The 51,283-nt window shown below is 44.2% G+C and carries 52 protein-coding genes and 1 pseudogene; 1 reads left to right on the top strand and 52 read right to left on the bottom strand.

What is annotated here, in order from left to right; translation table 11 throughout:
• From KKI13_05655 to KKI13_05640, 4 genes are all read right to left on the bottom strand, one after another.
• Positions 1-302: RHS repeat protein (locus tag KKI13_05655; GenBank protein ID MBU4488533.1), on the bottom strand; the 302-nt coding region annotated here is incomplete at its 3' end.
• A gap of 226 nt (positions 303-528) precedes the next feature.
• Positions 529-1,092 carry a hypothetical protein gene (locus tag KKI13_05650; GenBank protein ID MBU4488532.1) on the bottom strand — a complete coding sequence of 188 codons (564 nt, stop codon included), beginning with the start codon at positions 1,090-1,092 and terminating at the stop codon, positions 529-531.
• Between the two features lie 14 nt (positions 1,093-1,106).
• Positions 1,107-10,763: a putative Ig domain-containing protein gene (locus KKI13_05645; protein MBU4488531.1), complete on the bottom strand. Its 9,657-nt coding sequence runs from the start codon at positions 10,761-10,763 to the stop codon at positions 1,107-1,109.
• 364 nt (positions 10,764-11,127) lie between these two features.
• Complete coding sequence (locus KKI13_05640) at positions 11,128-13,299, bottom strand: S8 family serine peptidase (protein MBU4488530.1); 2,172 nt, start codon at positions 13,297-13,299, stop codon at positions 11,128-11,130.
• A 191-nt stretch (positions 13,300-13,490) separates the two neighbouring features.
• Here KKI13_05640 and KKI13_05635 point away from each other — a divergent pair.
• Positions 13,491-14,660: pseudogene (locus KKI13_05635) on the top strand (integrase).
• Positions 14,661-14,726: 66 nt separating this feature from the next.
• Here KKI13_05635 and ltrA read toward each other — a convergent pair.
• From ltrA to KKI13_05395, 48 genes are all read right to left on the bottom strand, one after another.
• Entirely contained in the window at positions 14,727-16,169 is a 1,443-nt protein-coding gene (ltrA, locus tag KKI13_05630; GenBank protein ID MBU4488529.1) for a group II intron reverse transcriptase/maturase, read from the bottom strand.
• Between the two features lie 32 nt (positions 16,170-16,201).
• Positions 16,202-16,366, bottom strand: coding sequence for a hypothetical protein (locus KKI13_05625; protein ID MBU4488528.1), 165 nt, complete (start codon positions 16,364-16,366; stop codon positions 16,202-16,204).
• A gap of 258 nt (positions 16,367-16,624) precedes the next feature.
• Positions 16,625-16,948, bottom strand: a complete 324-nt coding sequence (locus tag KKI13_05620) for an RNA-binding protein (protein ID MBU4488527.1) — start codon at positions 16,946-16,948, stop codon at positions 16,625-16,627.
• A 73-nt stretch (positions 16,949-17,021) separates the two neighbouring features.
• Positions 17,022-17,222 carry a cold-shock protein gene (locus tag KKI13_05615; protein MBU4488526.1) on the bottom strand — a complete coding sequence of 67 codons (201 nt, stop codon included), beginning with the start codon at positions 17,220-17,222 and terminating at the stop codon, positions 17,022-17,024.
• Between the two features lie 218 nt (positions 17,223-17,440).
• Positions 17,441-17,641: a cold-shock protein gene (locus tag KKI13_05610; protein MBU4488525.1), complete on the bottom strand. Its 201-nt coding sequence runs from the start codon at positions 17,639-17,641 to the stop codon at positions 17,441-17,443.
• Between the two features lie 170 nt (positions 17,642-17,811).
• Positions 17,812-19,206, bottom strand: coding sequence for an anion permease (locus tag KKI13_05605; GenBank protein MBU4488524.1), 1,395 nt, complete (start codon positions 19,204-19,206; stop codon positions 17,812-17,814).
• Between the two features lie 50 nt (positions 19,207-19,256).
• On the bottom strand, positions 19,257-19,574 hold the full coding sequence (locus KKI13_05600; GenBank protein MBU4488523.1) for a cupin domain-containing protein: 318 nt from the start codon (positions 19,572-19,574) through the stop codon (positions 19,257-19,259).
• A 19-nt stretch (positions 19,575-19,593) separates the two neighbouring features.
• On the bottom strand, positions 19,594-19,890 hold the full coding sequence (locus KKI13_05595; protein ID MBU4488522.1) for a hypothetical protein: 297 nt from the start codon (positions 19,888-19,890) through the stop codon (positions 19,594-19,596).
• A 33-nt stretch (positions 19,891-19,923) separates the two neighbouring features.
• Positions 19,924-20,337: a peptide chain release factor-like protein gene (locus KKI13_05590; GenBank protein MBU4488521.1), complete on the bottom strand. Its 414-nt coding sequence runs from the start codon at positions 20,335-20,337 to the stop codon at positions 19,924-19,926.
• 128 nt (positions 20,338-20,465) lie between these two features.
• Positions 20,466-22,043 (bottom strand): B12-binding domain-containing radical SAM protein, encoded by a 1,578-nt coding sequence (locus KKI13_05585; protein ID MBU4488520.1) that lies wholly within the window; start codon positions 22,041-22,043, stop codon positions 20,466-20,468.
• Between the two features lie 207 nt (positions 22,044-22,250).
• A complete protein-coding gene (locus tag KKI13_05580) occupies positions 22,251-23,492 on the bottom strand; it encodes a DEAD/DEAH box helicase (protein ID MBU4488519.1) in 1,242 nt (413 codons plus the stop codon).
• A gap of 194 nt (positions 23,493-23,686) precedes the next feature.
• Positions 23,687-24,016, bottom strand: a complete 330-nt coding sequence (locus KKI13_05575) for a PDGLE domain-containing protein (GenBank protein MBU4488518.1) — start codon at positions 24,014-24,016, stop codon at positions 23,687-23,689.
• A 10-nt stretch (positions 24,017-24,026) separates the two neighbouring features.
• Positions 24,027-24,698 carry a cobalt transporter CbiM gene (cbiM, locus tag KKI13_05570; GenBank protein ID MBU4488517.1) on the bottom strand — a complete coding sequence of 224 codons (672 nt, stop codon included), beginning with the start codon at positions 24,696-24,698 and terminating at the stop codon, positions 24,027-24,029.
• A gap of 21 nt (positions 24,699-24,719) precedes the next feature.
• Positions 24,720-26,084, bottom strand: a complete 1,365-nt coding sequence (locus KKI13_05565; protein MBU4488516.1) for a carbohydrate porin — start codon at positions 26,082-26,084, stop codon at positions 24,720-24,722.
• A 73-nt stretch (positions 26,085-26,157) separates the two neighbouring features.
• Positions 26,158-26,568, bottom strand: coding sequence for a nickel-responsive transcriptional regulator NikR (gene nikR / locus KKI13_05560; GenBank protein ID MBU4488515.1), 411 nt, complete (start codon positions 26,566-26,568; stop codon positions 26,158-26,160).
• 69 nt (positions 26,569-26,637) lie between these two features.
• Positions 26,638-27,405, bottom strand: a complete 768-nt coding sequence (locus KKI13_05555; GenBank protein ID MBU4488514.1) for an N-acetylmuramoyl-L-alanine amidase — start codon at positions 27,403-27,405, stop codon at positions 26,638-26,640.
• On the bottom strand, positions 27,402-28,211 hold the full coding sequence (locus KKI13_05550; protein ID MBU4488513.1) for a metal ABC transporter permease: 810 nt from the start codon (positions 28,209-28,211) through the stop codon (positions 27,402-27,404). Before KKI13_05550 ends, KKI13_05555 begins: the two co-directional genes overlap by 4 nt.
• Positions 28,212-28,222: 11 nt before the next feature.
• Positions 28,223-28,957, bottom strand: a complete 735-nt coding sequence (locus KKI13_05545) for an ABC transporter ATP-binding protein (GenBank protein MBU4488512.1) — start codon at positions 28,955-28,957, stop codon at positions 28,223-28,225.
• Positions 28,954-29,868, bottom strand: coding sequence for a metal ABC transporter substrate-binding protein (locus tag KKI13_05540; protein MBU4488511.1), 915 nt, complete (start codon positions 29,866-29,868; stop codon positions 28,954-28,956). The genes KKI13_05545 and KKI13_05540 overlap by 4 nt, the downstream gene beginning before the upstream one ends.
• Before the next feature lie 20 nt (positions 29,869-29,888).
• Entirely contained in the window at positions 29,889-31,148 is a 1,260-nt protein-coding gene (locus KKI13_05535; protein MBU4488510.1) for a hypothetical protein, read from the bottom strand.
• A 469-nt stretch (positions 31,149-31,617) separates the two neighbouring features.
• The gene (locus KKI13_05530; protein MBU4488509.1) at positions 31,618-33,327 is read right to left on the bottom strand and encodes a ferrous iron transporter B; all 1,710 of its coding nucleotides are present in this window, start codon (positions 33,325-33,327) and stop codon (positions 31,618-31,620) included.
• A 4-nt stretch (positions 33,328-33,331) separates the two neighbouring features.
• Positions 33,332-33,565, bottom strand: a complete 234-nt coding sequence (locus tag KKI13_05525) for a ferrous iron transport protein A (GenBank protein MBU4488508.1) — start codon at positions 33,563-33,565, stop codon at positions 33,332-33,334.
• Positions 33,566-33,613: 48 nt separating this feature from the next.
• Complete coding sequence (locus tag KKI13_05520; GenBank protein MBU4488507.1) at positions 33,614-33,940, bottom strand: NifB/NifX family molybdenum-iron cluster-binding protein; 327 nt, start codon at positions 33,938-33,940, stop codon at positions 33,614-33,616.
• A gap of 17 nt (positions 33,941-33,957) precedes the next feature.
• Positions 33,958-34,671 (bottom strand): MBL fold metallo-hydrolase, encoded by a 714-nt coding sequence (locus KKI13_05515; protein ID MBU4488506.1) that lies wholly within the window; start codon positions 34,669-34,671, stop codon positions 33,958-33,960.
• Positions 34,662-35,528, bottom strand: coding sequence for an ATP-binding protein (locus KKI13_05510; protein ID MBU4488505.1), 867 nt, complete (start codon positions 35,526-35,528; stop codon positions 34,662-34,664). Before KKI13_05510 ends, KKI13_05515 begins: the two co-directional genes overlap by 10 nt.
• Positions 35,525-36,391, bottom strand: coding sequence for an ATP-binding protein (locus tag KKI13_05505; protein ID MBU4488504.1), 867 nt, complete (start codon positions 36,389-36,391; stop codon positions 35,525-35,527). The genes KKI13_05510 and KKI13_05505 overlap by 4 nt, the downstream gene beginning before the upstream one ends.
• A gap of 4 nt (positions 36,392-36,395) precedes the next feature.
• Positions 36,396-36,998 (bottom strand): class I SAM-dependent methyltransferase, encoded by a 603-nt coding sequence (locus KKI13_05500; protein MBU4488503.1) that lies wholly within the window; start codon positions 36,996-36,998, stop codon positions 36,396-36,398.
• The gene (locus KKI13_05495) at positions 36,979-37,401 is read right to left on the bottom strand and encodes a NifB/NifX family molybdenum-iron cluster-binding protein (protein MBU4488502.1); all 423 of its coding nucleotides are present in this window, start codon (positions 37,399-37,401) and stop codon (positions 36,979-36,981) included. The genes KKI13_05500 and KKI13_05495 overlap by 20 nt, the downstream gene beginning before the upstream one ends.
• Positions 37,402-37,415: 14 nt before the next feature.
• Positions 37,416-37,820: a NifB/NifX family molybdenum-iron cluster-binding protein gene (locus tag KKI13_05490; protein MBU4488501.1), complete on the bottom strand. Its 405-nt coding sequence runs from the start codon at positions 37,818-37,820 to the stop codon at positions 37,416-37,418.
• 71 nt (positions 37,821-37,891) lie between these two features.
• Positions 37,892-38,209 (bottom strand): DUF5320 family protein, encoded by a 318-nt coding sequence (locus KKI13_05485; GenBank protein ID MBU4488500.1) that lies wholly within the window; start codon positions 38,207-38,209, stop codon positions 37,892-37,894.
• A gap of 66 nt (positions 38,210-38,275) precedes the next feature.
• Entirely contained in the window at positions 38,276-38,749 is a 474-nt protein-coding gene (locus KKI13_05480; protein MBU4488499.1) for a transcriptional repressor, read from the bottom strand.
• Between the two features lie 83 nt (positions 38,750-38,832).
• Positions 38,833-40,803, bottom strand: coding sequence for an ABC transporter permease (locus tag KKI13_05475; protein ID MBU4488498.1), 1,971 nt, complete (start codon positions 40,801-40,803; stop codon positions 38,833-38,835).
• Positions 40,804-40,818: 15 nt separating this feature from the next.
• Positions 40,819-41,775, bottom strand: a complete 957-nt coding sequence (locus tag KKI13_05470) for an HlyD family efflux transporter periplasmic adaptor subunit (GenBank protein ID MBU4488497.1) — start codon at positions 41,773-41,775, stop codon at positions 40,819-40,821.
• On the bottom strand, positions 41,765-43,042 hold the full coding sequence (locus KKI13_05465; GenBank protein ID MBU4488496.1) for a TolC family protein: 1,278 nt from the start codon (positions 43,040-43,042) through the stop codon (positions 41,765-41,767). Before KKI13_05465 ends, KKI13_05470 begins: the two co-directional genes overlap by 11 nt.
• A 64-nt stretch (positions 43,043-43,106) precedes the next feature.
• Positions 43,107-43,601, bottom strand: a complete 495-nt coding sequence (locus KKI13_05460) for a Spy/CpxP family protein refolding chaperone (protein ID MBU4488495.1) — start codon at positions 43,599-43,601, stop codon at positions 43,107-43,109.
• 31 nt (positions 43,602-43,632) lie between these two features.
• A complete protein-coding gene (locus tag KKI13_05455; GenBank protein MBU4488494.1) occupies positions 43,633-44,112 on the bottom strand; it encodes a zf-HC2 domain-containing protein in 480 nt (159 codons plus the stop codon).
• Positions 44,081-44,683: an RNA polymerase sigma factor gene (locus KKI13_05450; protein ID MBU4488493.1), complete on the bottom strand. Its 603-nt coding sequence runs from the start codon at positions 44,681-44,683 to the stop codon at positions 44,081-44,083. Before KKI13_05450 ends, KKI13_05455 begins: the two co-directional genes overlap by 32 nt.
• Before the next feature lie 53 nt (positions 44,684-44,736).
• A complete protein-coding gene (locus KKI13_05445; GenBank protein MBU4488492.1) occupies positions 44,737-45,057 on the bottom strand; it encodes a hypothetical protein in 321 nt (106 codons plus the stop codon).
• A 125-nt stretch (positions 45,058-45,182) separates the two neighbouring features.
• Positions 45,183-45,599, bottom strand: a complete 417-nt coding sequence (locus KKI13_05440) for a hypothetical protein (protein ID MBU4488491.1) — start codon at positions 45,597-45,599, stop codon at positions 45,183-45,185.
• Positions 45,589-46,212: a bifunctional 4-hydroxy-2-oxoglutarate aldolase/2-dehydro-3-deoxy-phosphogluconate aldolase gene (locus tag KKI13_05435; protein MBU4488490.1), complete on the bottom strand. Its 624-nt coding sequence runs from the start codon at positions 46,210-46,212 to the stop codon at positions 45,589-45,591. Before KKI13_05435 ends, KKI13_05440 begins: the two co-directional genes overlap by 11 nt.
• Positions 46,213-46,222: 10 nt before the next feature.
• Positions 46,223-47,167: an aldolase catalytic domain-containing protein gene (locus KKI13_05430; protein ID MBU4488489.1), complete on the bottom strand. Its 945-nt coding sequence runs from the start codon at positions 47,165-47,167 to the stop codon at positions 46,223-46,225.
• Positions 47,149-47,589, bottom strand: a complete 441-nt coding sequence (locus KKI13_05425) for a secondary thiamine-phosphate synthase enzyme YjbQ (GenBank protein MBU4488488.1) — start codon at positions 47,587-47,589, stop codon at positions 47,149-47,151. Before KKI13_05425 ends, KKI13_05430 begins: the two co-directional genes overlap by 19 nt.
• Before the next feature lie 14 nt (positions 47,590-47,603).
• On the bottom strand, positions 47,604-47,852 hold the full coding sequence (locus KKI13_05420; GenBank protein ID MBU4488487.1) for a translation elongation factor-like protein: 249 nt from the start codon (positions 47,850-47,852) through the stop codon (positions 47,604-47,606).
• Positions 47,824-48,483 carry a 3'-5' exonuclease domain-containing protein 2 gene (locus KKI13_05415; protein MBU4488486.1) on the bottom strand — a complete coding sequence of 220 codons (660 nt, stop codon included), beginning with the start codon at positions 48,481-48,483 and terminating at the stop codon, positions 47,824-47,826. The genes KKI13_05420 and KKI13_05415 overlap by 29 nt, the downstream gene beginning before the upstream one ends.
• Before the next feature lie 100 nt (positions 48,484-48,583).
• Positions 48,584-49,051 (bottom strand): hypothetical protein, encoded by a 468-nt coding sequence (locus KKI13_05410; GenBank protein MBU4488485.1) that lies wholly within the window; start codon positions 49,049-49,051, stop codon positions 48,584-48,586.
• Positions 49,044-49,613, bottom strand: coding sequence for a nucleotidyltransferase domain-containing protein (locus tag KKI13_05405; protein MBU4488484.1), 570 nt, complete (start codon positions 49,611-49,613; stop codon positions 49,044-49,046). The genes KKI13_05410 and KKI13_05405 overlap by 8 nt, the downstream gene beginning before the upstream one ends.
• 57 nt (positions 49,614-49,670) lie before the next feature.
• On the bottom strand, positions 49,671-50,036 hold the full coding sequence (locus KKI13_05400; protein MBU4488483.1) for a hypothetical protein: 366 nt from the start codon (positions 50,034-50,036) through the stop codon (positions 49,671-49,673).
• 129 nt (positions 50,037-50,165) lie between these two features.
• Positions 50,166-51,170 carry a virulence RhuM family protein gene (locus tag KKI13_05395; protein MBU4488482.1) on the bottom strand — a complete coding sequence of 335 codons (1,005 nt, stop codon included), beginning with the start codon at positions 51,168-51,170 and terminating at the stop codon, positions 50,166-50,168.
• Between the last annotated feature and the right edge of the window lie 113 nt (positions 51,171-51,283).

Raw genomic sequence — 51,283 nt, 5'->3', positions numbered from 1 at the left:
GTGTCCTGATATGTCTTTATCTTTAACCTGTAACTATCATCATAGTCGTAAGTTACGATGTTGTTATTTTGGTCTTTCTTTGTCTTGAGATTACCCATCTTGTCATAGATATAGTTAATCTGTTCGTTGTATTCATATGTTACATTTGTTAGTCTGTTTAACAAGTCGTAATTATATGTAGTAACATGATTTTTGGCATCTTTTATGGTTTCGGGGTTTCCATTCTTGTTATAAGTAATAATTTCCCTACCGCGTAGGTGTAAAAAGGTACACCTACGCGGTGTAGAAATTGCCGTGGGAATCGATCATTGTGAGGCGGTTTGGTGAGGATTGTAACTGATGTAGATGTAACAACTTAAAATGCAAAAGGGTGGCTCCCGAGGGAGCGTCCCGTATCGTCTTATTGACCATAGGACAGTGAGGCTGTGCCGAACGTCTTGTCGAGAATTACAAGGCTTGAGGTGAGTGGTAGCTTTGCCCTGTTGCTGGTAGGGCTGCTCTTATTTCCTACAAAAAAATCTGTCCAAATCATTCATCTGACATTTTCTTAACGTAAAACATAATAGGACCATATTTATCTGAAATTTCTTTATCTGGAGTAATAACTGCAATCCTGCAAGTAATTATCTTATCTTTTGGCAAGTCATCAGGGCACCGATATGAGTCAAAGCCAAAACCGCCTTTGTGGCGACCTGTGAAGGAATAATAATCGCTTTCAACGGTATGAGAGATATATAAGTTATTTTCAATATAAAAACTGACTTGCATTTTAAGTTTTAATGCACTCTTGTTGAAATATAAATCCTGAGAATAATTGTCTAACACGATACCGAAGCTATGCCTTCCAAGATATTTATTTTTGAATGTGAATTCTCTAACCGCTCCAGCTTTTGTAACATCTATTTTTTCATACATTAGATAGTCATATAGATCGTCTGGTGGCATCAACATTTGCACAAGAACTCGCAATCCTTCTGACTTGCTATTGCGCAAGATATAGCTATTAAAAAATCGTAATCCTAAAAAACAGAATATACCACTAACTAATATGAATAATACAAGGCTGATCAATATTTTTATTAGTATTCTCATATAGCTTTTCCTCTCTATTTCTTACCAAAAGGTGCATCTCCATACTTTTCTCTTAAATCTCTTAATAAATTTTCACCATATTGATCGATCACAGCATCACAATAGTGTTGGCAGTGATTCCAATCCCAGGGATTCCACCATGGCATCCTCCAATCCATATCCCAATCTTCCTGTACATCTTCTTCAGCCTGTCTTGTATAATCATCATCATATGTTGTTGGGTCCTCGCCAAAATCATATTCATCTTCTGTGTGACCTACATCATCTCTTATTGAATCATCGTTAAAGAAACCGCTATTAGTCCCATCGTCATAAAAAATTTGATCGTGATTGGCAAATCGACCAGGCCACCCATCTACCGGCCTAGATCCTCGCCGTGCTAATCCTAAGGAATCCACCCAATTCAAGGGATTGTTATTTACATACGCATACAAATTCGGCCCATCGACAGGACCTGCCGGATCCGGGCTCATGAACCTTCCCAAAGAGCAATTGTAATACCTAGCCCTATAATAATACAATCCTGATGTTTTGTCAAATTCTCTTCCTGTGAAGTAATGCCTGTTGCCGAATTGTGATTGTGGGATTTCCGTGTGGGTGGAATCGTACAGCGTCGGCTTGCCATATGCATCATAAGTGTAAGTTTCAACAATTGCGCCTGCTGGGTCAGTAATAGCCTTTACACTACCAAGCCCGTCATAGTGGTAGTAATAAAAGTTAGCGCCTTTTATCATGTATAATATCTCATCTATGCTGTTGCCATAGACGTATTCGCATATGATATTGCCTACGTTATCAGTTTCAGCGATAACACGGTTACCGTCATAGATGTATTTGGTGATGGTGCCGTTGTCGTTGACTTTAATGCGACGGCTAAGGTAGTCATAGGTATAGATTGCTTCGCCCGCCTCTGGCGGGCTCGCAATGACATTTGTAAGGCGGTTGTCGTAATCATATTGATAATACGTAGTGCCGCCTGCATCGGTCTTTGTTTTAAGGCAACCTGTATTGTAATAAGTATATGCAGCGCTGCCGACAGCATAATATCTATTAGCGTTATTTACAGAATAGGAAGTAATCTCGGCTCCTTCCGTAACGGTCTCTCTATTCCCCGCTGGGTCATAAACGTAATGCTGATCTGGCTTCGTCGGATAATCTACATTCGTGAGCTGATATGTGGGATCATAGGTATAGCTATTAAGTCCTTCGGCATCGGTCATAGTCTTGCGATTGCCGACCTTATCGTGGGTGTATGTGAAGGCAGCGATGGTTGAGCCGCCGAAGGTAGAATTGGCGAGGGATTCGAGGCGATTTAGGGTGTCATAGGTGTAATCGACTTTCGCTCCATTCGGAAGCTCGAGTTTTTCCCTCTGAGATAATTCATTCCATGTATAGGTAGTTACTTTGGGCGTGGCGCCTTCCAGCGTTATCGTCTTCATCCTCTTCACTATGTCATAGTCGTAACTTACGACTTTGCCCGAAGGATACGTTATGCTTGTTCGATTGCCCAGTTCATCATATCCGTAGGAAACCACGACATTCCCCGGATATGTTACCTGCTCGAGTTCGTTCCACTCATTGTAGTCATAGTGAATAGTTCCGTTTGAATCTATAACATCTTTTAAGGCGCCATCGTCGTAATAGTAATAATTGACGGCTGTAGTGTCCTGATATGTCTTTGTCTTTAACCTGTAACTGTCATCATAGTCGTAAGTTACGGTGTTGTTATTTTGGTCTTTCTTTGTCTTGAGATTACCCATCTTGTCATAGGTATAGTTAATCTGCTCGTTGTATTCATAGGTTACATTTGTCAGTCTGCTTAACAGGTTGTAATTATATGTAGTAAGATGATTTTTGGAATCTTTTATGGTCTTGAGATTACCGTTCTTGTCATAAGTACAATATGTGGAGTATTGATTGGCATCCTTGACTTCAAGGAGCTGATTTAAGACGCTGTAGGTATAAGTTGTAATATGACCCTCGGCATCGGTAATCGTTTTGGGATTACCGTAGTTATCATAGATGTAAGCGGTAATATATATCGTCGCAGGATCTTTTTCTCTCTTTTCTTCATTTAAGAGGCCATTGTTATAATAGGTATATCTTGTGATATGGGTTTTGGCGTCGGTTTTTGTCTCGAGCTGGCCATAGCTGTCGTAAGCAAACGTCGCTACATAGTCTGTTCCATCGGGTATCTTATTTGTAACCGAAAGGGGATTTCCGTCCGATGGGTCATAATCGAATTCTATCATCAGGCGGTTTTTGGCATCTGTGATGGTCTTTACTTTGTTATATATAGGATCATAGGTATAAATAGTTGCATAATCGACTCCGGCTTTATTTCTTGTAAGTGTCAGAAGATTACCCATATCGTCGTAGGTAAACTTTATTTCGTTGCCTTCAGGGTCTTTTATGCTCGTTCTATTTAAATCGTCGTCCCACGTATAATAGGTGGTCTTTCCATAGGCATCCGTTATACTGACTGGCCTTCCAGAATCATTGAAGTATATTATTGAGTCTTTTCCGTAGTAATCTCGTATCGTCAGCTTCGGTTCGGCGCTGCTATAAATATAGGTTCTCTTTTCCTCATTATTATCTTTATACTCACATTGGAGCCGGCCATATTCGTCATTGTAATATGTGAAGTATCTATGGCCGCCTTCCGGATACTTTATGTAATTTAACTTCTGCGTGTCTGTTGTATAGGCATAGTCGGTAGTGTTTTGAAGCGGGTCTTTAACTGAGATAAGATAGCCGTATAGTTCATGATAGCCATAAGTTACCTTTCTTCCTGCAGGGTCTTCGATATAATCGAGCCGCGTATAAGTGCGCGATGTGCTTTCAAGTATGGCTGTCCAGGTCTTATAAACAAAGGTATAGGTTCCGGTACTCGGGTCTGTTATTATATGTAAGCGGCCGTCGGGGTAATAGGCAAAATTAATAGCGTTGCTATTAGTATCTACAATAGATAGAAGTTGACCTGATGTGCCAAAATTCAAGATTGTTCCGTCTTTCTTCCTTATCTTATATGTGTTATCCGGATTTTTGGTCAATTTATCATGAACGCCGGGCATATTTGTATAAGCGCCATCTCCCACGGGTGTAAACATCGTCTCTGTGCCGTTGCCCATTACAAAATCAACTCTGCCGTCAGGATATTCTTTTAGCCGTATATTACAGCTATGGGTCCATCCTTTCCCAAATGGTTCCTCATCCCGCAGTGAATGGTCATAAATCCTTGTTATTTTCACGGTCATACCGCGCGCCGGATAGGAAAGGTCGGTATTTTCTACTAACTTACTGAGAAGCGGCGACGTGGTTGCGTCGAGTGATATCGTAAGAGCTGTGTTATTCGAAGCTGTTTGGTTCAAAGTATCTTTGAGGGTCGCTTGTACAATATAGTCGGACGCGGGTAAGCGCCCTGTAGTATCCCAGCAATAAGTCCAGTAAGTGCCGTCTTCACTTAATGATAAAGGAATAACTCCGGAATCGTAGCCGGTGCTTGCCGATATAATCCTTACTGTCCCGCCGACTATATCAGGCGCATTGTAGCCCTCTACGACGTTGATATTTACAAGAAGGCCTTTTTCATATTGGTTATCGTTATCGCCATTGGATACGAAAGAATCCACCCTGGCGATTTCCGGCGGTTTATTAGCTATCGCCACACTGAAGACATTGCTCCACTGGCTGCTTAACCCACCTTCGTCAGGAGGTAAAGACCATGAACGGATTTTATAATAGTAGGTCTTCTCAACAACCCTATTTTTAAAGAATAACGAAATATCGCTTAGCCAATAAATCTTGGGCGCGCTGAATTGCGGGTTTTCATCTTCCCATAACTCGTAGATATTGCCGCCCGAGGAGGATGTATCTGTCCACTCCAATGAGTATGTATCATATATATCAGGGCCGGAGGTGCCATTTAATGCGGGCGTAGGCGGCTCGGATGCGACATAGCGGTTAGATGAGATGAGCCGCAGGCTATCTATATTAAAGTTTCCTTGAGATTCGCTATCTCCGGGATTTACAGTAAATATAATATTCTTGACTTGGCTAAAATCTACGATAGCCGTATCGGAGAAGTCGTATATAAATTCTTCCCACGTACCTTGAACAGTTGAAGAGCGCGTCTTCTCCCAAGTACCGCCATGGATATCCTCTATACTCAGTTTTATCGATAATCCGGCATTTTCAGTGTAAACCCAGAATCTCACTTCACTAAACCGCGTAAAATTATTCGTGATACCGTCCTGTATCGGCTGAGCGCCGAAGCAGCTGTTTTCATAATCGGGGAATTTATGATACTCAACCTTTAGGGACTTAGTTCCGTCTTTACTGAAATTATCCTGAACCCATCGCTGATACACAATCGAGCCATTTTTGTCCCACCATTCGCCGATTCTCTTCTGGGTATCCTCAAAGTCTTCCAAGACAAGCATAGGTGTTGTGGTATCGAATTTGACGCTTTGTGTAATTTCTGTAACCTGCCCTGCGCCGTCTACAGCGCGGACGGTTATTATATTACTGCTGGATGTCAAAAAGATGTTCGAGGCTGTATATCTGCCGTTCTGGACAGCGGCCTGCACGCCGTTTACGGTTACGGTTGCGTTGTTGTCGTCAATCTTTCCTGATACGGTGATATTGATAGGCGAATATGTCGCGATGCTATATTTTGCCGGCAGGTCGATTGTAAAAGTAGGACCAAGTATATCTTTTCCGAATGAGCCTGTTTTGCCTATATTTGTGTTGATCAGATCGTAATCATCACTATTAATCACACCGTCGCCATTCACATCGGCCCTCTCATCCCAAGCCAATTGGCCCGGCGTTGTTCCCATTGCATTGTTAATAATAACACTATCTTTAGAATCGACTATATTGTCATTATTGCAGTCGCCGGCCATAAGTGGGTCAAATACTAGATTATCCAAATAACTTCCATCATTGATTTCCAGACCCGATATGGTCTGGCGCAAATACCCGTCGGTTTTTACCGATAAATCGTAAGTGCCTTCCGGAATATCAAAAAGATTAAATTTTCCGTCTCGGTCGAGTGTTATCTGAATACCCGGAGTGGCTGGATCTTCATCATTAATTGGTGCATATTCAGCAATTGGGGTTGTTTGTCCTGTATTTGACAATATAAAGGTATATTGAGCGGTATAATTTGTTCTGCCTTCAAGACTAACTTGCCCTGCTATACGGCCTCCTGTGTAAGCAACAGGGTAAATTATGCTTGTGCCCCATAGAGGATTGACATTTCTTTCTAAGAGCGCAAACCACGCTGTTGTTCCAATATGCGGTGATGCATAATAAGGATAGCCCCAACCCGAAGTCACGCTATCGTGCGAAGCGACAATAAGGCCTTTTCCATTGGTATGGAGTCCTTCAGTCTGGACCCTTCTTAATTCACTCGATAGATTACTTGATTTAACAGTATCACCTGTTACGGAATAAGCTATGCCCATCTGAGCCGTTCCTTTAAACCACACTCCGTCGAGGTCTCTGTTGCAGTCAAAGCCGGTAAATCCATCGGCTGTTACGGCGTAATTATCCTCAACCCATTTCAATGATTTTATAAAAGGCATTACTTTTCCCAGGGCCATAATGGATATGGCATTGGAATCTATGTATAAACTCGGTGTATTTATTGTAAGGCCGTCGTCGAGCGTTCCCGCCCAGAAGAGTTTATCAACTTTATTCCAACCTATCTCTTCCACAAATCTCTTTGCCCACACTGCTGAATCCTCACATATAGGATTACCTGTCGCATTAAATAGCTTCATAAATGCCGCATACACTGTGGAATTTATCTCTACCGATTTATATGTCTGGAGGACCTGATTCGGTTCCCAATCACGATATCCTGTGAAATATCCCGGATACAACGTATCGTAATATTCTGCATTGAGAAAGTTCGCAAGGCCGATAGCGGCGTTCAGTATATCTTGGTTATTGGCAGGGTCGGTTCTATAGAATTGTAACCATGCGATCATAGCCCACGCCATATTGCCGCAGCCTGAGTCAGGGGCCTTTACGGCAGCAAAGCTTGTCTCTGAGTCAATGAGGTTTGTCGACCAGTATACATCGCGTAGTCTCCCGTCCTGGAAGATAGGGTCGTTGTCCTGACAATACTTTAAAGCATATGAGAGAATCTTAGCCCGCTCAAGATCCTCGGGCTTTCCTCTCGAAACGAGTGCGCATATCGCAAGGGCTGTGTCGTATATCCTCGCTGAATAATTATCATTGAAGGTAGGCGTTGGGACATAGCTTTCTATAAGTCTTAAGGTGTGCCAATCTGCCTGTTTAATTTTAAATGAAATCCTGTCATAACTTGAAAGGTTAGTTGGTGTCGTTCCATTATAAACTGCGGTATACCAATAATCCGTGCTATTGTCCCAGACAATCTTGTGGGTTCCGCCTTCATCTACGCTAAGGGCGCACGATTCGCTATCTGAAGTCCAGTATCCCAAAGAATTAACGTGCGGATCTGCATTCTGGAAATCATCTATAAGAAGCTCTCCGGTTTGAGGACTTGGTTCTTTTAATTTAATGTCATCAAGATATATTGTCCCTCCTGTTACGGGGTTATCGAACATTAGCAAGAAGGCGACCATCTGTGTAAGGTTTACACCTCCAGATGCAAAGTCCACCAACGGTATCTCAACCTCCTGCCACGAATCCGTAACGCTGAGGTAGGCATTTATATTTACTGATGTTTTATTATTGAGGAAATCCTTTGCTTGGACTTTAAATTCTGTCGTCTTCTTATAATACTTATCCATTTCATCGTAGATATGCTGATATGCAAGGTCTTCGGATGGAGAAGAAGATTTATACGCCACATGATACGTCTTCTCGGAGACATTGCCTGCTTCGTCGGTGGCGGTTATTGTAATGAGATTATCGCCTTCTTGGAGTATTATGCCTTCTACAGAGAATTTTCCATTTGATAAGGCGGCTTCGATACCATTCACGGTAATAGTGACGCTTGAGTTATCAGAACACGCCCCTGATACAGTAACAGGATTGTCGCTTATAGCCATCTTATCAAAGAGGGCATCGGTAATGACAATCGGAGGCCGTGTATCAACCGTGACTGTAACGGTAACGGGTGGGTAGCTTCCAACTAAGGTTGAATTTTTGACTGTAAGCATTAGCATATTATCGCCTTCAATCAAACCTGATGCTGTAAATGACCATGTTATTTCTTGATTAAGCGGAACAACCTCTGTACCGTTGCTCCAAAGAGAGGTATTTGGCTCTTTTGCTCCTGTTACAACTTGGAAGGTCTTATTTGTATAATAGTGCAATCTGTCAGGTAAAGGCGGCATTGGCCCAGATGATGTTTGGATAGGGTACGCACCGATATATCCGCCATCATCGGCCGCATTGAGGCATGGTGAATCTTCTTGTAAATAGAAGTTGTTTTCTTGAGGATTTACAAATAATGGGTCAAGAGAAATATTCTTATTGATTAAAGGAGGAGTGAATTCTACTCCTTCCTCATCAAGCCAATAATTATGAGCATTACCCCATACGTCATTATGGTGGATTAGGGCTGTTCTTTCGTTAAAACGCTCATTATCGCGGTATGTTAGTGATATTCCTTCTTTCCCATTGACTATTATGTTATTTTTTATCTCGGGTTTTTCCTCATGCATACGCAGTATGAGGCCATAATTGTTATTATAAAGCGTGTTATTTTTTAACTGTCCTAATATTGCGCCTCCGAATGCCTGAGAGAAACAATAAATAGCGGTGTCAGCATTTTGTATCAGATTGTATCCAATTTGAGGATTAATATCGGGGCTTTGATACATATTCCAGATTTGTATGCCCTTGCCGTAATGTTTCAATGAATTATCTTCACCAGGCAATGTATCAAGGAATTCAGGATCTGGTTTTATAATGCAGTTTTTCACAGTAACATTTGAATTTATGGCAGTAATACCTGCGTCTTTTATTAATTTCAAACCAGAATAATAGGCATTGGTGAATGAGATTACGTTATCATAAGGATCTTCCTTGTATAATATAGTGAAATTTTCGATTGTTGGGTCTGCCTCTTTAATAGCAATGTTACCTTTTAGTATAGTATTGTAAGGGGCATCGCCGATCAAGGTTATATCCTCTTCTATCATTAAATTCTCCGCATAGGTACCGGAAGATACATAAATAATAGGAACCTGCCTCTGGGGATCGTCAATTACGTCTTGGATACATTCTCCTTGCCCAACTCTCACTGCAGGGGTATCCTGAACCGTTATTTGAAGATCCGCCGTATCTTCGCCACCTCTGCCGTCGGTCACTTTCACATTTACTTCGTAATATCCGGCCTGATCATACGTAGGCGTCCATTGGAATATGCCTGTGTCGCTGCTGATAGTAGCGCCTTCAGGGTAATTTTTGTCTAGTATAGATTCAAGTGAATAGGTGGGCAGATCACCATCATCATCGTGTGATGGGACAGGAAATGAAAGAAGTACCCCTTCATTAACGGTTTTCAGAGGTATAGGATCGATCTCGGGTGGGGTGTTTGGCCTTTCGGTTTCTACATAATATACTTTTTGAGGATAAATAGTGGAGTACACGATTCTAGGGGCAGTTGCGTTATTTAATTTTATCTGTAAATCCTTTGGGCCGTATGAAATCGGTAATGCATTTACTTTTTGCCGGCTCGACCAAGTAGCGCCTTCTTTGACTTTGTAAAAAATGTCTTGTCCATCGACATACGCAACATGTATTTGATTTAGAGTATCAATAGTTAAGGAAGCCCTGACTATACTGCCTGAAGATAATTGGGCAATTTCCTCATAGGACCACTGCGTAGGATTCTTTATACCGAGAAAGAGTTTTTGAGGACTTATATCTAATTGAACGATGCAGTATAGGTTATTATTGCTGTCAAAAGCCATCGCCCCATTTGGATCTTGAAGGATATTATAACTATCTCCAAAAGTTATCGGCCCAACCCACGTGCCGCTTGATTTGTAATAATATTTAAGGCCGCCGTTTTTTCTGCCGGCAATGACATACGGTACCGGATTGAGGCCGTGAGTTACAATAACTGTCACTGGCTTCAACATATATGAATATTCTTTTATATCAGTATCGATATTCTGTTGTGTACCTTCTGCCGGCTGCCAACTTGTTCCGTTGTAGAACATATAATGTATCTTTTCCGCGCCGCCGTTATTGTTCCAATATGCAACGTGAAAATTGCCATTGTCATCGATACACATTGATTCGTAATTGCCTGTCCATGTGCCTTTTAATGCATCCTCCTGCCAGCTTCCGCTCTTATTGGTTCTATATGACACGCCCTGTCCGTATTCAGTTGCATACGCAATATGAACTCTGCTATTGCTATCTAAAAAAATTGACGTCTCTGCACAGGCATATGGTTTCCAGACCAGTTGCTGATTTTGCCAAGAGTTATTTTCTCTGTAAGTATAATAAATGTGCGCGGGCCAGCCATCAGAACCCTGGTTTACGCCAAAACTTATATGCGGCTCATCTTGATTGTCAATAGCAAGGGAGGGATCTGATCTTCCATAAGATTGGTCTACGGGAACCTGAATCTCCGTGACAAGCCAATTATACGTAGGGACTTCGGCAAAGGCACTGCAGGTTAAAATAAAGAGGCCGGCTATGGCAAAAAGCATACCGCCAAATATAGGGCGATATCTTGGTGATTTTGTACGAAATGTTGTAAGGTGCCGCCGCTTATTCATCGCCATTACCTTTTTTAACAGATTTTAAAAATACTAAAAGAAGTTATGAAAAAAATAATAGCCTTTTAAAGACTACATTGCCATAATACCTCATAAGTAATTATACCATATAGCAATAGGTAATTCAATAGAGAAAAACTTACTTTTTTATATTTAACAATTGTCGAGCATTATCCGGCGTATCTATTTATGAGATAACGAGTTATGAATACAGTCCTATGATATTTAATATAGCGATCTATGGGCATAAAAAGGGCGGGTTTCCGGACTAAAAAAAACCCGCCTCAAAAAAGCTTTATTCTAAAGGAAAACCTTCGTTAACTGCCGCTGGCGGGCACCAGAGGTTGGCGTAGGGATACGATACTTTTATGAGCCGGTTATTGGTGTCATCGGCGAATTCGAATTCGAGGTCGAGCGCGGTCCTGTTGAGGCCCGGGACCATTGCCCATGGCAGATAATATGTATCCGGTAAAATCTCCAGGCTTCCTGCCGTAAGAGATGATATTGTAGAGAATGCGCAGATTGGCGAGCCCGGTAGAATTGCTTCGCTCTGATGTTGGTAGTATGCCTGCGTCGCTGTGACGTTCAGGTCTTCGATATCGCTCAGGTAGTTTCCGGCGGTATCGGTATTGTTTGTGAGATTGACGTCGTAATACATGCTTGTGCCGATGTAATAGGCAGGATATAGGTCTTCCTCGAGGTAAAGATAGTTATCATAGACAACATCATATGATAACGGCCATTCTGAGGCCATGGCGTCTATGCTGCCGTCTTTCGGCACGTATGGGGGTACCGGTGGCGGGTCTGTCTCCGCGGCCCATATTTTGCCGTTACCTTGATAGTCAGTATAATCGGGAGGCTCAGGATCGGGATCAAAATTAGGTAAATAAACTGCAGAATGTTTCATAACTTCCCAGAGGTAACCGTTATTTGGTTGCATTTTTTTGCCTATGTCTGTGTGATTTTGGCGGGCGTATTGAAGCTGAAGGGCAATTAAACCCGCAGCATGAGCAGTAGAAAAGGATGTGCCCCAAACCCACCAAGTGGAATTATCGGGTTTAACAGTATATACACGGGAACCCGGCGCAACTATATCCACACCACCGTCCGAGCTATTTTCCTCATAGACATACCGCGTCTGATCTTCAGCATGTCCGCCTACAGATATTACATTTGTAAAAGCGGCCGGATAACTGGAATGGTCATAGCCTCTATTTCCTGAAGCGGCCACAAGGATAATCCCTGCATTATATGCATTATTACACTTGTTTTCAAATTCTTGTCTTTCATACGGCCATAAGGGATACTGCTCTAGCGGATAATCTTCGTCATAGGCACCTAAGCTCATAGAAATTATATCGGCTTTATGCGGTTCTGCCGAAGCCCACTCAATGCCAGCCCATACATCACTACCCCACCCTGTCCCGCTTGCATCTAACACCTTTACCGCATAAAAGCCTGCGCGATATGCCACACCTACAACTTTATCATCTCCCCTGCCAACTGCCAATGATACCACTTTTGTCCCATGATTCTCTTCAACATCAGTAGTCAACGGGTTACCGTCATCTTCAACAAAATCTGTTCCACCAAGATAACTTGGCTGTAAATTTAGTAAATCATAATTTACCCCTGTATCTAAGAATGCAATTTTTATGCCGGCCCCGTCAAGGTCATACCTATCCCAAGCAGCCTGAGAATTTAAACCCGCTTCTAAATTATTCCACTTAACTTCGGCGGGCCCACTATATAAAAGCATCATCTGTTCATTTACTTTTTCTTCCCATTCTCCGCTAGCTGTAACATAAGTACTTTTTGCTATCTCTACTTTTCGTTTGTATTCTTCCCGTGCTTCTTTTTGCTTCAAGCGACATTCTTTTAGCAATTGTGCATATTGCGCAATTTGCGCCTGATAAATCGGTTTGTTTTTCTTATTAGCATTTCTAAAATTACGTACCGCTTCGTTGTATAATTTCACAAGCCTTTTTCTTTCAGCGGCAATTGCTTTTAACGCTTGAAGGTACTCTCGCGTAGCCTGTCGTAAAGTCGTTAAACGCGCTTCGCGTATTTCTCTAAAGTATCCCTTCTTAAGCCGCAGAAAATTCCTTAATTCTTTCGGATCGCGTTCTTCAGAACCTGGTTGTGCCCTTACTATCACATCCGGATATACATTCTTAACGGATTCTTCCTGCTTTAATAATTCAATATTTTCTTGAGGAATTTCGCAGACGAGAGCTTTTATTGTGGTGAATAAACGTATCAATTTGCCGCCATATTTATCCACCAAAGAAGTATCTACTATTGCATCATCGTTAAACGAAACGATAACACGTTCTTTACCCTGGGCTTGTAGTTCGTCAAGATATATTTCTGTGGGTGATTTTTGGTCAGCGGCAAATGCGAAAGATGAGATTATGAAGAAGGTTAAAAATAGTAGACATACGAACAATGTTGTACGCGACTTCATGTGAATCCCCCTTTTTTACTTCTCCCTTTTGATTGGTATAACAAGTATATCACATTATATCGGGAGCGTCAAGGGGATAATCGAGTAGCGAATTGCTTCACATTAAATGTTACCCAAGGTAAATTTCTAAGCATTCGTTGACTCATAAATGATGTTACCGCAAAATATAACCCTCGAAAGGGGGTTATATCATGAGTCCGAAGGCTAGAATGGAATACCTTGAGACTATTTACTTACGCTATAAAAGAGCAGGCCGCCAGGAAAAAACATTAATCCTGACCGAGTTCTGCATAAACTGCTCTTACCACAGAAAGCACGCCATAAGGCTGCTTAATAATTTTAAGCGTTTTACCAAACCTAAGCCCAAAAAGAGGGGCCGGCCTTCAAGTTACGGCAAGCACTTTGTAATAGAACCTCTTAACCGCATATGGCTTTGCGCGAATCTTCCGTGCTCCAAGAGGATGAAGGTTATTCTGCCTATGTGGCTAAGGTATTACTCCGAAGAATACGGAGGCCTATCTTTAGAAGCAGTTAAAGCGCTTCGCAAGATATCTGCCGCAACTATTGATAGGCTTCTTAAGCCGTTACGCATAAAATATAAGACCCGAGGAAGATCGACCACTAAGCCCGGCACCCTTTTACGCAAGCAGATACCCATTAAGACCGAGCAGTGGAACGAGGCCCGCCCAGGCTTTTTAGAAGCTGACACTGTAGCGCACTGCGGCGAGAACCTCGCCGGTATGTTTGCCTACACTGTTGACTTCGTAGACATTGCCACAGGCTGAACAGAGCAAAGAGCCGTATGGGGCAAGGGTGAAGCCGGCGTAGTAGCTGAGATAAAAGACGTCGAAGAGAACCTTCCCTTCCCGCTATTGGGCTTTGACTGCGACAATGGAGGCGAATTTATCAATTACCATCTCATGAGGCATTTTGGCCAGAGAAAAAAGCCTATTAGCTTTACTCGGTCCAAATCATATCGCAAGGATGATAACTGCCATATCGAACAGAAGAACTGGACGCACGTAAGGCAGTGGATAGGATACCATAGACTGGATAATCCCGATGTCGTGCCTCTTATGAATGACCTGTATAAAACCGAGTGGAGGCTCTACCATAACTTCTTCCTGCCTTCATTCAAGCTCCTGGAGAAGAAAAGGATTGCATCGAAGACCGTGAAGCGTTATGATACCCCAAAGACACCTTACGATAGGGTCTTGGAATCGCCATATGCATCGGCTTCTGTAAAAGAATCTCTCAAAGAACAGGTTGCCTATCTTAACCTTTTTAGATTAAGGGCGGCTATGGAGAAAAAACTTGAAAAAATCTTCGCTACGACATACAAAACCAGACGTCACCATTAATCATTAACTTCGGTAACATTTACTTATGAGTCAATAGTGGAGGCAAGGTTTTCCCTTGCCGTCCTCTCACACCACCGTACGTACGGTTCCGTATACGGCGGTTCGTGTAGTTAATTGAATCCTTCGCAACTCATCCAGTAGTGATATAAGCCCAAGAGAGTCGAAGTATTTCTTGGGATAGGCTTCGTTCATGTGCGAAGCTCCGGCATTCCACCAAGGGCCTCGTCCATTGCCGGCTGATAACATTGCTCGTTCTTCGGACAGCCCCCTTGACATAAGTTTCTTCTTCCGGGCATGGAAGCGTTTGGCCTGTCGCCAGATAACACAGCGAAGCCTACGTCTTATCCATGAATCGGTTTCCTCAAATGCTATCTTTGTCTGGTTGAGTTTAAAGTAGTTTCCCCAACCTCGCAAGACAGGATTCAGCTCCTCTTGGATGAATCGCCCAAGATTACGGCCCTTGCCCTTTCGGAATATTTCCTTCAGGTTACCCTTTAGACGTCTCCATGATTCCGGGGCCGCTTTGAGAAGCGGCTTGAGATTCACTGTCATTGAGTACCCTAAGAATTTTCTCCGTGAAGGACGGTCAACCGCGCTCTTGTCTTTATTCACCTTGAGCTTAAGTTTACGTTCAAGGAAGTCGGTGATGGACTTTAATACTCGTTCTCCCGATTGGCGTGACCCGACATAGATATTACAGTCATCCGCATACCGGCAGAACGCATGTCCTCGGCGTTCCAGCTCTTTGTCGAGGTCATCAAGTAAGATGTTCGACAAAAGTGGTGATAAAGGCCCTCCTTGCGGAGTTCCCTGCACGCTTTGGCTTTCAAGTCCATCTTGCATAACGCCGGATTGCAAGTAGCGGCGGATAAGAAGCAAAATTCTCTTATCTTTCACCTTTCGAGCAATCCTGGCCATCAATATATCATGGTTTACCCGATCGAAGAACTTCTCCAAGTCAATGTCCACGACCCATACCTTCCCGCTTGTCACATAGTTTTGGGATTGCCTGACCGCCATGTGAGCACTGCGATTTGGACGGAATCCGTAGCTTGACTCTGAGAAGCCCAAGTCAAAGATAGGACTTAGGACTTGGTGAATTGCTTGTTGAATCAGACGGTCTAAAACCGTGGGAATGCCAAGAGTTCTCACTCCCCTGTTTCCGGGCTTTGGGATTTCTACGGCTCGCACGGGATTTGGTTTATAGGTTCCATTCAACAGAGCATCTTTCAGCTTCGGCCAATGTTTATGTAGATAGGAACGAAGGTTTTCCGTTGTCATACCATCTATTCCGGGAGCGCCTTTGTTCTTTTCTACCTGACACAGGGCCAAAGTCATGTTGCCTCGTTCGACTACTTGTTCCATGAGTTGGTCTTGATTCGGACTTGGAGTATCTTTAGCTACCGTAACATTGGACGCACCGTTTTCAGGCCATGGGGAGTTCCGCTCCTTGCCTCTTGAGACGGTTTCGGATATTTCATTCCTCTTTGTCGGCGTCTTATCTGTCATCGAAGTAAAAGTTCCTTATCCTTACTACATGTTCAGGCCTTCATCAAAACTGATTTCGTTTTGACTACTATGCCCTCTGCTGACTTCTGTCCGTTGTTCGGGACAGACCTCCCCGGGTAATGCACACTTACCTTCACGCTTATGCCCGTCGCATATACGTTCATGCCTTCCGGATAGGTATTGGGCTTGAGAGACATTTGCCTCCTCACCCGGCATGCCCGCCTCTATGCGCTTCCTGTTCGTCGGGCCAGCGCTTTGCCTGCGGCTTCCTTCAGATTCCGCCTCACGGCGGACACCCTTGCCGTCCGGCTAACAGTTCCTCCTATCAGGCCTGTAAAGGACTTTCACCTTCAAGTAAGTGCGCCCTGCCGGGCGCACAAATAAAAATCCCCAAGCATTTTCTGCCTGGGGATTTTATATTGTTCGAATCCGGCTATTCTAAAGGAATAACCCTCTTACCAGGAATTACGCCTGCCTCTGCCGCCGCCTCCTGAGCCTCCTCTGTCACCACCGCCGCCGCCGCGCGGTTTATCATCTGTGCGGGGACGCGCTTCATTGACATTGAGGGTCCTGCCCTGTAAGTCCTTGCCGTTTAGCCCTGCGATAGCGGCTTCGGCCTGGGTATTATCAGGCATTTCGACAAATCCGAAACCCTTGGATCTGCCGCTGAACTTATCTTTAATGATGCTGACCGACGCCACCTGGCCCATAGCTTCAAAGGCCTGCTTTAAATCATCTTCGGTGGTATCGTACGACATATTGCCTACGTAAATCTTCATCCTCATCCTCCGATTTTTCTCACTTAAGAATAAAGGCCCGGCGCCTATCGCCGAGCCTTTTGGCTCTTTTGAGTTATGCTTTCACTACATTTACTGCCTGCTCGCCCTTAGGACCGTTCTGGATTTCGAATTCGACTTCCTGACCTTCCTCTAAAGACTTATAGCCATCACCCTGAATCGCTGAGTGATGCACAAATACATCGTTGCCGGACTCGGGGGTGATAAATCCATAACCTTTTTGGTTATTGAACCACTTAACTTTTCCTTTTGCCATTATCTACTACCTCCTTTCCTAAAAGATTTAATAGTAAATAACGGCCAAAACAAAAAACCCGCAAGGCGAATATTCCTTTTCCTTGCGGTCCAAGCTATTTCTCCTTCATTTACTACAGGGGGTAGTGTATCACAGGGGCATGAGTTTGTCAAGCGAAAAATGAGGGGCGGGCAAAAAAAGAGGCCCGGCGTTTATAGCCGGGCCCCTATGTTTTCGAGTTACAGCTTCACTACATTTACTGCCTGCTCGCCCTTAGGACCGTTCTGGATTTCGAATTCGACTTCCTGACCTTCCTCTAAAGACTTATAGCCCTCGCCCTGAATCGCATTGTGATGCACAAATACATCGTTGCCTGACTCGGGTGTAATAAATCCATAACCTTTTTGGTTATTGAACCACTTAACTTTTCCTTTTGCCATTATCTACTACCTCCTTTCCTAAAAGATTATAGTAAATAACGACAAAAAAACAAAAAAACCCGCAAGGCGAATGTTCACTTACCTTACGGTCCAAGCTATTTCTCCTTCATTTACTACAGGGGGTAGTGTATCACAGGGGCATGAGTTTGTCAAGCGAAAAATGAGGGTTTTTACATAGAAAAGATATTAAAGGATGTTACCGCAAAATACGCTATAATCATGGAGACGACGCCCACTAATAGCCCTATTTTGAACCATTCCAGAAAACCTATCTTAAGATGCTCTTCGCGTTCAAGCGCGCCCAGAGCTACAATATTGGCCGTTGAGCCTATTATAGTAATATTGCCTCCGTAACAGGCGCCGAAAAGGATGCACCACCAAAGCGGCTTTAAGCTGAAATTTAAAATATGCAGGTTCTGCACAACGGGTATATAGGAGGCCACTACCACAGTGTTGTCCAGAACGCTCGAAAGAAAACCGCTTGAAAATAGCGCCATCCCGGCAAGGAGCTTAGGGTTACTTCCAAAGGCCGAAGTGATCTTTTCGGCAAACAATAGCCCTATGCCGGAGGCCTGGATCACGCCCGCCTGGGCAAAAAGAAACATAAAAAATAATATCGAAGTCCAGTCCACTGCCTGCTCGATATAATATTTCGCTTTTTCCCTGCGGCAGGCTATGAGCAAGCCGGCGAATATTACCGGAGAGATCACCAAAATAGCGTTATTTTCCATCCCAAAAAAAATCTCTATGCGTTTGTGTAAAGCGATGGATGCGATCATGAAAAGGAATATAACAATACTGATCTTTGTGTGGGCGTCTAATGAAAAGGAACTTGTCACCTTTTGGCCGAGCCCCGATGCGAGGCGCGCTGAGACCTCTTTGACATATGGCCTGTACCACAATACCAAAATAGCTATAGCCACAAAAAGTACCACGGCCGAAACCGGAAAAGCGCAGCGCAAAAAGTCCTCAAAAGACAACCCTCCGCGCAATGCCAGAAGGACGCCCACCGGATTACCGAGCAACGTGGAAGCGGAGCCTATATTTGTGGTAAGAACAGAAAATATTATGAGAGGCGCCGCCTTTACCTTTAACGATTTGGATATGTCAAATATTATGGCTACCATAAGCAATATGGACGCCACTTCTCCCATAAGCGCGGAGAACGCGGCGGATATTATGCCGAGGAGGATAAATAAAGTGACGCCGTTTATGCGTTTCATGCGCAATATCGCATTCGCCAGCAAATGGAAGATGCCCGTCTCTTTCATGGCGCCTATGACGATCATCATGCCGATAAGAAAGAGAATTACATCAAAAGAGGCGTACTGGATAAAAGTCTTTAGGTCGACGCTTCGCGTCAAAAACAAAATACCGCTGCCTACAAAGACAAGGCTGACTCTCACGTCCCAGAAAAATAAGGTGCCTAAAATCGAGGATAAGAATATAAAAAGAACGAACGACTGTTTGGCCGTAAAGCCGTTCCTGGAAGACCCAAACGCCAGTAAGCCGGCGATGGCTAAGAGCAGCATGGCTTTGCCGCTAGATTTCGATAGCAGGGCCATATTCATTGTCCTTCTATTCTGATATTATATCTGCCGCTTCTACGGCGGACTTATGATTTTATCATGACCAACATCATCTTAAAACGATTTACGGCCTTCACGGAATGCGGCTCGTTCGCCGGCATTATAATAAAATCGCCCGCTTTAGGATTAAATACCTTGCCGGATATAGTTATAGCTGCCTCGCCATCCATTATGTAAACCAATGCGTCAAACGGCGCCGTATGTTCGCTCAGGCCCTGGCCTTTATCAAAGGCAAACAACGTCACGCCGCCCGTCTTGCCTTTCACGATCTCTTTACTGACTATAGAGCCGTCCTGGCAATCTACCGCGTCCGTTAATTTAAGTATCTTTTTTGTCTCTGCCATAGCCAATTTCCTATTTGCCTTATTCCATCCCTCCGCCTTCTACAATACCGCTATCATCTTCGTCTTCTTCCATTCCGCCGCCTTCAACTATGCCGCTTTCCTCTCCGCCTTCAACAATGCCGCTATCGCCTTCAATTCCAAGACTTCCTCCTCCGTAAATCTCATCGTCCGTTTCACTCCCTGTTCCTTCCCCCGAAGGATACCCCACATCGAAACCGCCTTCCTCAGCGCCGCCCTCATCCTGCGCAAAGGAAAAAGGCGCCACAGTCAAGCCGGCGCTCACAATTACTACTAACAGCAACAATATTTTTCTCATCCTCTCCTCCTTTTCGCACGCCTTTTCGCCGGCCTATAATTCATTAACGGGAGGCCTGCGTAATTCTTTCTTCTCCGAATGCATTTTCTTATTTCGGAGCATCTTCTCTTTGGCCCTCTTGGAACGCTTTCGCTTCTGGCGCCTTATCTTCTCTATTCTCTGCCGCACCTCGGATTCTCTGCCCACTATAAGCGCTTCGATCTTGTTCGTGAGTATGCGTCTGGCTAGAAATCTATTTAATATCTGAGAACGCTCACTCTGGCACTTGACCTCTATGCCCGTAGGCCCATGTTTAAGATAAACACATGAGGATGTTTTGTTGACCTTCTGCCCGCCTTTCCCGCTTGAGCGTATGAATTTTTCCTCCAAGTCGGCGTCCTTTATGCCCAATAAAATCATCTTTGCTTTTAAGGCTTCATTTTTATCTTTGCTTACGCCGAATTCCATATCGCCTCTATTAGGGACGTGCCGCTTGGGGACACCCTATTGATAATAAAACAGCCGGGTTATTGAACCCGGCTTTGATTATAGCACCGCATGTTAGGTAAGGCAAGAATTATGTATTCGGATGTAGGCTAAGTCCGCACTGTTTTCAAATAGTCTTTCGCTTTTGAGAGCTTTTGTAAAAACACTCCTTTTTGAAACGCCGCTGTCCACTGCTTTAAAAATATCCAACCGGTGACACGTATTATAGAGCCGCGCATCTCGCGGTACCATCTCCTCCATCCTGCTTTGATATTATGCAGGAAAAAGATGATCCCCGGGAAGGAAAAGAGGTTTAAAACCACGAACAGCATATATTTAAACTGGTAAAATTTATTCATAATACCCCAGGCAGAGTCCTGTATCTCTTCCGCGGTCAGGGGTTCGTCCGGCTCAAAGAGAGGAAAATTGCCGTCATAATATTCCCACCCTATATTTTGCAGCGGATAAAGCCTGTTGGCGGCCTCAAGGCGGCGCCTGAATTCAGTGCCGGGCAAAGGAACGGGCAAGAGTATCTGCACGGTATCGATCCCTGCTTTACGTATAAAATTCTTGAAATGTCTCATTCTTTCGCGCGCCGTCATAGAAAATTTTACCCCTTCGGCGGACGGATAACCAAAGATAAACATGCCATGGACTATAAACCCGAATTTGCGGAATGTTCTTGCCATCTGTATCATGTTGGCCGGCTTCAGGTGCTTCTGCATCGCTTTCAGCTCTTCCTCGATGGGGGATTCAAAACCTATGGCCACTCCGTTTACGCCCGCGCGACGCATCGCGGAAAGAAGCTCATGGTCATTTGCTTTATCCAGTCTTATCTGGACGCCCAGGCCTATTCTCTTGCCTATGCGGCGCTGATAATCATACATCATATTACAGAACCTTATCGTTTCTTCGCGGTCCTGCCCGAAAAGGTCGTCGACGATGAAAAAATTCCTGGCGTTTCTTGTCTCTGCTAGGTGGCTGATGCGCTCAAACAGGCGCTCTACCGAAGAGCGTCGCGGCTTGCCTTTGACGGCGCAAAATTCGCAGTTCATGCCACAGCCCCGTATCCTTTCAACAGGATAAATTTTCATCTTCGCGTATCGCACCAGAGAAAAATTTGGTATGGGTAATTTGTCGAAATCGGTGATGGGTTCTCTTTTTTGAGTGAACGTGATCCTGCCGTTATCAATGTAGGCAATGCCCTTTATACCGCTTACATCTCTGTTTTCTTCCAGAGCCGCGAGAAGCTCGGTAATAGTCTCTTCGCCCTCGTCGATGACTACATAATCAATACCCGAATAGAGCGCCTCGGGTATCGTCTCTTCGCAGAAATGGTGTCCGCCGGCTACAATCACTGCCCCTTTATTCTTATAAAACCGCGCTATCTCATAGAGCCGCGGAATGGTACTTGTAAGCCCACCGTACAATCCCACAACGTCCGCAGGCCGCGTCTTTTGTAAAAACTCATGGTCTGCCTTGCCTGAATTGTTTTTTGGGCCGAATATGCGGAGATTGTTTTCATCTATGACTTCAGCGTCCCATTTTGCCATTCTAGCGACAGAGCTGGCTACGCATACCGGGCCTAAAGCGGTAGTCCTTCTTGCGGCAATAGAATATATATTGATGGCCGGAAAGGCCGGAACTACAAGCCTGAACCTGTATCTTTTTTTAGTTTGATCTATCATGGCTTCTTATCCTTTCATTTACCGACCAAAGACAGTGAAGGGCGGCCCTTAACGACTTTGTCGTCCCGGAAAATATGGCCGAGATGGATATGGCAATAAGATTCGTGGTTGTAAATGCTGAGAATATTTTTACAGAGCGGATACCTGCATTTTCTACGCTTTCGTGAGGTTTTTATTTCCATTTCTTCTCTTTTCTTTTGCTGAAACTTATCTTCCGAAATTCCGCCTGCTGTGCGGCTTAAAGTGCCTCTTTTGCCCGTGCCCATGGGTCCTATTTCTGCTGGAAGGTATATACTGCTTAGGATGAAGAAATCTCTCGCGGGGAAGGTCCGGATGTTCCAATATGCACAGATCGGTTTTGATCAGTTTTTCGATACTCTTGACATCCATGCCCTGTTCCGGCGTCGCAAAAGAGATGGCGCGGCCTTCATGGCCGGCGCGCCCTGTGCGGCCGATCCGGTGTACATAATTTTCGACATCTTCAGGAAGATCATAATTAATGACAAGTTCTATTCCGATAACATCAATGCCTCTTGACGCGATATCTGTGGCGACAAGTATCCTGTATTTGCCTCTCTTGAAGCCTTCGAGCGCTTCCCGGCGTTGCGGCAGGGAGCGGTCGGAATGTATCTCCGCGACCCTGTGGCCCAATTCTCTGATAAAGCGGGTGATCTTAGACGCGCCTATCTTCGTGCGGGAAAAAAGAAGCACCGGCCCGTGATATTGATAGAGCAGCTTTTTGAGCAGCTCTTTTTTCATATCTTTTCTTACGACAAAGACTTCCTGGACAATGCGTTCTGCCGTAGTGCCTGAGGGCGCCATCTCCACGCGAACCGGAAGTTTCATATGGGCAGATGCTATTTCCATGATCTCTCCGGGTATAGTGGCCGAGAAAAGCATCGTCTGCCTATCTTTCGGAATAACTCTAAGGATGCGCTTAATATCCGGCAAAAACCCCATATCGAGCATGCGGTCGGCCTCGTCAAGGACTAGAATGCTGACATCCGCCAACATCACTGTGCGCTGATCCATGTGGTCAATAAGCCTGCCCGGTGTCGCTATTATAATGCGGGGATTTCTTCTCAGGGCCTGTAATTGCAGATGCATGGATGCCCCGCCTATAAGAACGGCTGTGCGTATACCAAAGATCACAGCTATCTTCTGAAATGCCTCGTCTATCTGTATGGCCAGCTCTCTTGTGGGAGCAAGGATAAGGCATCTGCCTTTCTTCTGGGCAAACTGTTGAATTATAGGTATGGCGAAAGCAAGTGTCTTGCCCGTACCTGTCTGCGCGATACCGATAATGTCTTTGCCTTCTATTGCTACAGGGATCGCCTTATGCTGAATAGGCGTAGGAACGGTAAAACGCATCTTATCCAATACTTCAAGGATCCTCGGCGCGATGCCGAGGCTGTAAAATGATGAGTGTTGTTGCAATTTTTGCGTCATAAATGTGATTTCCTATGGGTAAACATGAAAAAAACCGCAAGGTTAGTAATCTAATCCCGCGGTCCAAGATAGCTAATCTTTGTTTGTGATGGTGTTATTGTACACCCTACAGCGGTTTTTGTCTATCTTTATTTTGCAATAAGGGCTTATTTTTTACTTTACCGACTATTTCGCGCTTAGCATGAAACGGTCAATCATTTCTTCATAAGAATTTTGCCGATCAGCATAATGATAAGGGCAGCGGTAACTATTCCTATTATTGCTGAAATGATGTATGCTATGCTTAAACCGCCTAATCCTTTCCCCTCCCACCCTTTAAACGCGTAATCAGGAATAGGGGCATTCCAGATGCCCGCGAGCTTTTCCAACCTCTGAGGTATATAGCCGACAAGTTCCTTTATCTCATCAATCCCCCATTCACCCCATGCGGCGCCTGCTTTGAAATGTTCCGGCAGAAGAAGCCCGATCGGCGAGAGAACGATGAGTATCAAAAGCCCGATCCATAACTTTTTGGTAACGTTCATTTTAATCCTCCTATGCCCTTATTAAAGACGGGTCCTGTTTTTGGATGTATTTCACGGCTAATGCGGTCACAACCGCCTCGACCCATCCGAATATAAAGAGATGCTCCCCGACCATAGCGGGAATAGTGACATTCAGCCCGTAAGGGCAGTACAGCGCCTGGCCGGTGGAGGTATGATGCAAAAGCGGTTGTATCCCAAACTGGATCGCGGCAAAAAACGCCGCGATATTTAAGGAGACATATCCCGCTATTCCCGCGGCGATTACACGACGATTGGAGCCGAAGGGCGAATTTCCGCCAATCATCTTATAGATATAATATGCGGTAAACGGCATGATAAACGCCATATTAAAACAATTTGCTCCTATCGCCGTAATGCCTCCGTCGCCGAATAAGAGTGCCTGTATCACAAGCGCCACAGTAACTGCGATACACGCGGCCCACGGGCCCAGTATTATCGCTACAAGCGCCCCTCCTACTGCGTGTCCTGTTGTACCTCCGGGGATCGGAATATTTATCATCATTATCACAAAAGTAAATGCCGCGCCTATGCCAAGCAGCGGCACCTGAGCAGCCTTAAGCGTCTTTTTCATAATATTAGACGCCGTTATCCAAATCGGGATCATTACGGCGTAAAATACGCCGCTTGTCGCGGGCCCTAAATATCCATCCGGAATATGCATATTCTTTCCTTTCTTTACAATTTAAAAATCCACTTGTCCTCTTAAGCCATATACAAATATAGGATCAGTTTCATCAACACCGCGCGGATTCCATACAAGCTGAAAATCAGGCGTAAGGGCGAGATATTTCAGGATTTGAAGTTTATAATATAACTCCAAATGCCCCTCCGCCGAGCCGCCGTGGCCTGCGTCCTTATATTCTTTGCTTGGAAATAACTGGCCAACCGCGCAAGCAAGTACGTCATCGGGCCTATTCCAGCGCTTACCTGTCATTTGCAGGCCTCCTGACCACGAAAACTCTACAGGCGCTGCGTTAGGGTTGGTGCTAACGATTTCCACATCCGGCCTCTGCCAGCCAAATCTGCCGAATATCCCAAACTCATCGGTAAGCATTTGGTCGCAGCTTAATCCAAAACCGGTATTTATCCTTTCCGCCTCATCCGTATCTGGCTTGCCTGCCGCCACAAGTTTAGAATGGTCGCGGCAGTTTATCCACCAATATAACCTGTAATTACCGTCCCATTGTTCGGAATCGGCGTCAAAAATGCTGTATGGTTTAAGATTAAGCTGCACCGAAACAAACGGGTCGTTGAATACCTGCTCCCAGTCATTATCGGCATCAAAGTATGCAGCTTCGAGCGACATATACGGCATCTCGGCCGGCGCTAGAATCAAGCGGCTTCCCAGGGTATTGTCGTCCGGCCATTCTATTGCGGGTGAGTTTCTGAATATGCGGCCCAAAAATTGGGTAGTTTCGTCAAACGCGTATTCGTTTTGGTCCACATAATTCGCCGGATCGAGCTTACCAAATGTAAACGCTATTTGCTTATTGAAAAGATAGTGTTCATACCATAGTTCCGTTACCGGAACATCGGCGCCTGTATCGTTTGTATCCCGGTTAACATTGCTATAAACTGATAATTCCGGCTCTACAGTATCGCCCTGCCCAGGCTCAAGGTGGATTAACGCAAGTCCCCAGTCGTCAAATTCTTTTTCTATGAAAATGTCACTTGACCAGGAGGCGTCAAACCGTGACTTCTCCCTGCCTCCGGCATTATTGGCGTCGGGCGTTCCCTGTAATACAAATGTGGCCCCTGCCTGTATATTAAGCCCATACGGCTTAAGTTTCAGTCCTTCTCCCGGCTTATAATCTATAAGCGATTTTTTAACTTCGGTTACGGTTCCTTCCTGCTGTATCAGAGTATGTTTTTGTTCGTTTACCTGTTTTTCCAGCTCGGTAACGCGCGCTTTAAGCTCGTCCATATCCGCGAGTTTTGCCTTAAGGACTTTGATTTCGGCCATAAGTTCCTCTTCGCTCGCGAACGCCGGTTTTATAAAAGATAACACAAATGAAATGCAACATATTAAAACAAAACATTTTCTCATCAATTCCTCCTACTAATTTGTGTTATAATTATTAAAATCGTGCTACCTATGCGCAAAAAAAATAATTCGTCTGCTAAATATTTTTGCCTGTACTTGACATGCTTAAGGCGCTGTGTTTTACGCCTTTTACCGATTTTAAAATATCCGTCAGTTTCTGCGCTTCGCGAGGAACGCCTTTTACTGCGATTATCTCTAAGCAATTATCATGATCCAAATGTATGTGCTGGGTAGAAATAATCAGCTTCTGATAATCGTGCTGTATATCCATGAGCTTATTTACTAGTTCCCTTTTATGATGATCGTAGATAAGCGTAATTGCGCCGGCAATCTCTTTACCTTCCAGCCACTCTTTTTTTACGAGCTCCTGTCGGATTAAATCCCTGAACGCTTCGGAGCGGTTGGTATAATTCTTCTCCTTAATAAGGCGGTCAAATTTATCCAACAGCACCTTGTCTAATGAAATACCAAACCGGGATATTCCCATATACTCACCTCAGTATTACTATTTCAAAAATAATAACACATGTCATTTATACTGTCAATCTTTTTCTTATTAGTTACCGGTTTCTTCTTTTAGTTTTGAATAGAATGATCTCCATGGGAAATTTTTCCCAGGACATTCTGTCCTTGCGCCCTTGACCTGTCCGTGCCCGACAATATTCTTAAGCGAAATATTATAATACTTCCTTAACGTATTTACTAAATAGACCAGGGAATCCATCTGTTTTTCGGAAACGCTCTCTGTATTAAAATTACCGACAAGGCATATGCCGATTGCCTTATAATTCATACCGCCTGCTTTGCAATGCGTTCCGTACTGCTTTTTTATCCATCTGGGAGATACTTCGATCTGCCCGTCTTGCTTTTCATGACTATCGTTATCGATTACAAAATGGTACCCAAGGTTTTTCCAGCCGCGGGAACGGTGAAATTTATAAAAAGCAAGGGCGCTCCCTTCGTCTGTGGCACTATGATGGATTATGATATATTTCCATTTATTTGAAGGATAAAGAGATATGACCGGTTTGATCGAAGCAGCCTTTTCTACCAGTAGACGTTGCCCCATCTTCAATTTGGTCGAATTTCCTAAACAGTTCGCGTGCCTGATATCGTCTATACTGACATCATACATCTTTGCTATCCGCCAAAGCGTCTCACCGGGTGCGACTACATGTGAAATATCCTGTCTTAAGGCCGGCGCGGTAGTTTGCGGATATATTTGTTCTTTAGTGGTGACGGGCGGTTTAATAGGAGCGGTAGCGCAAGAACTCAAAATAAATGCCAGCCCTAAAATTAACACTGAATAAATGGTTCTCTTCATCTTTTACCTAAAATAGATTTTGCCCCTGTTAGGCCGATAAAAAATAATCCATATAATCCTACAATTGCAGGGCCTGACGGCAGGTCTAATTTATACGATAACCAAAGGCCTATCAACACGCTAAAGAGAGCGATTAAAATTGAGGAAATGAAAATCTTTCCTATTGTCTTCGCGATCAGAAGTCCTCCCATAGCGGGAATAATTAAGGAGGCGAAAACAAAGATTACTCCGCAAATCTTCATAGACAAGCTAATAGCGGTTCCGATAGTTAAATAAAGCAGAAAATCCAATAGATTTGTTTTGAGCCCGGTAGTAAAAGCGGTTTCCCGGTCAAAAGAAATAAAGATAAATTCTTTAAAGAAGATCATATTTGTGAATAAAATAATAGCTGCCGCAATACCTAGTAATTTTATATCAGACCAAGTCGTATAAAGAAGATTCCCGGAGATAAGATTTAATCCTCTCGCTTCGGCGATGGGGTTCTTAGCTATTAAGATAATGGCCATAGCGGCGCAAAAAGCATACGTAAATCCCAAAAGAGCTTCCCGGGAAATGTTTTTTTCCGTAAAAGGGATCCAAAATAACAAGACTGCCAGAATAGTCAGGATAAATGCCGAGAACATGGGGCTTATTCCGACAAATAACCCTATAGCGACGCCTAAAGCCGCTACCTCGGATAGCACAATACCCATAAAAACAATTCTTTTCAATATAACGAAAACACCCAAGTAAGCGCAAATCAAACCTACTATTAAACCGCCCAATAATGCGGTTTCCATAAAAGGCTCTTTAAAAATCTCAAACATATCCACCTCTTTTAAAGAATCATAGATTTTCCATCAATTTCGTTTATCTTTATCTCGGTATCAAAGATCTCGGAAAGCAGTTCGGCACTTAGTTCCTCTTTCTTAAAAATCTTATGCGGAATGCTTTTATTCAAAAACATAAACTTTTGCGCTAAGTTTATTACCTCATTCAACTCATGCGTGACCAAAGCTACGGTTAAATTCTTTTTGAAATGGAGAGTCTTTATCAATTCAAGGATCTCCCTTTCGGCCTTGATATCCAAATCCGTAGTCGGTTCATCTAAAACTAAGAAATTAGGTTCTAAGGCCAAGGCCCTGGCAATAAGTACTTTTTGTTTCTGACCGCCGGATAGATTGTAAAAACACTCGGAAGATAAATCCAGAATGCCCACGGCTTCCATAGCCTGAAGAACCGTATCTTTATCTTTCCCTGACGGCTTCTTTAAAGATCCGATAATTTTTGCCCGTGCCATCATCACAATCTCAAAAACAGTAAACGGAAAAAGTGTGTCAATAAACTGCCTTTGCATACAATAACCGAATCGTAAATTTGCATCTCTGGTAATCTGGCCTGATGCGGGTTTTAGTAATCCCATTATGCTGCGTAAAAGGGTGGTCTTGCCGGAGCCGTTTGGCCCGACTATACCCAGAAAATCTCCTTCATAGATATCGAAGTTTAAGCCGTCAAAGATTATTTTTCTGCCGTAACCCAACTTCACAGATTTAAATTCGATTATTTTTCTCATCCTTTTAAAGCCCCCGTTAGATCTTCTACAATTATATCAATGAGACTAAAGTAATCCTTTGCTTCTTTTGTCCCGCCCACAGAGTTTGGCACAATTACAACCTTGGCGCCTGTTTGTTGACTAACAAATTTTGCCGGCTTTTCATCGTAGAAGACTTCCATAAGAATCGCATTGATATTGCGCTCTTTTATTATCTCGATCACTTCTTTTAAATGTCCCGGTGAAGGCGGGATGCCGGGTTTTGGTTCAAGCTCACAACCAATTTTTAACCCAAACCTATCGGCAAAATAAGGCCAGCTGCGATGATAGATAGCGATCTGTTGCCCTTTAAAAGGCTTTAATTTTTCTTGCCATTCAACCATTTTTTCATCCATTTTTTTATTGAATTCGGCGAGATTCTTCTTAAAATAGGATTCATTTTCAGGCGATAACTCGGACAGCCTATTTGCAATGTTGGAAGCGACAATTTTAACGTTTAGAGGATCGAGCCAGTAATGAGGATTACCCATAGGATGAACGTCGCCCATTGAGCGGTCCACTTTTGTAGTGGTGGGCACTTCTAATAAATACACCCCCTCTGAAGCATCAAGATGTCCGGGTTGACCAAACCTTATCTTGGGATTCCTTGAGCCGTCTATAATCAGCTCTTCATAACCAATTTCCAATTCCAATCCTGCGCGGATAAAAAGGTCCGCTTTCTTCGCTTTGAGCATAAAAGACGGCTTCGCTTCCACAAAATGAGGGTCTTGATACCCTTTGGCTAAACTGTCGACTTCGACCTTATTGCCGCCGATATATTCTGCGATGGATTTAAGATCGGATGTCGTGGTAAGTATTCGGATCTTATCATCCGCATGTGCGGCTGAAGCAAGCCCGAGAAGTAGTATTAACATAAAAAATAGTTTTCGCATCTTAAGTTCTCCTTAAAGTATCAATATGCATGTTTTCTGTGAGGCCCCAAGCCAAAATCGCATTGCAGCCAGATTTCATCGGAATTGTTAGAGTAATTTCTATCAGTGTGTTTATACTGTAATCTCCAAAAGCAGTATTCACTTTGAGCAAAAGTCAAACCTCCCGATACGGCTTGCTCGCGCCTGTCGGAATAATCTGGAAATTCCGAGAAGTCATACCTGCTAAACACCGACCAGCGTTTAGCAAATTGATACTGCAGTGATGAATACAGGCCCAAAGAACTTACCGTGTGCGCATCTACCTGCTGCTTTTGGCTCAGGAATATCTCACTTTGCGAAATTAAAGAATTGTACAGGCCCTGCTTAAGCGGCCGCCATTTATAGGTAAGGTCTACTCCTTCCAGAAACGTCCATTTGTCATTGCGATCGCTTTGATTCCGTCCTGTAGCAAAACTTCCGCCAAGTTCAATAGTAGATTCTTCGTTTATATCAAAGAAATTCTTCAGATGCGTTAAATATACAAGATCTTCGCCGTCGGCTCCGGCGAAACTTGCCGTATTATGGTTGTCTACTACCTGAGCTGTCAATTCTATATATTTGTCCCACGGATTCGGAATAAGATAACTTAAGGAAACGCCCGGCTGACCCATGCCTTCGCCCCCGAAATAATTGGTAATAATGTTGGGGTAATCGACCCACGGCAGCGCATGCAAGTGAAGTTTATTTGCCTTGCCGAATTCAACCTTGAATTTTCCTATTTTGGCCTGCAGGTCTTCTAAATAGGGCGGATTAAGAAGCGTAAGATAGCCTTCGCAAAGCCCTATATGCCATTCATTCCCATCGGGTTCGACATGGAAGAAAAAGTCGCCTCGCGCATAAGGGTCCACATGTGCGGAAAAAGCAAGTTCCGCCTGCCGCATCGAAAACTGATTACGTAAGTCATCGTCGTCTTTATTTATACCATGATAGATAAAATCGCCTATAACGCTGATTTCTGGATTAAAACTCTGGAAATACCTGCCGAGGCCTGTCTGCGGGGCTTGGGCAACTTGAGCCGGTTTTGTTTCTGCCGAGGCTGTCTTTTGTTCAAGATTTTCGATTTTTGATTCTAACTGATTTATTTTATCCTCATACTGGGATTTCATATCTTCGAATTGCGCTTTTAGGGTCTGCAGATCTTCTCTTAACTGATCCGTCTCTGTTTTACTGTCTATGCTCTGGGCAAAGAGACACGGACATGCCACAAATAATGTAATTAAAAATACCAAAGGTTTTTTCATTGGTACCTACCTCCTTGATATAACCCGAAATTTTAAAGGGAATTGCAAAAGATAATCGGAACTACATCAAATAGAGGCCGGTGGAGAGCGCAGATATTGAGATGCGTGGTAAGTCTTGAAAGGAAAAATCAATGAAGGGATAAAAATATGACTGCAACTTAAAAGTAAATCAAAGAATACAAGCAAAATCGAGAATGTAAATACTGACGTAACTATCCAAACGCAGACAGGGCAGTCTTCGTGAAAGTCTGAATCGCTGTGGTTATGGAAGAATCGCGCTCCAATAGCAAGAAAAAGGAAGGCAAAAACTATAAGTAAGAGTACGCTTTTGAAATAATTATTTTTGGGCATAAATATGAAAATTTTATTCTTTCGTTAACATATTATAACAAAACAGGTTAAATTTGTCAACCCTTCGACGCGCCTAGCTTGCTCAGGGTTGACCCTGAGCGCTGTCGAAAGGGTCAATTTACAATATCAGATTGAGAAGCGCTCCCACCGATAATGCGACTATAACCATGATCAAGGCAGACTTTAACATATCTTTTATCCCCAACTCGCGGATTAATACTGCAAAAGTGGCTATACAGGGAAAATAAACGGCTAAAATGGTAGTACCGACTACAAGCTGTTTAGTAGTCAGATTAAGAGGGCCCAGCATACCTACGGCAACGTCTTTTCTCAAAAAGCCGACAATAAGCGCGGAAATAGCTTCTTTGGGGAGACCCCATAGACCTGTCAAAACCGGCGCAAATATGTGCGCCAAGAAATCTATAATTTTTAGCGCATAGAGTATATTAACGAAAAGTATGCCCAAAAGCACTAAAGGCAGCGCCTCCCTTAAGAAACTGGATAGACGCATCCAGAGCTTCTTGATTACGGCCTTAACCTGAGGCATCCTATAAGGAGGTATCTCAATCAGTATCTCCGGGCTTGCGCCTTTTAAGACTTTATTTAAGATCAATCCTTTGAGCACCAAAAGAGTAAAAAGAGTGAAAAATATTATCGCCACGTACTTTCCCCCTCTTTGTCCTACCAAACCGATAATCATCGCAATCTGAGCCATACAGGGAATGGCGATAGCCATCAAAGTAGCGGCGATAAATTTTTCGCGCCGTTCTTCTAAGAGGCGAATAGCTAACGCTCCCGGGACATTGCAGCCTAAGCCTAGAATAAAAGGAATTACAGCGTATCCGTGCAGCCCCAGATGATGCATAAGATTATCCACCAAAATCGCCAAGCGGGGAAGATATCCAAAATCCTCTAAAATACCTAATATTAAATAAAAACTGAATATATACGGCAGTACCATAGCAATGGGCACAAACAAACCCGTGGTCAAAAGTCCGAAGGATTGGCCGAAATTTATTGTGCCGTCAATAAGATTACCGATAAGCAAGTGATGCAAAAAACTTCCTTCGCCTAATAGTGCGCTCAATCGTATCATTAAAGGCAGCCATAATTTTCCAAATAAAGGTTCAAATATATAACCGATTAAATTCTCAGCGATAAAACGAATTACCCAAAAGGCGCAATATATGACGCCCAAAGCAATCGGCAGGCCTGTGAGCGGTTTAATGCTCAAATCTTCCAATATTTCTAAAAATGTATGGTGGCGGTGAGTCAATTTCTGGACATCTTCTACAATCTGCCCGATTTTTTCCCACCGCTCGGCATCAGAAGCCATGGGAGCCTTTACGGCTTTTGCCTCCGGCAGGCGCAAAACCAATTCTTTAATGCCTTCGCCGCTCAGGCCGCAAGTAGGAACGACCGGCGCTCCCAATTGTTTCTCTAATTTTTTAATATCAATATGAATCCCTCTATGTTTGGTATCATCCCACATATTTAAAGCTACAATAACCGGAATATCCTGCTCCAACAATTGCAAAGTTAAATAAAGATTCCTTTCCAAATTTGTGGCATCAATAATATTAATAATCACATCGCCTTCTTTTAACATATTGACAGCCACTTCTTCAGCCTTACAGGTTGGTTCTAACGTATAAGTACCGGGCACATCTATGATGATAGGCCTCTCATCGCCGATTTTTATCTGGCCCTGCGTAAACTCCACGGTAGTACCGGGATAATTAGAAATCATTACCCTCGCGCCTGTGAGCCTTGAGAATATGGCGCTTTTGCCGACGTTGGGATTGCCCATCAATAAGATCTTATTCATTTTTTCATCTTTCAACCTGTACAAAAATTCTTCTGGCCATGCCAAAACCGATCGCAACCTGTAGATTATCTATTCCTACAGTCTGCGGGCCTCGCCAGAAATGAGAGCTTATTTTGATAACTCTTTTACCCGGTCTTATTCCCATATTTTGAATTTTACTCATTAGGCCGCGGCCACCTTGAACTTCTATTATTACACCGGCCTCTCCCGGCAGCATTTGAGTCAAATCTATTAGCATTTCATACCTCAGTTATCCTCCAGTTAAATCGGATTGATGAATAACCTCTTAGCAACAATGGAGATTATTACGGGAATTTTCAACGGTAATTTCCTCTAATTTGTCTTGTTTGTATTTTTTAATAACTTCTTCCACTGTCCCAGAACTTGCTATATAAACTCTAACACCTGCTTCATTAAGTTTCTGCAGAGCATCAGCACTCATGCCGCCGCAGATGACAATATCAACATTTTTACCATCTAATGCCCCCATGGGGTGAGAAGTAAAGGTATGTTTCTCGCTGTCATAAATGGTAAAAAACGGCGCGCGCTCAAGATGACCATACACAACTGTATTTTTATCTTTAGGTATTTCCGTGGGAATACAGATTCTCATAATATTATTCTTTTCGATTAAATTTCTAAAGTCTGCCCTACCAGAATTTGTATGAAATTATCGCCGTATTGCTCCTTAAAAATCTCTTCCGCGACCTCTCCACTGCAATGCGTCGGGCCGGCTTTTTTAATTTTCATCTCTTTAAACCTTTCAGCGGCAATCTCTACGGCCCTTTTATCATCTTCTTTCAAATGAAACCCTCCAAACACTGAATATATAACATCGTCAGGAAATTTTTCTTTTACCCTTCCCAGTATTTTTATTATACTCGGGTGGGCACAACCGGTTATTACGCTCAAACCGTTTTTCGTTTTTACCATAAGCGCCTGCTCCGGCATATATCTGCCATTATACGCCCCGCCTATTTCGCCGGTAACAAAAATATCCTTCGAAATTTCCATAAAATTATCGGCTTCTATCAGTTCTCCTTGAAGATTTTTTACTTTTTCCTTAAATTCTTTACTAAAATGCGGGCAGCTATAAACTTTAAGCCCTTTTCCCTTAACCAATATCTCCCACAAACCTCCGGTATGATCCCAATGATCGTGAGAAATTATTACCGCTTCTATTTTCCTTACATCTATGCCCGAAATCTGCATATTCTCAAGAAGCCATTGCCCGTTTTCGCCCGTATCGAATAATATTCTGCCATTGATTAAGAATGAAACGCCCCATCCAGTGTGAAGAGATTTGTCTTCGGTTATTTTGTCAAAAAGTATCTTTATCTGCATTGAGAGAACCCCTTCAGCTCTTCCCAAATTTTTACCACTTCTTCTTTGATCTTTCCGTTCGTATATTCAACGATAGTTCTGCCTTTAACTATTGATTCTATAACCACTTTATCAAACGCTATTTTCCCGATCACAGGGATGGCGTTCTCTTTACAAAAATATTCTATTTTGTCTGACATGTCTGGATTAAGATCATATTTGTTCACTACCAGTTTAACGGGAATTTTAAAATGCCGCGCTACTTCTATGACTCTTTCGGCATCATGGAGGCCCGAGAGCGTGGGTTCCGTGACTATAAGCGCGCAATCGGCACCAGCGAGTGACGCAATAACGGGGCACCCGATACCCGGAGGGCCGTCAACAATTACATAATCCATTGCGTTTTTTTCGGCTATCTCTTTCGCAACCTGCCGTATCTTAGCGACAAGCTTGCCCGAATTTTCCTCGGCAATCCCTAATTTAGCGTGAACAAAAGGGCCGTATTTCGTATCCGAAATAAACCATTCGCCCGATAGATTCTCCTCCATAATTATGGCGCCGTCAAAACATACGTAACTGCACAGGCCGCACCCCTCGCATGATATGGCATCAACAGTAAAATCATCCCTTATGGCGCCAAATCTGCAGACATTGATACATTTACTGCATTGTTGGCACGCTGCCGCATCAATGCGCGCAGTTTTACCGCTTTTAAATTCATGCCTCTCTTTAATAACCGGCTGCAATAAAAGATGAAGGTCCGCCGCGTCCACATCGCAGTCAACCATGACTTTATTCTTTGCAAGGGCAGCAAAAGAGGCAGTCAATACGGTCTTCCCCGTTCCGCCTTTGCCGCTAATTATAACAATCTGCTTCATAACGCTCTCGGGGTTAATAGCTTCGATACTGAGTTAAACATATTCTGAAATTTTTCTTTGTACTCTTTTTTCGCATGGACTATCGGTATCCCCTTGGAATATAAAAGAGCTATTTCTCTATCAAAGGGTATGCGGAGAAGTATCGGTATTTTATTATCCTGACAATATTTATCAACGTTATCGTCTCCTATATCGGCGCAATTAATCACGATACCGAATGGTATTTTTAGTTTTTTTACTACCTCAACTGCCAAGATAAGATCGTTAAGGCCGAAAGGCGTCGGTTCGGTCACTAAAATACAAAAATCGCTTCCTTTCACCGCTGTAATTACGGGACAAGATGTACCCGGAGGGGCATCTATTATAACTGTGCGCGTAGGATTTATGTAATTTTTAACCTGTCGTATGATCGGCGGAGACATCGCTTCCCCAATGTTGAGGCGACCGTGGATAAACTGCAAATCGTCTTTACCTCCTATCTCGATAATACCGATACCTTTATTTACTTCTTTTATTGCCATCGCGGGACAAAGGAGGCTGCACGCGCCGCAGCCATGGCATAGGTGTGGGAAAATAAGGACGCTGCCCTTTTTATTATCATCAGAAGGCGGGAACACCGCAATAGCATTATATGCGCAAACTTTTCTGCACATTCCGCAGTAGCTGCACTTAGTTTCGTCGACTTCGGGTACAGGAATATAGGCAGGTTCCCGCCTTTTAATCTCAGGCTTTATAAAAATATGGGCATTCGGCCCTTCAACATCGCAGTCAAGAAGCTGAACGTTTTTAAAAGAGAGGGCCAAATTCACCGCAATGGTGGTCTTGCCCGTGCCGCCTTTTCCGCTCGCAATCGATATTATCATATTCTTATTTTTTGTGAACTATAAACACTTCTTGATATTTGCTGGAAGATTCCTCAAATACCAGGTTTTGATCTTTGAGATATTTTTTTACGTCAACTAATTTTACGGTATGCGCGTCGTGCTTTCTTCCTTCCATCTTATGAATCATCTCAATTATGCTAAACCCTTTTTTGGTGAAATCGCTTAAAACAATCCTGCCCCCAGGCCTAAGAACTCTTAGCATTTCATCGATGACCTTAAAAGGGTTTTTTAGATGGTGAAGGGTGTTAACCGAAAGTGCAATATCAAAACTATCGTTTTGAAAATTTAAGGCCTCGGCGTTTTCTATTCTGAAATCTACGAACCTCTCCAGATTCAGATGTTTGATATTTTGCCGCGCAAATTCCTGTTCTTCGGCGGATATATCAACAGTTGTGAAATTCAGTCCCAGCTGCGCCAATGTTATCGCCATATATCCCTTGCCCGTTCCTATCTCCAGGATATCCCCTGAAAGCGGGCTCGCTTTCTCCAGGATAAATTTACGTTCTTTTTCGATATCACATCCAAATCTCTTGTAAAGCTCTATACGTTCCGCATATTTATGGAAACTATTTTTTAAATTTTTCATCGCTCTTACCCGGCATGCCGAACTTGGAGCCCACACTGGCGCTCTCGGCGGGCTTTAATCCGCCCTTTTTATACTTTTCAACTGCGTCTTTCACTGTACCCGAAATACCGGTAAATACTTGTATTCTCGCGGCATTTAATGTCTGAAACGCATTGGGCCCGACATTTCCCGTTAAAACGGCCTTTACGCCCTTAGAAGCCATAAGCTGGCCCGATTGTATACCAGCGCCTCCGGAAAACTGCGCATTCTGGTTTTCCACGGCCTCAAACGCAAGCGTATCTGTATCGGCTATTATGAAAAACTGACATCTGCCGAAACGCGGATCAATCTGGTCGCCAAGTGTCTTACCTTGCGATGTAACGCATATCTTTCCGCCAGAGGCGGATTTCGCTTCACTGCACATTGTTCACCTCTCTTTTAATGATCGCGCTCTTCCTTATTTTTATGCGGATGATCGCATTCTGTTTTGTCCAAACCGTAGCCCTTGCCCGCCCCCGGGCTACAAAGGCTTTCACCGCCTTTAAGCGTCCCTTTAGCAAGTTTGTCAATAACATCATCAACTCGTCCGCTCACACCCACAATCGCCTGAATGCCGAGTTCGTTAAAAAAACCTGATGCCCGCATACCCATGCCTCCGGCTACAATACAATTTACGCCCTTTTCATGCAAAAATTGAGGTATAAGCCCCGGCTGGTGCCCGGGATTCTGCAGGACTTCATTCTTTACCACCTGGCCCTTATCGATATCCACAATAGTAAACGATGGACACCGTCCGAAATGGCTTGATACATATTCGCCGTCAGTTGAAATCGCGACTCTCATATTATCACCTCCTTAAGACAATACTAAGAAGGGCGCTGTGCAGTACAGTATGCCCTTCTTAGATCTTTTCCTTACTCATCGGCCTTGGGGCCTTGGGCTTTTTCCAATGCCGCAAGGCGCTCTTGGATTACTCCAAGCTCTTCCCTAAGCAGCTCGGCTTCGCCTTTCAGCATTTGGGCCTCATCTTTTTCTGAAAGATACGGCATATAGTTCATACCGGTAGCGTAATACCAATTCCTCCGGCCCCTGCCTCTTCCGCCGCCTCTTCCAAACGACCGGCGTCCCGAAAATCCCGGCCTCATTCCACCGGCAGTAGTAACACAGAAACCCCTTCCGCCTCCCGTCATTGGGCCCATACCCATAGGACCTGTTCCGTCAAAACCAGGCATCACAATCACCTCCTCTCTTTTTGTTAATGAAAATCATTTCCATTTATTGCGAAAAAAATATAGTACTTACTTCCTCTTTTTACATTTTTCGCATAAGCCGTAAAATTGAATTAAATGGTTAGTAATCATAAAATTATATTTTTTGGAAAGCCCTTTTTCCGTTTGTTTAAGGAGTTCTATTTCATCATCTATAAAATCTGTATAATCTATTATCCGCTTACATCCCGTGCAGATCAAGTGATGATGGTGAGCGCTTCTTTTTGACCCTTCGGCCAATTCATATCTTGCTCTGCCATCCCCAAAGTCAAATTTAAACACCAGGCCTAAATCAACAAGGATCTCTAATGTTCTATATATAGTAGTAAGGCCGACTGCCGGATATATGGCATGTACCTTCATATATATATCTTCAGCGCTTAAATGTTTATCGGCCCTGGTAAGCACATCCAATATGGCCTCGCGGCCTACGGTTATTCTATAACCACAGCCTCTAAATCGCCCGTGCCACCACATCGGCCCTGTGCCGTCACCTCTTGGCATATCAATCTTCTCCTAAATGAAAATGGTTTCCATTACTAATATACACCATACTTGGTTTTTTGTCAAGTTTATTTTCCCTGTTATTACTCGTATCTAAGGGCTTCTATGGGGTCAAGCCGAGAGGCCTGTTTCGCCGGCCAAAGGCCGAATACTATACCTATGATAAGCGAAAAAGTCGTTGCGAGCATTATTGAGAAAGAGGATATCTTTACCGTCCAACCGGCAAATAAACTGATCAGTACGGATATGCCGCTTCCCAGCATAACACCGCCTATGCCTCCCAAGAGCGACATAAGCACCGCTTCTATCAGAAATTGTATCATGATATCGTAATCATTCGCTCCTATGGCTTTGCGAAGGCCTATCTCGCGCGTGCGCTCGGTCACAGAAACAAGCATAATATTCATTATCCCTATGCCGCCCACTAGAAGAGAAATGGCCGCAATAGCTCCCAATAAAAGAGACATCGTCTTAGTCGTAGCCTCAAGTGTCTTTTTTATATCGGACATATCGCGTATCTGAAAAGAATCCTGTTCATCCTTGGTTGTAAGATGGCGCTCTTTTATAATCAATTTTGTTATAGCATCCATGACGGGCTGTACGGCCTGGGGGCTATCCGCTTCCACATAAATAGTATCTACATAGTCCTTCCCGAACAATCTGTACATGGCCGTCGTAACAGGCACAAGAACAACGTCGTCCTGGTCGTGAAATGAATTTGCGCCCTTGGCCGGGAGAACACCCGCGACTTTAAAATTTATAAGATTTATCTTTACTGTTTCTCCTACCGGATTGACATCGCCGAAAAGTTCCTGTACTACCGTCGTGCCGAGCAATACGACTTTCTGCCGTATCTTTATTTCTTCTTCGTTAAAGAATTTTCCTATTTCGGGTATATAGGCGCGCATTTCACCGTAGTCAGCGCCGACACCTTCTACCCGCGTATTCCAGTTTTTGTTACCGTATACAAGTTGTCCGCGTCCCGAAACGGAAGCGCTTACCCGCCTTACCCCTTCAGGAAGTTTTTTTATCGCTTCTACGTCCTGGAAAGTAAACCGTGTAACACTGCCCGCCTCCATCGAAACTCCGTGCACGCGCGCGGAGCCCGGGCGCACAACCAGGAGATTTGACCCTAATGAGGCAAGTTGCGCTTCAATGGATATTTTGGCGCCTTCGCCTACCGCCAGCATGGCAATAACGGCCGCAACGCCGATCAATATACCCAGAATAGATAATACCGAACGCATCTTATGCGCTAACATCGCGGAACTCGCCTGTCTGAAATAATCCATAAATTCTATGCCGCTCGTATGGTGTATGGTTTTTGCGGGTATTTTTTCCTCAAGAGTTTCAACGGACGGGCATTTAAGTTCTTTCTTTTTTTCTCCGGTAAGCTCGTCGAAAATTATGCGGCCGTCGCGCATGGTGATAACTCTTTTAGCATATTCCGCTATTTCTTTTTCATGTGTTACTATAATAAGTGTCTTGCCTTCGCGGTTTAAGCACTCCAATATAGTTATTATTTCTTCTTTACTTTTGGAATCAAGGTTGCCTGTAGGCTCGTCCGCCATGATGATCAAAGGTTCGTTGACAAGGGCCCTCGCAATAGCGACGCGCTGCTGCTCGCCCCCTGAAAGTTCGCTGGGTTGATGTGACTCGCGGTCTTTTAACCCGACAATCTCTATCTTTTTTTTGGCGAGTTCTTTTAAATGGCGTTTGCCGGCGTAGATGAGTGGCAATTCCGCATTTTCGAGAGCAGTCATACGGGGCAGGAGATGAAATTGCTGAAATACAAAACCTACGGTCCTGTTTCTGATCGTTGCCAGGCTATCGTCGGGCAATGCGGTCATCTCTCTGCCTTCCAGGACATACGACCCTGAATTCGGCCTGTCCAGAAGGCCGAGTATGTGCATAAGAGTGGATTTTCCCGAGCCGGAAGCCCCCATAATAGCTACAAATTCGCCGTGCGAAATCTTAAACGAAACGTCATCGAGGGCCTTTACATCCACTTTACCCATGTGGTATGTTTTGGAAACGTTTTTTAGTTCTATCATATCCATATATTGCGATTACCTTCTTCTCTGGGGCATAAACGGATTTGTTCCCGTGTTACTTTTAGGAAGTGCGTATTTCTTTCCTTTTACTAATATCGTGTCATTTGCGGTTATGCCGGATGTAATTTCTACTTTTTTATCGCTGGATATTCCCAGCGTAACCAGCTGCCTTCTGCCTTCTTTGTCGATAGCGGACTGCTTAACGAAGACATACGGGCCTTCTTTATCACTGACTACGGCCTCCGACGGTAAAAGAAGCGCGTCTTCCTTGCTGCTTTCTATAAAATCTATAGTGGCGTTCATTCCCGACCGGAAAAACGGCAGAACCTTTTCGGGTAAAAGGTCTGCATTATAAATAGTTACATTATTAACGGTTTGGGATTCATAATATATATGTTCCACTTTCGCCTTTATCCTCGTATCGGGATAAGCGTCAATGACGATGGTCGCGTTCTGCCCGACCGCTATTTTTCCAATGTCCGTTTCGTCCACCTGCGCCCTCGCGATCAAATGGTCCGACAGTACGATAACCGCGTCACTTGTAGTGACGGTCTGGCCCGGCTGAGTCGTAGCTACTATTACCTCACCGTCGATCGGCGATATAAGCGGAATGGGTTTATACACCCCTTCCCAATACTTCAGCACTTCTTCCCCCTGGCCGCGCGCGGCATCCAAAAGCGCCGCCCGCTCTGTCGAGCTCATCCATCCTAGGGTCTGGCCCGTCTCTACTCTTTCACCTTCTTTCACAAGTATCTTATCGACCCTGCCGTTTACCGGAGGTTTTATTTCAAGCCGGTTTTTAGGCAGTACCGTGCCCGTAGTAGAAATTATGTTCTCGATAGCGCCTACGCTTGGTTTTATCTCTATGACGACCATGCCGTTTTCTGATTCAACGGGCCTCATTTTAAAATAGAAAAAAGCGGCTATGGTTACAGCGATCAAAACCACATAAATTATCTTTTTATTGCGCATATTCTAAAGTCTCTCCTTTCGCATAAATCCAGCCTGCCTCTGCGATCAAAGCGTCCGCATGGGCATTCAGGTAGGCCTTTTTGGCGCTGACTAAATCGTCTTGTATAATGATCCAGTTATCGAAAGTCATGAAGCCGGTTGAATACTGCGCTTCCGATATCTTTGCGCGCACTTCGTAGGCATTGAGCAGCTTGGCATTTACATCTACGTTCTCCATGGTATTTTGCAGCACCGCCCAGGTCTCCTCCAGGCTGACTATAGCTGTGTTTCTTACGCTATTTTCGTCGGCCATTGCTTTCTTATACGTCGCATCTGCCTGAGACAGCTGGGCAAGTTTTAATCCGCCTTCAAATATGGGCACACTTAAAGTCGCGCCGAAGTTCCACTGGTTGTTCTGAGGCGCCAAGCTTTTACCTGACCTGCCCGCGCCGGCATTACCCGAAATCTCCGGAAGAAAACTGCCTATGGCGGACTTTTTGGAAAAAAGCGCCGCGTTTTTTGTGGCAGCCGCTTTCAGGACAGAAGGGTTTGTCTTGATGATCTCCATAAAATCGGGTTTTACTTCTGCGGTATCGCGCACAATAAAATTCCCCTCGACCAGCATGGGCGCAAAATCCTCCTGGCCCATTTGCCGCGCGAGCTCCTTCTGGGAATAGACCATGTCTCTCCTTGCCTTAGCAAGGTCATAACTCGCCTGCGCGGCGTTGGCTTCGGCGGTTAAGAGTGCCCCCTTGTGTTCAAGGCCCGACATGTAGCGCAATGTTATTAATTCGAGGTTGCTCCTTCTTATTTTCCATATATCTTCCGCCACATTTATCAATGCCTGCGCTTTCAATAGATCCGCGAAAGCCGTGCGCAGGGCGAACCTTACTTCGGAGGAGATAAACCGGTAATTCTCTCTGGCGGACTTCACATTTTCTGTGGCGGCATTTATGTCATTGACGGTCTTTAGGCCGTCAAATATTAATTGCGTGCCGTCGACGCCGTATGAATAAGAATTCCTTATGGTACTTGAGGCCGCGCTTGAGGTCGCCTCCGCCCTCGAGGCTCCTGCGCTGCCGGTCACCTGGGGGAGGAGTTCGCTCTGCGCAGAAAATTTATCGGACGTTTTCTGTTGAATAACTTCTGCCGCGGAGATAAGGTCGGGGTTATTTATAGCCGCTTCCCGCACACAATCCTGCCATGTAAGCGGTTCACCGGCAAATAACATGGGAACTACTGAAGAGGAAAAAATCAAAACTATAAGAACAGTTTTTATTATATTCATATATTATAATTTCACGCTATATATGAATTATACTTCTTATTGCTCGGCATAGTCAACCATTTCTTTACGGACAATTTTTGTCGGTATCGGCTTTTTCCTTGCGCCATTTTTTGGAATGGCCGCCTTTTTCACCCTTGCGCTTTTCCATCAACTGGTTAAACTGCGCAAACTGCTCCGGGGTCATGATGGCTTTTGCCTCAAAAATAGCGTTTATTCTATTATCGACCATCTCTGCCTGCAGAGACTTTATCTTTTGGGCTATTGGCTCTACTTTCTCTTTCGTTTGAGAAGGATCTTCGAGCGCCTTTTGCAGCTTCTTGTATTCTTCTTTAATTGACTTTGAGAGCGCTTCCCGCTGTTTGCGCTGCTCAGTGCGGTTGGCCTCTATCTTCTTCTGCTGCTCTTCCGTCAGATTGAGCTCCTTGTAGATCGCAGACTTATCTTTCTTCTCATAGCTCCTGTCGCGGCTCTTAGCCCCGTCCTTCTCCCCGGCATACACGGTGCCGGCCGCCAAAAAGAATATCGCAACACCTATTAATAACGGTCGTATCTTGTTCATCTTACACCTCCATATTTAAGCCCAGGGCGAACTATAGGAAATATTCCTCTATAGCCGTCCCGAAATCGTTCGGTAAATCACTGCTCTCGCCGTTTAACGTGTAAATCGTAAAAATATCCTCGCCGTTACCCGCGTAAAAATGCCGGGTCCTGATGATAGCGCCTGCCACGACTACAACGCATATTATCGCCACAAGCGCCGTGGCCACGGCGAATACGGGACGCGGCATAAAAAATCGTTCTCTAAGGCGCTCTAAGGCTGAGCGGAATTTACTCTCTTCCCCTGTTCTCTCGGTTGTGATAGCGCGGCGTATATTCTGCCACACGCGTTCGGGCGGCGCGGCTTTTTTTGCGCTCATGATGAGCCCGCGCTGCGCTTTCAATCGGCCCTCAAGCTCGCGGCAGGCGGGGCACTTTAAAAGATGCTCCCGCACCAATTGTTTTCTCGCCGGGACAAGCTCGCCGTCTAAATAATCCGACTTAAGCAATTCCTGTATATTCTCGCAGCCCATCTTTACCCAGCTCCTTTCTTGCCTTTTCAAGAAGTGCCTGACGCGCCCTCTTTAATCTTGACCGGACCGTGTTGACCGGTATTCTCAATACGTCGGCGATGTCTTTGTAACTCAGCCCTTCTATCTCGCGCAGCACCAGACATGCCCTTTGGTTCTGATCCAGTTTCTCTAATAACGCAGCGAATCTTTTTTCGCTGTCGCTTTGCATTATCTCTTCCCGGCCCGAGCCGGCAGCGGGCTCGGGGTCAATATTGTCATCGTAATTCAACCGCCGGCTTTGCTCTTTCTTGGACTTGTTGTAACGGTTCAGCGCCTCATTTGCCGCTATCCTATAGATCCACGTCTTCAAAGACGAGCCAAACCTAAAACCTCTCAGGCCGCGGTACGCCTTTATAAATACATCCTGCGTCACTTCTTCCGCGTCGGACCTGTCGCGGGTGATCCCGAGGGCCACATTATATACAAAACCGCTGAACGATCTGTATATATCTTCAAACGCCTCTATGTCGCCTCCGGCAGCCCGCTTTAGTATATCGGAATCTATGTCCCTCATATTAATATGATGTGGCATATCCTTATTATATCGCGGCTCTGTAGTTTATCAACCTAATCTTATCTGCCGCATTACCGAAAGATGATATATCCGCGCGGGCTTTTTTCATAATAAATGCCGTCGTAATAATGGTATGGCCTGCCATTGATTATAACATTCTGATACCCTACCGGGAGGTTTACTACGACATCTCCGATCCTGAAGCCGAAAAATACCGGCTCGTAAATCTTGACGTATTCATGGCGGTACGGACGGGCCTGCACCCTGTTTTCTCTGCGGCGGTTAACACCCCGGGCAACGCCCCGAGCAAACGCCTCCGAATAGAATAAGGTAGTTACTAAAAGGACTGACGCTATTATACACAGGGATTTGATAATGGCTCTTTTTTTCATCTTAGCTCCCCTTTCGGTTTTGTCACTATATTAGACAGCCAAAGGAGGGCAAAAGTTCCGGAAAAGTTATGCGGAGAGCACTCTGGGATGTACCGCTTGGGGACACATTCTATATTCTCAGGCTTTTACCTTAGAAAATCGAAATACACCGCGATAATGAGCGCGAGCGCCGACGAAGCGAATATAAAGAAATAATTAATTCTGTCCTTGTTTGAACTTAATGCACAAAGAACGGAACCTATAAGTTCGCGGTCTTCTTTTTCTATTGCGCCGTTCTTGGAAAGCTTATCTATTAGCCTTTTGTCTTTAATAAGCCTGGATCTGGCGTGGTCCACTTTAAATTTATACACAAAAAATATGAAGAATCCCAAAACCCCCGCATACCAGGCGATCTGGCCATAAACCGGGTGTATGTGAATAAGAACCGTAACGGCGCGTATAGCTATGGTGGCTATCAATCCTATGATGAAAAATACCCACGCGACGCTGCTTTCCCTGCATTTTTTAGATTCGGAACAATCGATGCATTTTTTATTTTGCATAATATTCAATGAGTTCTTTTATACCTTTACCTATGCTCGTAAAATCCCCTTTTTCCAGCCATTCCTTTTTAAAGACACTCGCGCCGAACGTGACGGCCGAGGCGCCGGCGATCAAGTACTCCCTTATTGTCAAAGGCGTAATACCGCCGCAGGCAAGCAATTCTATCTCATTAAACGGTCCTTTGATCTCTTTGATATACGACGGGCCGAGAAACTTTGCGGGAAAAAGTTTTACCATGGTAGCGCCCGCCTTCCAGGCGTTAAAGATCTCCTGCGGCGTAAAGGCACCCGGAAAAACCGGCACTTTTTTCCTGACACAGGCCTCCACGACCTCAGGGACGAGGACAGGCATCACTATAAATGTGGCGCCCGCATCAAGCGCTTTATTCATGGCGTCTTTAGTAAGCACCGTACCGGCGCCGAGCATAAGCCGGCCCTTTGCGGTCCTTACTGCATCACTTATAAGTGATGCTGCGCCCTCGGTATTCATTGTGATCTCGAGCGTCTCGAGACCTGCGGATATTACTGTTTCAATAAGGGGCTCCAGTGCATCCCGGCTTACGCCGCGCAGTATGCCCATGACGGGTTTTTTCCTGAAACGTGTCATATCCATAATACGCCCCTTAAATGTTTGTGGTCAGGCTCTCGTAGAATTCGCGGTAGTTCTCTTTTTTCGCGCTATTGCGTAATTCCATGGCAACGCGCGGGTGCTCGTCGAGCATACCCGTAATTGCGTAAGGTATTATATAGCCCCATTCTATCTGCTTGTTCAGCGGGATAAATTCCTTTGAGATCAGTTCGAGTATGGGACGAATATCAAATTTGGGATTTTTCAGAAAGCCTATCAGAAGCTCAAGCGGGCAGTTGCCGGCCGCCCTTCCTATGCCGTATACTGTGGCGTCAACATAGTTGGCGTCATGGATAATGGCCTCTATAGTATTGCCGAATCCCAGCTGCTGGTTATTGTGCGCGTGTATGCCGATCTCCTTTGTCTTCAGTATGCTCTTAAACTTCTTTACCAGAAATTCGATCGTCTCCTGATAGAGCGCGCCGAAACTGTCGACGATGTATATGACAGACGCCTTCGACTCCTTTTCTATCTGATGAAGGGCATCGGTAAGCTCATTCTCCAGGGCGCGGGATATGGCCATGATATTTATCGTGGTCTCGTATCCTCTGTCGGCAAATTCGTTAGTCATGTATATGGCCTTATCTATGTCCTTTACGTATGAAGCCACTCTCACCATATCTACGGGGCTTTCAGAAGCGGGTTTGACATCATCCATATCAACGCGGCCAATGTCCACCATCACCGATATCTTTGTGTCCGACTTTACCTCATGCTTTATCTTGTTTATTTCCTCATCATCGCAGAACTTCCATAGCCCGTATTCTTTTGGAGAAAAAAGCTTTTTCGAGTTCTTATAACCTATTTCCATATAGTCGACACCGGCAGCGGACAGCGCCTTGTAAACCTCTTTAACGAACCTGTGGTCAAAAGCGTGGTTATTAATAAGCCCGCCATCGCGGACAGTGCAGTCGAGCACCTTTATTTTTTCTCTGAACATAATTCTTCTCCTATCAGTTGAACTATCACCTCTCTCTGCCGGGGCCTGTTATCGAACTCGGCCAGAACGATCTGCTGCCATGTGCCCAGAACAAGTTTTCCTTCACAAAAAGGCACAACGAGCGACGGACCCTGAAGGGACGCCCGTAAATGGCTGAAGCCGTTCGCATCTCCCCATGTCTCGTCATGATTATAGTGCCTGGAGCGCGGGATCATCTTTTCAAACAATTCCTTAATATCTTTTACCAGGCCGGGTTCATATTCAAAAGTGGTTATAGCTGCGGTCGAGCCCACCACAAATATCGTGGCGCTGCCTTCTTTCATATTAGCCAAATCCAGAATACCGGACACCTTGGCCGTTATGTCGATAAGGTCCGGATCGCCCTTCGTGGAGATTTTTATGGATTTTGTTATTATCTTCATAAGCTGCAAGTTATTTAGAGTTTATAGACGGCATCGTCCTTGCGGACCTTTTGGGCAACTTTTATGCTGACAAGGTCGCCCGCCTTTGCTTCCTGGGCTGGGACGCGGTCGATTTGCATAGAATCTACATCCTGCACAAGATCGGATGTGCTGCCTTTTATGCGTATCTTATCGCCCACCTTCAGCGTATCGGTCAGCTTGATCATGCCCACGCTGATATTGCCAAAAAAATGGTCAACGGTTCCTATCTGTTTCTCTTCCATTTTTACCTCCATCCTTTCTTAGTATGCCTAGCAGCGCGAAATATATCTCCCTGCACACCCACGCGTCGGTAGCCGCGTAAACTATCTGCGCGGGCGTAAGCGCCGGCGCGTCCCAGCGGGAGCACTGCGTCTGTTTGGATATCCTAAAACCGAATAAGAGCGCCGCTAGGCCGCGTATGCCCGCGTTCTTTATTCCGGCCTTGGCCGCCATGCCTGCCAGGTCGATGAAACCCGAGGGCTCAAAGGGAAATACATCGTTCAGTTTTCTTATATCATCCGAGACTGCAATGCCCGTTTTCAGCACATTCTTATCGGCCAAAATATCGGCAAGCACTTTATGAGAATTAATACGCCCTATCTGGAATATGTATATCCCGTCGCTGGCGGCAAGCTGAAGGATGGACGGATGATAGGATTCGCCCTTCTTGAAAGCGGGCCGCGTTTCCGTATCGAAACCCAGGACCCTTTCTCTGTCGAGAGACCGCACGGCCGCCTTCATTTTCGTGTCCGAATCTATCACGTGGATATAGCCGGTATAATGTTTGAGAGGCAGAGCGCTTATCTCGTTTTTTGATATAGAATGTTTCTGTAAAGTGTGGGCAGGTATGCGAAACTGATGACTGGCGATCATGTGTACGCTTCTCCGATTTTAGCGATATTCATTATAGCATCGGCGGAAAGGGAAGGCAAGGGGATTGTGGGGCGGGAGGTTAAGGTCGCAATTTGCGACCTTAAAAATCGAATTTAAATTCCATTTGAGGGTTCTGCAATTTTGCTTCTTCTAAGATCTTCTGTATCAAAATAACAGCGTCGTCAAACGCTTTTAATGCTTCCGATCTTGTAAGCAATGCACCGGCTTCATATGTCATCTCATTTCGCTTTCTGCGCATCATTTCAAAATGGTTAGATATGGTCTTGTATTTATGTCCTAATATTGCGCTTGTCATATCCACCACTGTTTTATGCTGCGCGCCGTCGTCGGGAACATATCCTTTTAAAAGCAAAAGCGCTCTACCGGCCTTTAGCATAGCCATATACGCCAATAAATATGTTGCACGTTCGGCAAGATGCGATACTTTCTTTGCTTCTTTCATGTCTAATGCGGCTTCTTTTAAAAGCGCCTCTATTTGCACGATACCTGCTTTTTGCTTGCGTATCCTGCCTTCTTTCTGAAGTCGGCTTATCATTTTATCAAGCATTTATATTTCCCTTTAACATCACAATCTTATCTTTCAGCACCAGATCGAGAAACCCGCCTTGTTTTTTGCGTTCTTTCTCAAATTCTTTTGCGCTATATGCAGTATAGTTGATCTCTCGTTTAAGGTTTTCCTCTGCTTTTCTTATTTTCACTAACAAGCTATCATCATCGGCATCACCTATGATAACCAGATCAATATCACTGCCTGCTTTCTCTTCGTTTTTGGCAAAAGATCCGTAAATAAAAGCGGTCTTTATTCCTTGAAGCTCTTTTACAATTTGTCTTAGCCGACCCTCTGCGCCTACGGTTTTAAATACAATGCTTTTAAGTTCTCCAAATAAAGGATACGACTTATTTAGCCGAAAATACGTGAGATTGCCGCGTTTATGAGAAGTAAAAATGCTTTCCTCTTCAAGACGAATAAGCTCTTTTCTTATCATGCTCACCGGAATATCAAGAAGGCGTTCCAGCTCTCTTAGGTAATATTCGTTTTCAGGGTTGGTGAAATAGAGCTTAAAAAGTTCCTTTCGTGTTTTTGATTTAAATATTCTTGATATATCCATATTGTAACCCTTTCATATTACAATTGTAATACGTTTGGGTTACAATGTCAAGATCTATTATTCATTCCACATTTCGCACTCGTCCAGTGCCATGTGGGCAAAAAACTTCAATTCTGCATCCGGTAACCCGTTATACATTTTTAAGATATTTAGCGCCTCTTTGGATGGAATGTGCGCCAAAAGTACCATTATGGCCTCTTTTGTCGAAACCGAGGCCATCCCGCCCAGAAGAAGCCTGCCCATATCAGTTATCTCTTTTGTTGAGATCCTATCATACTTTTTGGGCAAAAAAGAATGCGCTCCGATATATTTGCCTGCCTCTCTGACCTGCGGGTCATCGCTATACATGACTGCTGACATCTGTTCTACCTTTCCCTGCACTAATTTACCGTTCAAAAACACCCAGAAATCCCTCTCTGTCATACCACACCCCCCCTTTACTATATATACGTATGAGAGGGCTATTTTCTTTCAAATTATTTTAAAATTTTTGGGGAAGTTACTTGCTGGCCATCAGGGCGAGCTTGGCGAGGCGGGAGGTTAAATAGAACCTTAATTATTTCTATTAATAAGATTTACCACCAGTGTAAGTATTATTTCCCTGTCAATAGGGGCACTTTCGGCAATCATCAGCGTAAGTGCCACCAATGCATTGTCGGCTATGCGTTTGGAGCCATCTTCTTTGTAAAGAATAGAGTTTTTCTCCAAAAACCACAGGAACATCGATGCCGCAATACGCTTGTTGCCGTCTATGAAAGAGTGATTCTTAATAATAAAATACAATAAATTAGCCGCCTTTTCCTCTACGCTCGGGTATAGATCTTTGCTGCCGAAAGTTTGATAGATCGCTGCTAATGAACTTTTGAAGGACTGATCTTTTTCTCTGCCGAAAAGATCGGAATACCCTAATCTGTTTCTGATCTGATATACGGCTTCAACGGCGGCATCATAAGTAAGCTTGAATTTTTCTTCTTTTGATATCTGCGATATTTTGAGCTTCTTATTATCGTAGTCGTCCAGAAGGCTAAGGGCATAGCTATAGTCATTTATAACCTCAATAAGCCCCAGAGCTTCCTTGTATTCAAGCTGCTTCTTATCTTTGATGCTGCCAATAAGTTTTATCGCCTTTTGCAGAGCACGTAGTTTATTTTCTTGCTCGCGCAGGCGCTTCTCGTTTAAGGTATAACCTTCTATGAGATGCCTTTTCAGGACACTTGTTGCCCAGATGCGAAACTGGGTAGCGCGGGTAGAATTGACACGGTAGCCAACGGAAATTACAGCGTCTAAATTATAGAATATGCTTTGATAGGTTTTACCATCTGAGGCAGTATGTGCAATTTTTGCACATACTGAATTTTTACATAACTCTTTACTTTTGAATATGTTACGTAAGTGCTTAGTAATTACTGTGCGGTCTGTCTTAAAAAGTGCGGCAATCTGCCTTTGGCTAAGCCATACTGTCTCTTGCTCTAATTTTACCTCCAGCTGAATCTTGTTATCCTTATTTTGATAAAGTACTATTTCGCCCTTAGGCGATACTTCGCCATTATGTCTCATACGTATACCTCTTTACTTATATATACGTATGAGAGGGTGATTTTCTTTCAAATTATTTTAAAATTTTTCGGGATATCGCAGGACAAAATACCGGCGCCGGATTTTTATTTTCT

The organism is Candidatus Omnitrophota bacterium (assembly GCA_018894435.1).
Taxonomy (GTDB): Bacteria; Omnitrophota; Gorgyraeia; order JAHIPI01; family JAHIPI01; genus JAHIPI01.
The sequence above is the reverse complement of the archived record's forward strand: the minus strand, read 5'-3'. Positions and strand labels throughout refer to the sequence as shown.

What these genes read in the sequence shown, in the direction of transcription:
- KKI13_05650 (MBU4488532.1), bottom strand. Translation starts at nt 1,092, where the DNA reads ATGAGAATACTAATAAAAATATTGATCAGCCTTGTATTATTCATATTA.
- KKI13_05645 (MBU4488531.1), bottom strand. Translation starts at nt 10,763, where the DNA reads ATGCTTTTTGCCATAGCCGGCCTCTTTATTTTAACCTGCAGTGCCTTT.
- KKI13_05640 (MBU4488530.1), bottom strand. Translation starts at nt 13,299, where the DNA reads ATGAAGTCGCGTACAACATTGTTCGTATGTCTACTATTTTTAACCTTC.
- ltrA (MBU4488529.1), bottom strand. Translation starts at nt 16,169, where the DNA reads ATGACAGATAAGACGCCGACAAAGAGGAATGAAATATCCGAAACCGTC.
- KKI13_05625 (MBU4488528.1), bottom strand. Translation starts at nt 16,366, where the DNA reads ATGTCTCTCAAGCCCAATACCTATCCGGAAGGCATGAACGTATATGCG.
- KKI13_05620 (MBU4488527.1), bottom strand. Translation starts at nt 16,948, where the DNA reads ATGAAGATTTACGTAGGCAATATGTCGTACGATACCACCGAAGATGAT.
- KKI13_05615 (MBU4488526.1), bottom strand. Translation starts at nt 17,222, where the DNA reads ATGGCAAAAGGAAAAGTTAAGTGGTTCAATAACCAAAAAGGTTATGGA.
- KKI13_05610 (MBU4488525.1), bottom strand. Translation starts at nt 17,641, where the DNA reads ATGGCAAAAGGAAAAGTTAAGTGGTTCAATAACCAAAAAGGTTATGGA.
- KKI13_05605 (MBU4488524.1), bottom strand. Translation starts at nt 19,206, where the DNA reads ATGGCCCTGCTATCGAAATCTAGCGGCAAAGCCATGCTGCTCTTAGCC.
- KKI13_05600 (MBU4488523.1), bottom strand. Translation starts at nt 19,574, where the DNA reads ATGGCAGAGACAAAAAAGATACTTAAATTAACGGACGCGGTAGATTGC.
- KKI13_05595 (MBU4488522.1), bottom strand. Translation starts at nt 19,890, where the DNA reads ATGAGAAAAATATTGTTGCTGTTAGTAGTAATTGTGAGCGCCGGCTTG.
- KKI13_05590 (MBU4488521.1), bottom strand. Translation starts at nt 20,337, where the DNA reads ATGGAATTCGGCGTAAGCAAAGATAAAAATGAAGCCTTAAAAGCAAAG.
- KKI13_05585 (MBU4488520.1), bottom strand. Translation starts at nt 22,043, where the DNA reads ATGATAGATCAAACTAAAAAAAGATACAGGTTCAGGCTTGTAGTTCCG.
- KKI13_05580 (MBU4488519.1), bottom strand. Translation starts at nt 23,492, where the DNA reads ATGACGCAAAAATTGCAACAACACTCATCATTTTACAGCCTCGGCATC.
- KKI13_05575 (MBU4488518.1), bottom strand. Translation starts at nt 24,016, where the DNA reads ATGAACGTTACCAAAAAGTTATGGATCGGGCTTTTGATACTCATCGTT.
- cbiM (MBU4488517.1), bottom strand. Translation starts at nt 24,698, where the DNA reads ATGCATATTCCGGATGGATATTTAGGGCCCGCGACAAGCGGCGTATTT.
- KKI13_05565 (MBU4488516.1), bottom strand. Translation starts at nt 26,084, where the DNA reads ATGAGAAAATGTTTTGTTTTAATATGTTGCATTTCATTTGTGTTATCT.
- nikR (MBU4488515.1), bottom strand. Translation starts at nt 26,568, where the DNA reads ATGGGAATATCCCGGTTTGGTATTTCATTAGACAAGGTGCTGTTGGAT.
- KKI13_05555 (MBU4488514.1), bottom strand. Translation starts at nt 27,405, where the DNA reads ATGAAGAGAACCATTTATTCAGTGTTAATTTTAGGGCTGGCATTTATT.
- KKI13_05550 (MBU4488513.1), bottom strand. Translation starts at nt 28,211, where the DNA reads ATGTTTGAGATTTTTAAAGAGCCTTTTATGGAAACCGCATTATTGGGC.
- KKI13_05545 (MBU4488512.1), bottom strand. Translation starts at nt 28,957, where the DNA reads ATGAGAAAAATAATCGAATTTAAATCTGTGAAGTTGGGTTACGGCAGA.
- KKI13_05540 (MBU4488511.1), bottom strand. Translation starts at nt 29,868, where the DNA reads ATGCGAAAACTATTTTTTATGTTAATACTACTTCTCGGGCTTGCTTCA.
- KKI13_05535 (MBU4488510.1), bottom strand. Translation starts at nt 31,148, where the DNA reads ATGAAAAAACCTTTGGTATTTTTAATTACATTATTTGTGGCATGTCCG.
- KKI13_05530 (MBU4488509.1), bottom strand. Translation starts at nt 33,327, where the DNA reads ATGAATAAGATCTTATTGATGGGCAATCCCAACGTCGGCAAAAGCGCC.
- KKI13_05525 (MBU4488508.1), bottom strand. Translation starts at nt 33,565, where the DNA reads ATGCTAATAGATTTGACTCAAATGCTGCCGGGAGAGGCCGGTGTAATA.
- KKI13_05520 (MBU4488507.1), bottom strand. Translation starts at nt 33,940, where the DNA reads ATGAGAATCTGTATTCCCACGGAAATACCTAAAGATAAAAATACAGTT.
- KKI13_05515 (MBU4488506.1), bottom strand. Translation starts at nt 34,671, where the DNA reads ATGCAGATAAAGATACTTTTTGACAAAATAACCGAAGACAAATCTCTT.
- KKI13_05510 (MBU4488505.1), bottom strand. Translation starts at nt 35,528, where the DNA reads ATGAAGCAGATTGTTATAATTAGCGGCAAAGGCGGAACGGGGAAGACC.
- KKI13_05505 (MBU4488504.1), bottom strand. Translation starts at nt 36,391, where the DNA reads ATGATAATATCGATTGCGAGCGGAAAAGGCGGCACGGGCAAGACCACC.
- KKI13_05500 (MBU4488503.1), bottom strand. Translation starts at nt 36,998, where the DNA reads ATGAAAAATTTAAAAAATAGTTTCCATAAATATGCGGAACGTATAGAG.
- KKI13_05495 (MBU4488502.1), bottom strand. Translation starts at nt 37,401, where the DNA reads ATGTGCAGTGAAGCGAAATCCGCCTCTGGCGGAAAGATATGCGTTACA.
- KKI13_05490 (MBU4488501.1), bottom strand. Translation starts at nt 37,820, where the DNA reads ATGAGAGTCGCGATTTCAACTGACGGCGAATATGTATCAAGCCATTTC.
- KKI13_05485 (MBU4488500.1), bottom strand. Translation starts at nt 38,209, where the DNA reads ATGCCTGGTTTTGACGGAACAGGTCCTATGGGTATGGGCCCAATGACG.
- KKI13_05480 (MBU4488499.1), bottom strand. Translation starts at nt 38,749, where the DNA reads ATGCCAAGAGGTGACGGCACAGGGCCGATGTGGTGGCACGGGCGATTT.
- KKI13_05475 (MBU4488498.1), bottom strand. Translation starts at nt 40,803, where the DNA reads ATGATAGAACTAAAAAACGTTTCCAAAACATACCACATGGGTAAAGTG.
- KKI13_05470 (MBU4488497.1), bottom strand. Translation starts at nt 41,775, where the DNA reads ATGCGCAATAAAAAGATAATTTATGTGGTTTTGATCGCTGTAACCATA.
- KKI13_05465 (MBU4488496.1), bottom strand. Translation starts at nt 43,042, where the DNA reads ATGAATATAATAAAAACTGTTCTTATAGTTTTGATTTTTTCCTCTTCA.
- KKI13_05460 (MBU4488495.1), bottom strand. Translation starts at nt 43,601, where the DNA reads ATGAACAAGATACGACCGTTATTAATAGGTGTTGCGATATTCTTTTTG.
- KKI13_05455 (MBU4488494.1), bottom strand. Translation starts at nt 44,112, where the DNA reads ATGGGCTGCGAGAATATACAGGAATTGCTTAAGTCGGATTATTTAGAC.
- KKI13_05450 (MBU4488493.1), bottom strand. Translation starts at nt 44,683, where the DNA reads ATGCCACATCATATTAATATGAGGGACATAGATTCCGATATACTAAAG.
- KKI13_05445 (MBU4488492.1), bottom strand. Translation starts at nt 45,057, where the DNA reads ATGAAAAAAAGAGCCATTATCAAATCCCTGTGTATAATAGCGTCAGTC.
- KKI13_05440 (MBU4488491.1), bottom strand. Translation starts at nt 45,599, where the DNA reads ATGCAAAATAAAAAATGCATCGATTGTTCCGAATCTAAAAAATGCAGG.
- KKI13_05435 (MBU4488490.1), bottom strand. Translation starts at nt 46,212, where the DNA reads ATGGATATGACACGTTTCAGGAAAAAACCCGTCATGGGCATACTGCGC.
- KKI13_05430 (MBU4488489.1), bottom strand. Translation starts at nt 47,167, where the DNA reads ATGTTCAGAGAAAAAATAAAGGTGCTCGACTGCACTGTCCGCGATGGC.
- KKI13_05425 (MBU4488488.1), bottom strand. Translation starts at nt 47,589, where the DNA reads ATGAAGATAATAACAAAATCCATAAAAATCTCCACGAAGGGCGATCCG.
- KKI13_05420 (MBU4488487.1), bottom strand. Translation starts at nt 47,852, where the DNA reads ATGGAAGAGAAACAGATAGGAACCGTTGACCATTTTTTTGGCAATATC.
- KKI13_05415 (MBU4488486.1), bottom strand. Translation starts at nt 48,483, where the DNA reads ATGATCGCCAGTCATCAGTTTCGCATACCTGCCCACACTTTACAGAAA.
- KKI13_05410 (MBU4488485.1), bottom strand. Translation starts at nt 49,051, where the DNA reads ATGCTTGATAAAATGATAAGCCGACTTCAGAAAGAAGGCAGGATACGC.
- KKI13_05405 (MBU4488484.1), bottom strand. Translation starts at nt 49,613, where the DNA reads ATGGATATATCAAGAATATTTAAATCAAAAACACGAAAGGAACTTTTT.
- KKI13_05400 (MBU4488483.1), bottom strand. Translation starts at nt 50,036, where the DNA reads ATGACAGAGAGGGATTTCTGGGTGTTTTTGAACGGTAAATTAGTGCAG.
- KKI13_05395 (MBU4488482.1), bottom strand. Translation starts at nt 51,170, where the DNA reads ATGAGACATAATGGCGAAGTATCGCCTAAGGGCGAAATAGTACTTTAT.